The 57,671-nt window shown below is 55.3% G+C and carries 54 protein-coding genes (1 of these 54 running past the window's edge); 29 read left to right on the top strand and 25 right to left on the bottom strand.

The features are described 5' to 3' along the window. A protein-coding gene (locus V7680_RS02945) for a urate hydroxylase PuuD (protein ID WP_335651796.1) crosses the window boundary here: on the bottom strand, nucleotides 1–540 show its 5' portion. It extends 24 nt beyond the left edge of the window; 540 of the gene's 564 nt are visible here — the first part of the coding sequence; the start codon lies at nucleotides 538–540; the stop codon falls past the left edge of the window. Nucleotides 541–722: 182 nt separating this feature from the next. Between V7680_RS02945 and V7680_RS02940 the strand changes: the two genes are divergently transcribed. Continuing rightward, nucleotides 723–1,328, top strand: coding sequence for a superoxide dismutase (locus V7680_RS02940; RefSeq protein WP_335651795.1), 606 nt, complete (start codon nucleotides 723–725; stop codon nucleotides 1,326–1,328). Between the two features lie 11 nt (nucleotides 1,329–1,339). Here the strand turns inward: V7680_RS02940 and ispZ are convergent, their stop codons facing one another. The 5 genes from ispZ to V7680_RS02915 form a co-directional block, all read right to left on the bottom strand. Next, complete coding sequence (gene ispZ, locus V7680_RS02935) at nucleotides 1,340–1,978, bottom strand: septation protein IspZ (protein WP_335651794.1); 639 nt, start codon at nucleotides 1,976–1,978, stop codon at nucleotides 1,340–1,342. Next, a complete protein-coding gene (gene ftsY / locus V7680_RS02930) occupies nucleotides 1,975–2,904 on the bottom strand; it encodes a signal recognition particle-docking protein FtsY (protein ID WP_335651793.1) in 930 nt (309 codons plus the stop codon). Before ftsY ends, ispZ begins: the two co-directional genes overlap by 4 nt. Continuing rightward, nucleotides 2,901–4,166 carry a tRNA (N(6)-L-threonylcarbamoyladenosine(37)-C(2))-methylthiotransferase MtaB gene (gene mtaB / locus V7680_RS02925; RefSeq protein WP_335651792.1) on the bottom strand — a complete coding sequence of 422 codons (1,266 nt, stop codon included), beginning with the start codon at nucleotides 4,164–4,166 and terminating at the stop codon, nucleotides 2,901–2,903. Before mtaB ends, ftsY begins: the two co-directional genes overlap by 4 nt. After that, on the bottom strand, nucleotides 4,163–4,966 hold the full coding sequence (gene dapF, locus V7680_RS02920; RefSeq protein WP_335651819.1) for a diaminopimelate epimerase: 804 nt from the start codon (nucleotides 4,964–4,966) through the stop codon (nucleotides 4,163–4,165). Before dapF ends, mtaB begins: the two co-directional genes overlap by 4 nt. 74 nt (nucleotides 4,967–5,040) lie before the next feature. Then, nucleotides 5,041–6,711: a putative bifunctional diguanylate cyclase/phosphodiesterase gene (locus tag V7680_RS02915; RefSeq protein ID WP_335651791.1), complete on the bottom strand. Its 1,671-nt coding sequence runs from the start codon at nucleotides 6,709–6,711 to the stop codon at nucleotides 5,041–5,043. A gap of 259 nt (nucleotides 6,712–6,970) precedes the next feature. On the opposite strand from V7680_RS02915, the gene ffh reads away from it, so the two are divergent. The 8 genes from ffh (at nucleotide 6,971) to V7680_RS02875 (ending at nucleotide 12,735) form a co-directional block, all read left to right on the top strand. Beyond that, on the top strand, nucleotides 6,971–8,434 hold the full coding sequence (gene ffh / locus V7680_RS02910) for a signal recognition particle protein (RefSeq protein WP_335651790.1): 1,464 nt from the start codon (nucleotides 6,971–6,973) through the stop codon (nucleotides 8,432–8,434). A 44-nt stretch (nucleotides 8,435–8,478) separates the two neighbouring features. Beyond that, on the top strand, nucleotides 8,479–9,006 hold the full coding sequence (gene rpsP, locus V7680_RS02905; protein ID WP_335651789.1) for a 30S ribosomal protein S16: 528 nt from the start codon (nucleotides 8,479–8,481) through the stop codon (nucleotides 9,004–9,006). A 123-nt stretch (nucleotides 9,007–9,129) separates the two neighbouring features. Continuing rightward, on the top strand, nucleotides 9,130–9,606 hold the full coding sequence (rimM, locus tag V7680_RS02900) for a ribosome maturation factor RimM (RefSeq protein ID WP_335651818.1): 477 nt from the start codon (nucleotides 9,130–9,132) through the stop codon (nucleotides 9,604–9,606). After that, nucleotides 9,603–9,956, top strand: coding sequence for a hypothetical protein (locus tag V7680_RS02895; RefSeq protein WP_335651788.1), 354 nt, complete (start codon nucleotides 9,603–9,605; stop codon nucleotides 9,954–9,956). Before rimM ends, V7680_RS02895 begins: the two co-directional genes overlap by 4 nt. After that, a complete protein-coding gene (locus V7680_RS02890) occupies nucleotides 9,953–10,267 on the top strand; it encodes a hypothetical protein (protein WP_335651787.1) in 315 nt (104 codons plus the stop codon). Before V7680_RS02895 ends, V7680_RS02890 begins: the two co-directional genes overlap by 4 nt. After that, entirely contained in the window at nucleotides 10,264–11,229 is a 966-nt protein-coding gene (trmD, locus tag V7680_RS02885; RefSeq protein ID WP_335651786.1) for a tRNA (guanine(37)-N(1))-methyltransferase, read from the top strand. Before V7680_RS02890 ends, trmD begins: the two co-directional genes overlap by 4 nt. A 3-nt stretch (nucleotides 11,230–11,232) precedes the next feature. Then, nucleotides 11,233–11,625, top strand: coding sequence for a 50S ribosomal protein L19 (gene rplS, locus V7680_RS02880; RefSeq protein WP_335651785.1), 393 nt, complete (start codon nucleotides 11,233–11,235; stop codon nucleotides 11,623–11,625). Between the two features lie 84 nt (nucleotides 11,626–11,709). Further along, nucleotides 11,710–12,735: an aspartate-semialdehyde dehydrogenase gene (locus V7680_RS02875; protein ID WP_335651784.1), complete on the top strand. Its 1,026-nt coding sequence runs from the start codon at nucleotides 11,710–11,712 to the stop codon at nucleotides 12,733–12,735. Here the strand turns inward: V7680_RS02875 and V7680_RS02870 are convergent. The 5 genes from V7680_RS02870 to V7680_RS02850 form a co-directional block, all read right to left on the bottom strand. After that, entirely contained in the window at nucleotides 12,732–14,282 is a 1,551-nt protein-coding gene (locus tag V7680_RS02870) for a DHA2 family efflux MFS transporter permease subunit (RefSeq protein WP_335651783.1), read from the bottom strand. The genes V7680_RS02875 and V7680_RS02870 overlap by 4 nt on opposite strands. Further along, complete coding sequence (locus tag V7680_RS02865) at nucleotides 14,279–15,364, bottom strand: HlyD family secretion protein (RefSeq protein WP_335651782.1); 1,086 nt, start codon at nucleotides 15,362–15,364, stop codon at nucleotides 14,279–14,281. Before V7680_RS02865 ends, V7680_RS02870 begins: the two co-directional genes overlap by 4 nt. After that, nucleotides 15,357–15,815, bottom strand: coding sequence for a MarR family winged helix-turn-helix transcriptional regulator (locus V7680_RS02860; RefSeq protein ID WP_335651781.1), 459 nt, complete (start codon nucleotides 15,813–15,815; stop codon nucleotides 15,357–15,359). Before V7680_RS02860 ends, V7680_RS02865 begins: the two co-directional genes overlap by 8 nt. A 142-nt stretch (nucleotides 15,816–15,957) precedes the next feature. Continuing rightward, nucleotides 15,958–18,351, bottom strand: a complete 2,394-nt coding sequence (locus V7680_RS02855; protein WP_335651780.1) for a TonB-dependent receptor — start codon at nucleotides 18,349–18,351, stop codon at nucleotides 15,958–15,960. 217 nt (nucleotides 18,352–18,568) lie between these two features. After that, on the bottom strand, nucleotides 18,569–18,724 hold the full coding sequence (locus V7680_RS02850) for a hypothetical protein (protein WP_335651779.1): 156 nt from the start codon (nucleotides 18,722–18,724) through the stop codon (nucleotides 18,569–18,571). Between the two features lie 59 nt (nucleotides 18,725–18,783). Between V7680_RS02850 and V7680_RS02845 the strand changes: the two genes are divergently transcribed. The 4 genes from V7680_RS02845 (at nucleotide 18,784) to V7680_RS02830 (ending at nucleotide 22,788) form a co-directional block, all read left to right on the top strand. After that, nucleotides 18,784–19,431 (top strand): 2-hydroxychromene-2-carboxylate isomerase, encoded by a 648-nt coding sequence (locus V7680_RS02845; RefSeq protein WP_335651778.1) that lies wholly within the window; start codon nucleotides 18,784–18,786, stop codon nucleotides 19,429–19,431. 172 nt (nucleotides 19,432–19,603) lie between these two features. Beyond that, nucleotides 19,604–20,356: an alpha/beta fold hydrolase gene (locus V7680_RS02840; protein WP_335651777.1), complete on the top strand. Its 753-nt coding sequence runs from the start codon at nucleotides 19,604–19,606 to the stop codon at nucleotides 20,354–20,356. An 8-nt stretch (nucleotides 20,357–20,364) separates the two neighbouring features. Next, nucleotides 20,365–20,892: a hypothetical protein gene (locus V7680_RS02835; RefSeq protein WP_335651776.1), complete on the top strand. Its 528-nt coding sequence runs from the start codon at nucleotides 20,365–20,367 to the stop codon at nucleotides 20,890–20,892. A 57-nt stretch (nucleotides 20,893–20,949) separates the two neighbouring features. After that, nucleotides 20,950–22,788 carry a M2 family metallopeptidase gene (locus tag V7680_RS02830; protein ID WP_335651775.1) on the top strand — a complete coding sequence of 613 codons (1,839 nt, stop codon included), beginning with the start codon at nucleotides 20,950–20,952 and terminating at the stop codon, nucleotides 22,786–22,788. A 59-nt stretch (nucleotides 22,789–22,847) separates the two neighbouring features. On the opposite strand, the gene V7680_RS02825 is transcribed toward V7680_RS02830, so the two are convergent. Beyond that, complete coding sequence (locus tag V7680_RS02825; protein WP_335651774.1) at nucleotides 22,848–23,324, bottom strand: peroxiredoxin; 477 nt, start codon at nucleotides 23,322–23,324, stop codon at nucleotides 22,848–22,850. Nucleotides 23,325–23,474: 150 nt separating this feature from the next. Here V7680_RS02825 and V7680_RS02820 point away from each other — a divergent pair, with 150 nt between their 5' ends. After that, complete coding sequence (locus V7680_RS02820) at nucleotides 23,475–24,035, top strand: YqgE/AlgH family protein (RefSeq protein ID WP_335651773.1); 561 nt, start codon at nucleotides 23,475–23,477, stop codon at nucleotides 24,033–24,035. Between the two features lie 156 nt (nucleotides 24,036–24,191). Then, nucleotides 24,192–25,592, top strand: a complete 1,401-nt coding sequence (gene ahcY / locus V7680_RS02815; RefSeq protein ID WP_335651772.1) for an adenosylhomocysteinase — start codon at nucleotides 24,192–24,194, stop codon at nucleotides 25,590–25,592. A gap of 85 nt (nucleotides 25,593–25,677) precedes the next feature. On the opposite strand, the gene V7680_RS02810 is transcribed toward ahcY, so the two are convergent. Next, nucleotides 25,678–27,420 (bottom strand): lytic transglycosylase domain-containing protein, encoded by a 1,743-nt coding sequence (locus V7680_RS02810; protein ID WP_335651771.1) that lies wholly within the window; start codon nucleotides 27,418–27,420, stop codon nucleotides 25,678–25,680. Beyond that, a complete protein-coding gene (locus V7680_RS02805; protein ID WP_335651770.1) occupies nucleotides 27,417–28,148 on the bottom strand; it encodes a uracil-DNA glycosylase family protein in 732 nt (243 codons plus the stop codon). Before V7680_RS02805 ends, V7680_RS02810 begins: the two co-directional genes overlap by 4 nt. A 173-nt stretch (nucleotides 28,149–28,321) precedes the next feature. Between V7680_RS02805 and V7680_RS02800 the strand changes: the two genes are divergently transcribed. Genes V7680_RS02800 through V7680_RS02765 form a run of 8 tightly spaced genes read left to right on the top strand, consistent with a single transcriptional unit; the run spans nucleotide 28,322 to nucleotide 38,038 of the window. After that, nucleotides 28,322–29,977: an electron transfer flavoprotein-ubiquinone oxidoreductase gene (locus tag V7680_RS02800; RefSeq protein ID WP_335651769.1), complete on the top strand. Its 1,656-nt coding sequence runs from the start codon at nucleotides 28,322–28,324 to the stop codon at nucleotides 29,975–29,977. After that, nucleotides 29,952–31,634 carry a tetratricopeptide repeat protein gene (locus V7680_RS02795; RefSeq protein ID WP_335651768.1) on the top strand — a complete coding sequence of 561 codons (1,683 nt, stop codon included), beginning with the start codon at nucleotides 29,952–29,954 and terminating at the stop codon, nucleotides 31,632–31,634. The genes V7680_RS02800 and V7680_RS02795 overlap by 26 nt, the downstream gene beginning before the upstream one ends. Beyond that, nucleotides 31,634–32,488 carry a 4-(cytidine 5'-diphospho)-2-C-methyl-D-erythritol kinase gene (locus V7680_RS02790; RefSeq protein ID WP_335651767.1) on the top strand — a complete coding sequence of 285 codons (855 nt, stop codon included), beginning with the start codon at nucleotides 31,634–31,636 and terminating at the stop codon, nucleotides 32,486–32,488. The genes V7680_RS02795 and V7680_RS02790 overlap by 1 nt, the downstream gene beginning before the upstream one ends. Continuing rightward, the gene (locus V7680_RS02785) at nucleotides 32,485–33,213 is read left to right on the top strand and encodes an N-formylglutamate amidohydrolase (RefSeq protein WP_335651766.1); all 729 of its coding nucleotides are present in this window, start codon (nucleotides 32,485–32,487) and stop codon (nucleotides 33,211–33,213) included. The genes V7680_RS02790 and V7680_RS02785 overlap by 4 nt, the downstream gene beginning before the upstream one ends. A 50-nt stretch (nucleotides 33,214–33,263) precedes the next feature. Further along, nucleotides 33,264–34,985 carry a dihydroxy-acid dehydratase gene (ilvD, locus tag V7680_RS02780; protein WP_335651765.1) on the top strand — a complete coding sequence of 574 codons (1,722 nt, stop codon included), beginning with the start codon at nucleotides 33,264–33,266 and terminating at the stop codon, nucleotides 34,983–34,985. Beyond that, nucleotides 34,972–35,421 (top strand): hypothetical protein, encoded by a 450-nt coding sequence (locus V7680_RS02775; protein WP_335651764.1) that lies wholly within the window; start codon nucleotides 34,972–34,974, stop codon nucleotides 35,419–35,421. The genes ilvD and V7680_RS02775 overlap by 14 nt, the downstream gene beginning before the upstream one ends. Nucleotides 35,422–35,450: 29 nt before the next feature. Continuing rightward, on the top strand, nucleotides 35,451–36,833 hold the full coding sequence (locus tag V7680_RS02770) for an NAD(P)H-hydrate dehydratase (RefSeq protein ID WP_335651763.1): 1,383 nt from the start codon (nucleotides 35,451–35,453) through the stop codon (nucleotides 36,831–36,833). After that, the gene (locus V7680_RS02765; protein ID WP_335651762.1) at nucleotides 36,830–38,038 is read left to right on the top strand and encodes a class I SAM-dependent RNA methyltransferase; all 1,209 of its coding nucleotides are present in this window, start codon (nucleotides 36,830–36,832) and stop codon (nucleotides 38,036–38,038) included. The genes V7680_RS02770 and V7680_RS02765 overlap by 4 nt, the downstream gene beginning before the upstream one ends. Before the next feature lie 21 nt (nucleotides 38,039–38,059). Here the strand turns inward: V7680_RS02765 and V7680_RS02760 are convergent, their stop codons facing one another. The 5 genes from V7680_RS02760 to V7680_RS02740 form a co-directional block, all read right to left on the bottom strand. Continuing rightward, entirely contained in the window at nucleotides 38,060–38,491 is a 432-nt protein-coding gene (locus tag V7680_RS02760) for an MAPEG family protein (protein WP_335651817.1), read from the bottom strand. 30 nt (nucleotides 38,492–38,521) lie between these two features. Continuing rightward, the gene (locus V7680_RS02755; protein ID WP_335651761.1) at nucleotides 38,522–38,953 is read right to left on the bottom strand and encodes an MAPEG family protein; all 432 of its coding nucleotides are present in this window, start codon (nucleotides 38,951–38,953) and stop codon (nucleotides 38,522–38,524) included. 75 nt (nucleotides 38,954–39,028) lie between these two features. Then, the gene (locus V7680_RS02750) at nucleotides 39,029–40,228 is read right to left on the bottom strand and encodes a type III PLP-dependent enzyme (protein WP_335651760.1); all 1,200 of its coding nucleotides are present in this window, start codon (nucleotides 40,226–40,228) and stop codon (nucleotides 39,029–39,031) included. Between the two features lie 147 nt (nucleotides 40,229–40,375). Continuing rightward, nucleotides 40,376–41,545, bottom strand: coding sequence for a carboxynorspermidine decarboxylase (locus V7680_RS02745; protein ID WP_335651759.1), 1,170 nt, complete (start codon nucleotides 41,543–41,545; stop codon nucleotides 40,376–40,378). 1 nt (nucleotide 41,546) lies between these two features. Next, nucleotides 41,547–42,764 carry a saccharopine dehydrogenase family protein gene (locus V7680_RS02740; RefSeq protein WP_335651758.1) on the bottom strand — a complete coding sequence of 406 codons (1,218 nt, stop codon included), beginning with the start codon at nucleotides 42,762–42,764 and terminating at the stop codon, nucleotides 41,547–41,549. A gap of 53 nt (nucleotides 42,765–42,817) precedes the next feature. On the opposite strand from V7680_RS02740, the gene V7680_RS02735 reads away from it, so the two are divergent. After that, nucleotides 42,818–43,801 (top strand): threonine ammonia-lyase, encoded by a 984-nt coding sequence (locus V7680_RS02735; RefSeq protein ID WP_335651757.1) that lies wholly within the window; start codon nucleotides 42,818–42,820, stop codon nucleotides 43,799–43,801. Here the strand turns inward: V7680_RS02735 and hemA are convergent. Both hemA and murI read right to left on the bottom strand, forming a co-directional pair. Continuing rightward, the gene (hemA, locus tag V7680_RS02730) at nucleotides 43,798–45,018 is read right to left on the bottom strand and encodes a 5-aminolevulinate synthase (RefSeq protein WP_335651756.1); all 1,221 of its coding nucleotides are present in this window, start codon (nucleotides 45,016–45,018) and stop codon (nucleotides 43,798–43,800) included. The two genes, V7680_RS02735 and hemA, sit on opposite strands and share 4 nt — an antisense overlap. A gap of 117 nt (nucleotides 45,019–45,135) precedes the next feature. Then, nucleotides 45,136–45,948, bottom strand: a complete 813-nt coding sequence (murI, locus tag V7680_RS02725) for a glutamate racemase (RefSeq protein ID WP_335651755.1) — start codon at nucleotides 45,946–45,948, stop codon at nucleotides 45,136–45,138. A 154-nt stretch (nucleotides 45,949–46,102) separates the two neighbouring features. Here murI and plsY point away from each other — a divergent pair, with 154 nt between their 5' ends. From plsY to topA, 3 genes are all read left to right on the top strand, one after another. Further along, nucleotides 46,103–46,696, top strand: coding sequence for a glycerol-3-phosphate 1-O-acyltransferase PlsY (plsY, locus tag V7680_RS02720; protein WP_335651816.1), 594 nt, complete (start codon nucleotides 46,103–46,105; stop codon nucleotides 46,694–46,696). Nucleotides 46,697–46,701: 5 nt separating this feature from the next. Further along, on the top strand, nucleotides 46,702–47,820 hold the full coding sequence (dprA, locus tag V7680_RS02715; RefSeq protein WP_335651754.1) for a DNA-processing protein DprA: 1,119 nt from the start codon (nucleotides 46,702–46,704) through the stop codon (nucleotides 47,818–47,820). A 123-nt stretch (nucleotides 47,821–47,943) separates the two neighbouring features. Next, the gene (topA, locus tag V7680_RS02710; protein WP_335651753.1) at nucleotides 47,944–50,553 is read left to right on the top strand and encodes a type I DNA topoisomerase; all 2,610 of its coding nucleotides are present in this window, start codon (nucleotides 47,944–47,946) and stop codon (nucleotides 50,551–50,553) included. Between the two features lie 92 nt (nucleotides 50,554–50,645). Here the strand turns inward: topA and V7680_RS02705 are convergent, their stop codons facing one another. The 4 genes from V7680_RS02705 to lepB all read right to left on the bottom strand — a co-directional run bounded on the left by V7680_RS02705 (nucleotide 50,646) and on the right by lepB (nucleotide 54,646). Then, the gene (locus tag V7680_RS02705; protein ID WP_335651752.1) at nucleotides 50,646–52,112 is read right to left on the bottom strand and encodes a sensor domain-containing diguanylate cyclase; all 1,467 of its coding nucleotides are present in this window, start codon (nucleotides 52,110–52,112) and stop codon (nucleotides 50,646–50,648) included. Between the two features lie 175 nt (nucleotides 52,113–52,287). After that, entirely contained in the window at nucleotides 52,288–53,181 is an 894-nt protein-coding gene (gene era, locus V7680_RS02700) for a GTPase Era (protein ID WP_335651751.1), read from the bottom strand. Then, nucleotides 53,178–53,846: a ribonuclease III gene (gene rnc / locus V7680_RS02695; RefSeq protein WP_335651750.1), complete on the bottom strand. Its 669-nt coding sequence runs from the start codon at nucleotides 53,844–53,846 to the stop codon at nucleotides 53,178–53,180. Before rnc ends, era begins: the two co-directional genes overlap by 4 nt. Further along, a complete protein-coding gene (lepB, locus tag V7680_RS02690; RefSeq protein ID WP_335651749.1) occupies nucleotides 53,843–54,646 on the bottom strand; it encodes a signal peptidase I in 804 nt (267 codons plus the stop codon). Before lepB ends, rnc begins: the two co-directional genes overlap by 4 nt. A 152-nt stretch (nucleotides 54,647–54,798) precedes the next feature. Here lepB and pgi point away from each other — a divergent pair, with 152 nt between their 5' ends. Together pgi and gor are read left to right on the top strand one after the other, a co-directional pair. Then, nucleotides 54,799–56,304, top strand: a complete 1,506-nt coding sequence (gene pgi / locus V7680_RS02685; RefSeq protein WP_335651748.1) for a glucose-6-phosphate isomerase — start codon at nucleotides 54,799–54,801, stop codon at nucleotides 56,302–56,304. Between the two features lie 10 nt (nucleotides 56,305–56,314). Then, the gene (gor, locus tag V7680_RS02680) at nucleotides 56,315–57,664 is read left to right on the top strand and encodes a glutathione-disulfide reductase (RefSeq protein ID WP_335651747.1); all 1,350 of its coding nucleotides are present in this window, start codon (nucleotides 56,315–56,317) and stop codon (nucleotides 57,662–57,664) included. Nucleotides 57,665–57,671 lie beyond the last annotated feature (7 nt).

Here is a 57,671-nt window from a genome sequence, read left to right as displayed (position 1 = left end):
CGCGTAGAACATTGGCAACGAGAGCAGGACATTGGTCCGCGATGCCATCAGCGCGATCTTGCCGGCTGCAGCTTTCTCGTCTGCTGTGGCTTCGACGATGCCGAGAACCTTTTTCTGTTTGGGCCAGATGATGAACCAGACATTGGCGGCCATGATGATGGCAATCCACATGCCGATACCGATCAATTGAAATGGCGCTTGCAGGGTCATCGCTTGATGGGCCCAACCACTCGCCCACGCGACATAAAGGCCGGTTACCACGGTGAGCAAAGCTGCCCAGCGGAAATAGAACAATACTTTCGGCGCGATATGCTTGCCGACGGCGGGTTTGAGTTCATCGGGAATGGTTGGCATCAGCGGCACCTGAACAAAGTTCAGATAGTAAAGCAGACCGATCCACAGCACACCGAAGAACAAGTGCAGCCAGCGGCCGATCGCATTGCCGGTTACCATGTCACCATCAATGCCAAACATCAGCGCGAACGCGGCAATCAGGCCGACAATCATCACTGCATTCAGATTTCCAAAAAATTTCGCCATTGTGCATCCCCCCAGGATATTATTTGTAATAAGGGTGCAACATTATGCTCGCACCATCAGTATGTCACGAAAAAATGGACTTTTCGCTCGACAGCAGGATCAATTCGATAATTGGACTTGCATCTTAATGGAGATTGATGCGTTGACCCTGCGTATCTCGAAAAAAATGGAGAAAATAGAATATGGCTTTTGAACTTCCCCCCCTGCCTTACGCGAAAACGGCATTTGGAGATTTGATCTCCGAAGAGACATTCAACTATCATCATGGCAAGCATCACAATGCCTATGTGACGAAGACGAATGACGCGATCAAGGGCACCGATCATGAAGGCAAGAAGCTTTCGGAAATCATCGCCGCGTCAGACGGCGGCTTGTTCAACAATGCGGCGCAGGTCTGGAACCACAGTTTCTACTGGCTGTGCCTGTCACCTGAGAAAAAGGAAATCTCCGGCGAGTTGAAAGATCGTCTGGAAAGCAGCTTCGGTTCGATCGAAGCGTTTAAGTCCAAGTTCAAGGACGAGGCTGTCGGCCATTTCGCAAGTGGTTGGGCTTGGCTGGTACTCGACGGCGACGAATTAAAAATCACTTCCTACCATGATGCTGACACGCCAGTCGCTCATGGCGTCAAGCCCGTGTTTACGCTCGATGTCTGGGAACATGCCTACTATCTGGATTATCAGAATGCGCGCCCTGACTATGTTTCGGCGCTGCTCGACAATGCAATTGACTGGGACTTTGTCGCTTTGAACCTCGACGGAGACGGCGTCAGCCGCGCCGATCAGGGCTAATATTATCTAATTCAAGCCGCGTCCTGATCTTCAGGGCGCGGCTTTTCTTCTACCGCGAATCCATGTTTGACCAGCATCGGGATATTGGCCATCGCGAACAGGAACGAGACCGCCGGCACGCCCCATACCTTTATGGTCAGCCACCAGTCGAAACTCATAGTCGCAACCATCAGTTCGTTGATCACCGCCATTGCCAGGAAAAATATGCCCCAGTTGAGGGACAATTTCAGCCAACCTTCATCGCTCAGGCCTTCGAAAGCCGCCTGCAGCAGACTTTTCAGCATTGCTTTTCCGCGCAAAAGCCCGCCGAACAATATCACCGCAAAGCCGGTATAGATGATCGTCGGCTTGTGCTGGATGAAGCGCGGGTCGTTGAAATAAATCGTCAGCGCTCCAAATCCCAAAATCAGAATAGCGGACATCCACATCATCGGTGAGATTTTGCCCAATTTCCATTTGGAGATGATCATCGCAATGACGATCGCTATCATGAAGGCGACGGTGCCATAAATGGCTGCGGTGATCGGACTGCCTTCGGGCGCCCCGAATTTGTAGACCAGAAAGAAGATCAGCAGCGGACCGAAATCGAGCGCGAAGCTCAGGCCTCTGTGCTCTTTCGGAATTTCTTCAATTGCGGTTGCTTCGGTCATTTTTCTATCCCGGCTATGGCTGCGGCTAAATCTTCGGCCTTGAACGGCCTCAAGTCGTCGACGGTTTCCCCGATGCCGATGGCATGGATCGGCAAGCCAAATTGCTTCGCCGCCGCTACCAGCACACCGCCGCGCGCGGTGCCGTCCAGCTTGGTCATGATCAGACCGGTGACCTTGGCGACGTCCCGAAATACCTCGATCTGAGACAGGGCATTTTGTCCGGTTGTCGCGTCGAGCACCAGTACGACATTATGCGGCGCTGCCGGATTGAGCCGTCCTAGCACACGCCGGATCTTGTCCAGTTCGTCCATCAACTCGGTACGGTTCTGCAGCCGTCCGGCTGTATCAACGATTAACACGTCGATCCCGGTCGCTGTAGCCTGTTTCACGCCTTCGTAAACGATACTGGCGCTGTCGCCACCTTGCGGACCGCTGATGATCGGTACGCCCAGTCGCTCGGCCCAGATTTTCAGCTGCCCGATGGCTGCCGCGCGGAACGTGTCACCGGCGGCCAGCATGACGCCATAATCCTGTTCGAGGAAAAGATGGGCCAGCTTGGCAATGGTGGTGGTCTTGCCCGAACCGTTGACGCCGATGACCAAAATCACCTGTGGCCGCGGAAAGGCGTCTATCTCCAGAGGGATGGCGACGGGTTCCAGGATCGCGGCGATTTCGCGCTGGATGATTTCCTTCACCGCATGTTCGCTCAGGCCCTTTTCAAAACGTTCGACCGCCAGCTTCTCGCGGATCGACGCGGCGGTAGCCGGGCCGAGATCGGACATGATCAGCGCATCTTCGATATCGTCGAGCGTCGCTTCATCCAGCTTGGCCTTGGTCACCAACCCGGCGAGATTCTCTGTCAACCGCGAGGATGTCTTGCCAAACCCACCAAACAGGCGGTCTTTCCAACTGCTATTTTCGGTCACGCTGCTACCCTGCCAATCAATTGCTTATCGTCGATAGCGATAATGTCGACCGGAACAATCTGGCCTTTGCTTACTGGTTCATCCAGCTGAATACGGGCAAAATTCTCGGAATAGCCGGCATCACCCGACATTTCCGCGAGTATCGATTGTCGCGACCCGACCAAGGACTGGTGCCACGACTGGGCGCGCCTCGCCACCGTTTCGCGCAATATCTTGGCTCTGCTTTTGATCACCTGTCCGTCGACCTGAGGCATTTTTGCCGCTGGTGTACCCTGCTTCGGGGAGTAGGGAAAAATATGGCCGTGAACGATATCGCATTGCTCGATGATAGACTGGCTGTTGGCAAACATCGCTTCGTCTTCGGTGGGAAATCCGGCAATGATATCCGCTCCGATGGCGATTTCCGGCCGCTTGGCTTTGAGCCGCTGGACGAGTGCGATAGCTTGTTCACGGTTGTGCCGGCGTTTCATTCGCCTGAGGATCATATTGTCGCCCGACTGGAGCGACAAATGGATGTGGGGCATCAGCCGCACCTCTCCTGTCAGCAAATCAAACAGGCGATCATCAATCTCGATACCATCCAGAGACGAAAGCCGGAGCCTGGGCAGGGCCGGAACATGTTTCAATATACGTTCGATCAGCATGCCCAATGTCGGCTCGCCAGGCAGGTCAGGGCCATAGCTGGTGACATCTACTCCGGTCAGAACGACTTCCTGAAAGCCTTTGTCAACCAGGGCCTGGACCTGATCGACGACCAGACCGGCAGGCACCGAGCGGCTGTTACCCCGACCGAAAGGAATGATGCAGAATGTACAGCGATGGTCACAGCCATTCTGTATTTCGACAAAGGCGCGTGACCGGTCGGCAAAGGCGCTGACCATGTGCGGAGCGGTTTCGGTTATCCGCATGATATCGGAAACCCGGATATCCGGACGATTGCTTTGCAAGCCGAGTTTAAAATTGGAGAGGTCGTATTTATCGCCATTGCCGACCACTGCGCTGGTTTCCGGCATGTCCGCAAACATCGCGGGATCAATTTGTGCAGCGCAGCCGGTGACGATGATATTTTTTTCGGGATTGGCTTTCTTCGCCCGACGGATCGTCTGGCGAGTCTGCCTCACCGCTTCATTGGTCACCGCACAGCTGTTTACGATGATCAGATTGTCACCATCAATATTGCTGGCGAGCAGATTCTGCCTCAATGTTTCGCTTTCTGCGATATTGAGCCGACACCCCATGCTGATCATTTCCGGCGCGGTCATCCGAACTGGCTCCAGTCGGTTTCACCGGAAAAGACATAGGTGGTTGGGCCTTGCATCTGGATCGTTTCTCCGGCTTGCCAGCTTATTATCAGCGATCCGCCAGGCAATTCGACTTGTACCGGACTGCTCACGAGGCCGCGCTTGATCGCGGCAACCGCGGTCGCGCAGGCGCCGGTTCCGCAAGCCTGAGTCAAGCCGACGCCCCGTTCCCAGACGCGCAAATGGATCACGCCGTCTGTAATATGAGCGACATTGACGTTCACTTTTTCCGGAAACAGCGGATCAACCTCGATCATCGGACCCAGACGATCCAGTTCCACGATCGCGCTATCATCGACAAAGAAAATCACGTGCGGATTGCCTACATTGACGGCGGAGGGGTTTTGCAAATCCTCCCAGCCTACCGGCATGTTGAGGACATCCATCGCATAGCCGAGCGGAATCGCCTGCCACTCGAACCGGGGCGCGCCCATATCAACAATCGCGCCATCGGCGGTTGCATTGCCGATGATGATGCCGCCTGTGGTTTCGATCCGGGTTTCTTCACCGATCAACTTGGCGACGCAGCGCGATGCGTTGCCGCAGGCTTCTACTTCGCTGCCGTCGGCATTGAATATCTGCATCCTGACGTCGGCAATTTCGGAAGGCCGCAAGATGATCAGCTGATCACAGCCGATCCCGCTGTGCCGGTCGGCGATGGCGGTGGCCTTTGCAGCAGACAATTCTATCTCTTGCTCCCGCGCATCGACGATGACAAAATCATTGCCCAGCCCGTGCATTTTGTGAAAGCGTCCGGTCATCATGACAGGCGATTTAGGGATGCAGTTCGCGGGTGTCCAGTGTTTCGGCTAGCGATGACGGTCGGCGAGCCTGACTAGCCGGTTTTTCGCTGACCACTCTCTGCGGTTATCGGAGCGCTGGCTTCGGTATTTGGAACCCCTGCTTCGATCTGATTGGCGGGCAGCAAATTGCGTTCGGCCAATATCGTGCGCGTCTGATCGATCGAAAGTGGGCGTCCATAATACCAGCCCTGGCCTTTGGCACAGCCGATCCGGCGCAGTTCGTTCTCGGTTTCCTTGTCCTCGATGCCTTCTGCGGTGATCGCCATGCCCAGGCTTTCACCGAGACCGGTGATGGCCTTGACGATAGCCTTGCTTTCCGGGTTCAACAGTATCGAGGTTACAAAACTGCGGTCAATCTTGATCCGGTCAAAGGGCAGGGCGCGCAAGTGGGCGAGCGAACTATAGCCGGTGCCGAAGTCGTCGAGGGCGATCTTTATGCCCTGGTTTTTCAAACTACCGATAATCGACTGGGCGAGGCTCAGGTTTTCAAACAGCGAACTCTCGGTAATTTCGATTTCCAGACGATTTGCCGGAAACCCGGTTTCGACGAGCAGTTTGACGATTTTCTGCGCCAGCCACGGATCAAGCAGCTGGATCGGGGAGATATTGACCGAAATGGTCAGGCTGGGGTCCCAAAGTTTGGCATTGTCAAACGACTGGCGCAGGACGCTCAGTGACAGATCGCCGATCATCCCTGTTTCTTCGGCAATCGGAATGAAGATTTCGGGAGATATCAGGCCCTGCGTCCGGGATTCCCAGCGGCAGAGCATCTCGAACCCGGTCAATTTGCCGGTCGCTAGATCTATCTGTTGTTCGTAATAGGGTACAAATTCGCCCTTGGGGATGCCCGCGCGCATTTCTGACTCGAGTGAATTGCGGGTCTGCAATTCCTTTTCCATGATCTCGTCAAACCAGCAATGACGGTTCCGACCCTGTTTCTTCGCGCTGTACATGGCGATGTCGGCATGGCGCATCAAAGCATCGACATCCGCTGTTTCGGGTTCGTGGCGTGACATGCCGATCGATGTGGTGACAACAAGATGGGTACCGTTTTCGACAATCGGCGATGCAATGGAATCGATCAGATCATCGGCAATTCTCTCCACCATTTCCGGCTGCTCGGGATCAAAAATAAAAGCACAGGCAAACTCGTCGCCACCGAGGCGTGCGAGCAGGTTTTTCACTGGCAATACGCTTGCGATCCGACTCGCCACCTGTTTCAGCACAACGTCGCCGGCGCTATGTCCGTGGACGTCATTGATATTCTTGAAATTGTCGAGATCGAGCATCAGAAAGGCGACGCTCTTGTGTTTCCGTTGCGCTTCGTCGGTCAAGTCGGCTGTTTTCTCGCCTATCGTTCGCCGATTGAGCAGTCCGGTCAGCGGGTCGGTGATCGCGAGCGAATGCGCAAGTTGTTCAGCGGCGGCTCTTTCGTCGACTTCATTGGAAAGATCCTTGTAGCGCCGCCAACCAAACATGATTAGTGCGATATTGAGCAAAAATGCCGAAACCAGCATATTGTCTCCGCCGCCGGCTTTACCGGAGAGTGACTCGATGGCATCGGATAATACAGTCCCACCTGTTCCGATAAACATCAAGATGGCCAATATGACGATACCGCCCGTCACAACGTCGCGCCCCGCAGAGAGCTTATAGCCGTTTTTCGCGATTTTGACGCTCTGGTCGGCTTCTGGTCGAGCCATAATTTAATCTTTCCCTGTTACCCCGGAACCGCCTACTGAAAATATCTCAATTTCCAGTTAACAACATCTTATGATAGGCTAAATCCGGGCTTGCGATAATTTGTGAACTGGACTAATAGGCGGCGATTAGAGGCAATATTTGTATTGCCGTCCCAGTTTAGAGTTCGAAAAACTCACACGTCGGTCAGCGAGGTTTCGCCCACCGGCGCTTTTTGCGTTGGCCGGAAACCGGTCGTTTTGATGAAGGAAAGGCGGTTATATGTTTGATAAATTGAGCGACCGCCTTGGCGGAGTTTTTGACAAGCTGCGTGGCCGTGGTGCGCTGAGAGAAGACGACGTTCGTGGCGCGATGCGCGAAGTGCGGATCGCTCTGCTTGAAGCCGACGTGGCGCTGCCCGTGGTCAAGGATTTCGTCGAAAAAGTCACCGAGAAAGCCGTCGGCCAGTCGGTTCTCAAATCGGTCACGCCTGGCCAGCAAGTGGTCAAGATCGTCAATGACGGTCTCGCCGAGATGCTCGGTTCGGAAGTTAGCGGGCTGGAATTGTCGGTCGCGCCACCGGCCATTATCATGATGGTTGGTCTGCAGGGTTCGGGTAAAACGACCACTACTGCCAAAATCGCCAAGCGGCTGAAAGACAAAGAAAACAAGAAGGTCATGATGGCCTCGCTCGACGTCAATCGTCCCGCCGCTCAGGAACAATTGGCAGTATTGGGTGAGCAAATAAATGCAGCCACCTTGCCGATCGTAGCAGGGCAGCAGCCTGTAGAGATCGCCAGACGCGCATTGCAGGCCGCGAAACTGCAAGGTTTTGACGTTCTGATCCTGGATACTGCCGGTCGGCTCCATGTCGATCAGCAGTTGATGGACGAGATGAAGGCGGTCGCCGACATCTCTCAGCCTCAGGAAATTCTGCTGGTGGTCGATGCTTTGACCGGACAAGATGCGGTCAATGTTGCCCAGAATTTCTCCGAACAGGTCAATCTGAGCGGTGTTGTTCTCACCCGGATGGATGGCGATGCCCGCGGTGGTGCTGCCCTCTCGATGCGGGCGGTTACCGGCAAGCCGATCAAATTTGTCGGTGTCGGTGAAAAAATCGACGCATTGGAAGAATTTCATCCGGAACGCGTTGCGGGCCGGATATTGGGCATGGGCGACGTCGTTAGCCTGGTCGAAAAAGCGGCTCAGGTTGTCGACAAGGAAGAATCCGAAGCGCTCGCCGAGAAGATGCTCAAGGGGCAGTTCGATCTCAATGATTTGCGCTCCCAGCTTAACCAGATGACCAAAATGGGCGGCCTTGGCGCGCTCGCTTCGATGATGCCGGGCATGAAAAAAGCCAAGGCAGCGATGGCCGGTGGAGCGATGGACGATAAAGTTCTGCCCCGCATGGACGCGATCATCGGTTCGATGACCAAGGAAGAACGGGTCAGGCCTGGTCTGCTCAACGCTAAGCGCAAGCGGCGGGTTGCTATTGGTTCCGGAACAACCGTGCAGGACGTCAACAAGCTGCTCAAAATGCATCAGGAAATGGCCAAGGCGATGAAGCGCATCCGCAAGATGGGTGGAATCAAGGGGCTGATGTCGATGTTCGGTAGCGGCGGCGGAGCTGCTGGCGCCGGAATGGGTGGTCAGGATGGCGGCATGGCTGGCATGCCCGGGCTGTCGGACATGTCTCCCGGCGGTATTCCCCCTGATCTGGCAAATTTATTGAATAAGAAGAAATAGTCGTAACAATTTGAATTTTTGTATTTTTAGAAAGGTTTTTTAACATGGCAGTAGCACTTAGAATGTCCCGTGGCGGATCCAAGAAACGTCCTTATTACAAGATCGTCGTTGCTGACGTTCGCGCACCACGCGACGGCAAGTTCATCGAACGTATCGGCAGCTACAACCCGCTGCTCGCAAAAGACGACGAAAAGCGTGTTGTCCTGGATGCCGAGCGTGCGAAACATTGGCTCGACATGGGCGCGAAGCCTTCCGATCGCGTTGCTCGTTTCCTTGATGTTGCCGGATTGCTGAAGCGCGAAGCGCGTAACAACCCGAACAAAGGCAAGCCAGGCGAAAAAGCCACCGAGCGTGTGGAAGAGAAAGCTGAAAAGGCTGCTGCTGCTGAAGAAGCCGCCAAGGAAGCCGCTGCGGCTCCTGCGCCGGTAGAAGAAGCTCCGGCTGAAGAAGCTGCTGCTCCTGAAGCCGCTACAGAAGCAGCGGCAGCTGAAGAAACACCTGCGGCTGAAGCGGCTCCTGCCGAAGAAGCCAAAGCCGAGGAAGCTCCTGCAGCTGACAAAGCCGAAGGTTAATCAACCGATGATAACGCGCACCGTTCGTCCCGAGCTTGTCGAAGGAGAACGGTGCGCTTATTTGTGGTGGGCCTGTGGCCGTTTTGGACCCGACAGGCTCAGCACGAATGGAATTTATAAATGATTGCGGAGAAACCCGTCCCACTCGCCGTCATCATCGGCGCACACGGGATCACCGGCGAGGTCCGGCTCAAGCTATTCTGCGACAGTCTCGATAGCCTGACCGTTCACAAGAATTTCAACGGCGGCGCATTGACGCTGAAATCTGTCAAACCCCATAAAATGGGTGCGATTGCACGGATTGCCGAAATTACCGATCGCAACGGCGCCGAAGCCGCTCGCGGCACCGAATTAACTGTCCCGCGCTCTGCCTTGCCGGAGCTGGACGAGGACGAATTTTACCACATCGACATCATCGGTCTGCGCTGCATCTCTGACGCGGGCGAAGAACTGGGCAAGATATTCGCCATTTACGAATTTGGCGCTGGCGATGTCATCGAGATAGAGCGCGCCAACGGCAAGAAGTTCATGGTGCCGGTTATCGCGATCGATATGGCTAACGACCCGGCAGTCGTTCAGGCGGAGTTCGTCGAAGAGTGATCGGTCCGATATTCTATATCCTGCTGATCGTTCTACTGGTCGCAGTGCCGGCAATCGCAGGCTGGAAGCTGAGCGGGAAGCACGGTCAATCGATCCGCATGGCGGGAACGGTTCTGGCAGGGCAGCTGGTTCTCACCCCCGTCATCGCCTATATCACTTTCTCGGAAGGCACGATCGTTGCTGATAATCCCGTAAAAACAGCGCTCACATATGCCGCCATGGGGATAGTCATCTCGATCATGACATTCGTGGCTCTAGAGATTAGAAGCACCACTAGGAGCGGAAAAGCCGAGGTTCGCGTGACGGAGACAGATACACGCAATGATCCGGCGATTGTCGAACCGCAATGATGCTGGTTGTCATCATTTTTCTGATCGCAGGGCTGACCATCGCGATCATCGAGATCGCAAAACGGCTCAAGCCGGACATAAACTTGGCCTGGCTGCCATTTTGGGCCAGTCTTCCGATACCCGGATTGCTCGTGCTATATTGGTTGTTCAACCTCTGGTGGCTGCAATCCGATCACTGTCTGGATGGTCGGGTCTGTGGCCGGGAAGGCATTGTGTACATGTCCGTCGGGGTCGCCGTGGGTATGTTCGGCAGTTTCTTCGTGGGCATGACGACTTCCATATTATGGATTAACTGGCGCAGGAAGAAATGACCTTCACCGCCCAAATCCTGACCCTTTACCCGGAGATGTTCCCAGGACCGCTCGGCACGTCGCTGGCGGGCAGGGCGCTCTCGGAGGGTAAATGGACCTGTGACCCGATAAACCCCCGCGATTTTACCACCGACAAGCATCGCAGCGTCGACGACACGCCAGCGGGCGGTGGTGCCGGCATGGTGCTTCGCGCTGATGTCATGGCGACGGCAGTGGACCATGCGGTGCAGCGGATGACAGAGAAAGTCCGTTCGTCTCGAGCGCAGTCGAGAGACGGTGTGGGGGGCGACGGTGTCTCGACTTCGCTCGACACGAATGGGAAGGGTCCGTTCGACAGCAGCGGGGAGAAGGCAGCCCCAGATGCCGTTCGTCCTGAGCCTGTCGAAGGACCGGGTGGTGAGGCGAGCGGTGCTTCGACAACCCCGGATCAAGTCCGGGGACGAACGGCTACCAGTGCGCCAACCGCCCCCATCCTCGCCATGACACCACGCGGAAAACCGCTGACGCAGGCACGTGTCCGCGAAATTGCAGCCGGTCCCGGCGTCACCATAATCTGCGGCCGTTTTGAAGGATTTGACGAGCGCCTGTTCGATGCCCGCGAGATTGAAGAAGTCTCGATTGGCGACTATGTGCTTTCCGGCGGAGAAATGGGCGCTTTGGTGCTTTTAGACGCTTGCATTCGGCTGCTTCCCGGGGTAATGGGCGCGTCTTCTAGCGGAGATGACGAGAGTTTCGAGAATGTTATTCTGGAATATCCGCAATATACCCGACCTCAAATATGGGAAGGGCGCATTATCCCTGAAGTCTTGCGATCGGGGGATCATGCGAAAATAGCTGCTTGGCGGAAACAAAGGGCAGAGGAAGATACACGGCTAAGGCGGCCGGATTTATGGGAGCGTCACAGGGACTCTCCGGATCAGTCGCCCTCTGGTGCGCAAGAAAAAGATAAAGATAAGGAATAGGTCATGAACCTGATTCAAACACTAGAAAAAGAAGCAGTAGACGCGTTTATCGCTTCGAAAGAAATCCCCGAATTCCGTGCTGGTGATACAGTACGTGTCGGTGTTCGCGTCGTTGAAGGCGAGCGCGTTCGTACCCAGAATTACGAAGGTGTGTGCATCGCACGGACCAATCGCGGCATGGGCTCCAACTTCACCGTACGCAAAATGTCGTTCGGCGAAGGCGTCGAGCGTGTGTTCCCGCTTTACTCCCCGAACATTGACAGCATTACCGTGGTTCGCCGCGGTATCGTGCGTCGTGCGAAGCTTTATTATCTTCGCGGTCTCACCGGTAAGCGCGCACGTATTGCGGAACGCCGTTTGAACCAGCCTACGAAAGGCACCGAAGCCAAAAAATAGTTTTCGCTTCATAAAAGTTTCAAACAGCCGGTTCTCCCCACCAGGAAAACCGGCTGTTTTCATATCAGCCACAGGAAAAGTTTCATGGGTTACAAAATTGTAGTTGTCGGTGCCACGGGCAATGTCGGGCGCGAAATGCTCAACGTCCTCGTCGAGCGCGAATTTCCTTATGACGAGCTGGCCGCCGTCGCGTCATCGCGATCGCAGGGCAGCGAGGTCGAGATTGGTGATTCCGGAAAAATGCTCAAGGTCCAGAATATCGAGAATTTTGATTTTGCTGGCTGGGACATGGCTTTGTTTGCCGCAGGTTCGGCTGCGACCAAGGAATATGCGCCCAAGGCTGCTGCTGCCGGCTGTGTTGTGATCGACAACAGCTCGCTCTATCGCATGGATCCCGACGTTCCGTTGATCGTGCCCGAAGTGAACCCCGAAGCGATTAGCGGCTATACCAAGCGCAATATCATCGCCAACCCCAACTGCTCGACCGCCCAGATGGTTGTGGCGCTCAAGCCGTTGCACGATGCAGCAGTGATCAAGCGAGTGGTTGTCTCGACCTATCAGTCGGTCTCCGGCGCAGGTAAAGGCGGCATGGATGAACTGTTTGAACAGTCACGTGCGATTTTTGTCGGCGATCCAAAGGAAAATCACGTCTTCACCAAGCAGATCGCGTTTAACGTGATCCCGCATATCGATGTCTTCCTCGACGACGGTTCGACCAAGGAAGAATGGAAAATGGTCGTAGAGACCAAGAAAATCCTCGATTCCAAGATCAAGGTCACCGCGACCTGCGTCCGCGTGCCGGTATTTGTCGGCCATAGTGAATCGATTAATATCGAGTTCGAAAATGAACTCTCCGCTTCGGACGCGCAGAAAATCCTCCGCGATGCACCGGGTATCATGCTGATCGATAAGCGCGAAGACGAAGGCTATGTCACCCCGGTCGAATGTGTCGGCGACGGCGCAACCTTCATCAGCCGTGTCCGCGAAGACCCTACGGTCGAAAACGGCCTGAACATCTGGTGTGTCAGCGACAATCTCCGCAAGGGCGCGGCGCTCAATGCCGTTCAGATTGCCGAACTGCTGGGCCGCAAGCATCTGAAAAAGGGCTAGTGCGCGCTACCCGCAGCTTCGGCTGAATCGACTTTTATCCGCTGGGGTTTCTTCATCAGGAACACCAGCGGAATACATAGGGCGGTGACAATCGCCATCAGCCAGAAATCGCCGAGATAAGCGATCATCAGCGCTTGTCTATTTACCTCGCCGTCGATCATCATCATCGCCTGTTCACCATATTGTCCCAATCGAGCGATACTTGTCGCGCTTAATGGCGAAAGCCGGGCTTCGGTAACATTGGCGGCGAGATCCGCGTGGCTGGTCTGCCAGTTGCGGCCGAGCAGGCCGACAAATACCGCAATCCCTACCGAAGCCCCGATTGTGCGAGACAGATTGAGCAGGCTTGCTCCATCCGTCCGCAAGGCAGACGAAAGCGTCGAAAATGCCAGGATGTTCATGGTGACGAACAAAGCGCCCATGCCAAGCCCCTGGACCACGCCGCTGGTGATGATCGGCCAGCGGTCCATCTCCAGACTCCATCCGGTCATCATCCATGCGGAATAGGAAGCGAGCGCCATGCCGGTTGCGACGATGAACCGGGCATCGACCAGCGTCGCAAGGCGGCTACCGATAGCCATGCCGATAAAGACCCCGACCCCGCGCGGCGCGAGCAATATGCCGGCATCAATCGGTGTGTAATGGTAGATATTCTGAAGCATTGGCGGCAACAACGCCATGGTCGAGAACATCGAGACACCCGCTACAATCATCAGCAGCATCGACGTAACAAGATTGCGGTTCTTGAACAGGTCCCTGGAAAGAAAAGTGTTGTTCGCCGTCGCCATATGAATTCCGAACAGCCATAACGCGCTCGCCGCTATTCCGAATTCGATGATTATCTCCCAGCTTTCAAACCAGTCCTCCCCGTTGCCGCGATCGAGCATGAGCTGGAAGGACGCGATGAAGACGGCGAACAGGGCATATCCGAACAAATCGAACTTGCGACGGGAAATCGGGCGCGACGGCAATAATGTCCACAGCATCACACAGGCGATGATGCCGAGAGGAACATTGATCAGGAAAATCCATTCCCAGCTATAATTCTCGGTCAGATAACCGCCGATGATCGGGCCGGTTATCGGCGCAATCATCACGCCCATGCCCCAGATTGCCATCGCTCTGGGATGGTTTTTCGGAGGATTGATATCGAGCATGACGGTCTGCGACAACGGCATGATGAAGGCTCCGGACAATCCTTGGATGACCCGGTAGAACACCAGCATTTCGAGGCTCGATGCGGTGGCGCATAACAAGGAAGATGCGGTGAATCCGGCAATCGACAGCAGAAACAGATTGCGGGAACCGATACGGTCCGCAATCCAGCCGGTGATCGGGATGGCGATGGCGGTGGCCAGAATATAGCTGGTCAACACCCAGGTGACGGTATCCAGCGTCGCTCCGAGACCCGATTGCATGTGGGGCAGGGCGACGTTGGCAATGGTAGAATCCAACATCTGCATGATATTGGCAAGCATCACGGCAATGGTGAGCAGCATCCGGTTATTGACCGGTAATGCTGCTTCGTCAGGGTTGTCGGAAATCACTCGCTGCCGTTACGGAGATCGACGGTTACTTCTGCCGAAATCCCGGCGATCAGCTGCCGAGCGGATTTGTCCAATATCTTGATCCGCACCGGAACCCGCTGGGTAACCTTGACCCAGTTTCCATTGGCATTCTGGGCGGGCAATACCGAGAATTCCGATCCGGTACCCGCGCCGATACTATCGACCCGGCCGTTCAGTTCCAAACCCGGATAAGCATCAAAAGAAATCTTTGCTTTCTGCCCGACTTTCATTCTGGCCAGATCGGTTTCCTTGAAATTTGCCTCTATCCAGCTGCTCGCATCATTGACGATCGATACCATCGGCAGACCGGAAACCATCATCTGCCCGATTTGCAATCGGGTCGACTGGGCGATGCGTCCCGCGACCGGAGCCACTACCCGGGTGCGATCAAGATTGAGCCGCGCCTGATCGCGCGCGACCTTGGCATCGGCGACGGCAGGATATTCTCCCGGTGACGCTGATCCGGTCGACAGCCGAGCCTTCGCCGCGACGACGTCGGCTTGGGCAGATTTCAGTTTGGCTCTGGCGAGATCGACTTCATGCTGCGCAGCGTCCAGTCGGGCCCGGGTGGTGAATCCTTTGTCCATCAATGCCGCCTGACGCTGATAGTTGGACTGGGCGAAAGCGATGTCCTGACGCGCAACCTCGATATCGACACCACTGACTTGGTAATCTGTCTGGAGATTTTGTACTTCTACCTGAGCGGCTGCGACCCGGGCGTTGCTTTGGGCCAGCGCCAGTTCAAAGGGAACCGGATCAATCGAGAACAGCAGATCGCCCGCGGCAACCTGCTGGTTTTCGCTGACGCCAACTTCAACAATTTTCCCGCCAACCTCGGCGGAGACAGATACGATATCCTGCTGGACATAGGCATTGTCGGTCGAAGCATAGCGATCGCTGGTTATCCAGTAAAATATCCCGAAGGCAGCGAGCATCAAAGGTACCGACAGCATCAATATCCAGCGTCCGATACGGCGCGCAAGCGAGCGCTCGGGTATATCGGGGGTGGTTCGCTTCGGGTCTTCCACGACGTCCATCGCAGGGTTTGGATTATCAGCCATGGGCAGTTCTATTCCGTTCAGAATCAGCTTCGTCGATCGACTGGAGATTGCTGCGAAACAACTCGAGCAAAGCCAGCAATTGCGCACGGTCAGTACCGGGCATATCGGCGAGCGCTTCCTGCAATAAATGTTCACCGATTGGTTGCAGCTGATCGCTCAATGCAACGCCCTTCGTCGTCAGAAACAACTGCCATGCCCTGCGATCAGCAGAATCCCGCCTGCGCTCGACCAGTTCGGCATCCTGCAAACGATCGACCATCCTACACAATGTCATGGCGTCCAGTTCCAGCATTTCCGCTAGCGCACTCTGGTTGATCCCTTCATTGCGTTTAAGCCAAGTCAGAACCCGCCATTGCGGCCTGGTCACACCGATAGCCTTGGCCCGCTTGTCAAAGGTACGGCGGATCAAACGGGAGATGTCGCCGATCACGAATCCAATATTGTCGCTCATCCAATCAATTTAATAACATATTTTATTATATGCAATGATTAGATTCTGATGGCCGGCCAGTCAGTTTACCAAGCAGTACCCACGAAAAAGCCGGCGCGTTGCGGCGCCGGCTTTCTACTTCGTCAGATATGGATGGGATCGATCAGAAGCCCTTGCGGACAGTCATCCCGATAGTACGGGGCTGGCTCACCCGGTAACCAAGGCGTGCACGCCCACCACGTTCTCTGTCGAAGGACAGTAACGCATTTTCGTCGAATACATTCTTCACATAGACAATGACATCAAGCTGGTTGTCCAGTTCGATACCTGCGCTGAGATTGACCATCTGATAGGATGGCAATTTCAGGTCCACCACGGTGGCTTCATTTCCGGTTGCGCCGCCAAAGGGTAGGCCGGACACGAATGTCCGAGGATTGTTCACCTGATCGCTTGGCTGGGTGAAGCGGCTGCCGACATGCTGGACCGACGCGTTGACGAACGCATCGCCCGATCCGATCGGGAATGTGTAGGTCGCGTTTGCCGACACCTGGAATTTGGGAACCGAAGGAAGGCGATTGCCGTCCTCTACGCCGCCCAATACTGCTCCGCTTCCATCGACAACCGTGGAGTCAAATTCGGCTTGCAGGATCGAACCGGAAAGGCCGAGATCAAAGCCTTCAATCGGTTCGGCGCCCAATTCCCATTCGAAACCGGCGGTGTGCGCCTTGGGCACGTTGAACGAAATTCGCGAAGAACAGGAACCGGCGTCCAAGGTTACCTGAAGATTCGAAATGTCGGTGTAGAAGGCCGCCGCGTTGAAACGGATACCGCCGCGCTGTGCTTTCACGCCAAGTTCGTAATTCCACAGCTTCTCGTCATCATAGTCCTGAAATGCGCCAAAAATCGCCGCATCCTGGGCTGTACACAATGGTACGTTCAGCGGATCGTTGACGCCGCCCAGACGGAAACCCTGAGAAGCCTGTGCGTTGATCTTGATATCCGGAACCACTTCGTAGCTTACCAAAAGCCGCGGCGTGAAACCGGTGGACGAGGTTTTGTCGACCACTCCGGTGTCGCCATTTGCAAAGAGACCGCCGGTCGAGATTGTCCGGACTTCGCGGAAATCGTAATAACGGCCACCGGCGGTTACGGTCAGCGCATCGGTCAAATCGAAACTGGCTTCACCGAAAGCGGCGAACTGTTCGATATCATAATCGAGATCGGAGTTGAACGGCGAGTCGACGGGAAAGCCGTTCGCGACAGCAGCCGACGTTCCGGCCCCCAATGTCGCATCGGTAAACGCATCATATCCCGGGGTTGGCAGGCGCTGTCTGTAACGGCGTTCGACGGACGAATAATATCCGCCGACTACCCACTGGAATGGGCTGTCGTTATCCGATGCAAAGCGAACTTCTTGGCTGATCTGCTCGACATCGGTCACATCGCGCAAATTGGAGGGAAGGGTAACCGCAGCATCAGGAAACCCCAGATCGACCGACACCGATCCGGACAGCGCGCTGGCATCGCGGCTTACCAAAATGTTGCGATCGGTAAAGCTGGTGACGGTCGTCATCGCTACCGATCCGAGCTCGGCATTGACCACGAGATCCGCAATCAATGTTTCATCGCGAAACGCTTCGTCGAGCAAAAGATATTGCTGACGTTCGCCAAGCGTTACTGCCGGGCGTGTGGTGGTAAACGGGTTGGCGAAAAGGTTGAAGACTTCCTGCCGGTTGTTACCGTTGGCAATCACTTCCTGATAGATGACGCGCGGAGTGATGGTCAGGCCTTCGGTTGGCTGCAATGCCAGTGCCAAACGGCCACCGTAACGTTCGCCGGAGTTGACATCTTCGGTGATCCCGCCGCCTTCGCGAAGAGCATCGATAAACCCGCCATATTGCGTGTAATATCCGACGGCCCGGATCGCGGCTTTATCTTCAACCAACGGGACGTTGACGGCACCTTTCAGGTGCCAGCCCATGTCATCGCCGTCGACCAGCTGCACATCGCCTTCGACGAGAGCGCTAGCGTCGTTAAAGTCGGGTTGGTTGGTGATATAGCGGATCGTTCCGCCGATCGAGCCAGAACCGAATAATGTTCCTTGCGGCCCACGGAGGGTTTCGACCCGGTTGAGATCGAACAGGTCGAGGTCGGGAGTGAATAGCGACAAAGAAATCACCGATTCATCGAGATAGACGCCAACTTGCTCCTTGACGCCGGGTTGATCGCGAACAATCTGTCCGGCAGAAACCCCGCGAATGGCGACCTGGCTTTGGCCGGGGCCGAGATTCTGGATGCTCAGGCCAGCGACGTTGCGGCTGATATCTTCCAGAGTTACTGCGCCGCTTCGTTGAATATCGGCCTGGGTTTGGGCGTTGATAGAGAATGGAATGTCTTGGAGATTGGCGTTACGCTTTGTCGCGGTAACGATGATGATATTGCTGTCTGTTTCTGCAGCAGCCTCTGTTTGCGCCAATGCCGGAGCAGCAGTTGACATCACAGCTATTGTCGAAAGGCCAGACAGCAGGATTTTGCGAGAATGTTTGAAATTTTTCATTTGAAGTTCCTCTCCTCAATGTTGCCGACAAGATAAAGAACTGGGGGTACAGGTCAATTGCGAGCCGTCATTGTGAAGATGGATTGGTCCTCTATTGTGCCAATAATGTCACTCCGTTGCACATTGGACACGGTGGTTAAATTTCAATCAACTATTGCTGGATATGGCTCTTTTCATTGGAGGAAATTCCGGCGCAGGGAAGAAGCGAACCCCCGTATCACCAGATACGCTTGCCGGTGATTTTGCCTTCGACAACAAAAATGCACTTCGTTGGTATCGCCGGATTTCTTCTGTGTTCGTTCCGTAGGCCACCGACCAGCTCTTCCTGGCGGTGCTGTGCACTGAACCAAGCGTTAGGGAATTCCTTGCCCATTTCATGGTCCCGATTTTAGGGGCTTGCCTTTGCAATCAACCCCGGTGCAATATCCGGCTATGACATTACATGCAGACGTATATTGGTCCTTCCGCTCTCCCTATAGCTATCTCGCGACGCGGCGTTATGTTGCCTTGACGGAGGAATATGATCTGCAGATCAACCAGCGGTTCGTTTACCCGCTGGCGATCCGGGAACCAGACTTTTTCGAGAAAAATCACCCCAATTGGCTGGGCTATGTGTTCAAGGATATATTCCGGGTCGCGCAGCATATGGGCATTCCCTTGGCACCGCCCAATCCCGATCCGATCGTTCAGGATATCGCGACCCGCAAGATTGCCGCCGAGCAACCCTATATTTTCGAACTGACCCGCATGGGTCAGGCTGCCTCGCGGCGCGGCAAGGGACTGGAATTTGCCAATGAGGTCTCGCAACTGATCTGGGGCGGAACCGCAGGCTGGAACGAAGGTGATCATCTGGAAAAAGCAGCGCAGCGGGCCGGACTGGACCTGACAGAACTTCGCGTCGAAGCATCGACCCAGTCGGAGGGACTGGACGCAGAAATCGCCGACAATCAAAAGGCGCTTGAAGCCTCGGGCCATTGGGGAGTGCCGACGCTGGTGTTTGAAGGTGAGCCGTTTTTCGGGCAGGATCGGATTGAACTGGCGGTCTGGCGGATGAAGCAAAAGGGGCTTGCATCACGCTAGATTTTGAAGCTTTCCTACAGTGCTTTGAAACGCTAAACTATAGTCTTGGCCGGCCTTCTATCAGTGTCGGGGCTGATAGTCTCCGGGTCACCGGATGGGATGCCGGCAGGTTTTGCAGCATATCGTTCCTTGGCCCTAACTTTGACTAACTTTGGATAATGAGAGTCGATAAATGACCGCAAAAAGCTGGGACTTTTCTTCCTTTGACGGGGTAAGCCTCAAAATCCATGAAATGGGAGAAGGCCGTCCGGTGGTGTTGCTCCACGGCCTGTTTTCCAACGCAAACACCAACTGGATCAAATTCGATCATGCGCAGGCGCTGGCCGATGCCGGTTTCCGGGTGATCATGCCCGACCTGCGCGCTCATGGTGAAAGCGAGGCACCGCATGATCCGGCTGCCTATCCCGATGATGTGCTGGTTCAGGACGCCTTGGCGTTGATCGCGCATCTGCAATTGTCTGATTATGCTCTCGGCGGCTTCTCGCTGGGAGCCCGGACCACGGCACGGCTGCTGGTGACCGGTGCCAGTCCGTTTAAAGCGATACTCGCCGGCATGGGGCTCCAGGGTCTTGCTGGATGGGAACGGCGACAGGAATTTTTCCAGGAGGCGATCCGGCTCAAGGATAGTGCCAAACGCGGCGATCCGTACTGGATGGCTACCCAGTTCATGAAAAGCCAGAAAATCGATCCTTTGGCGGCGAGTTTGTTGCTCGCGACCTTTTCCGATATGGATCCTGCTGATGCCGCAAGCATAGAAACAGAAACATTGGTCCTTTGTGGCAGTGAGGATGACGATAACGGCGATCCGGAAGAACTGGCAGCGATCCTGCTCAACGGCCACTATGTTGCAATCCCCGGAACCCATATGAGCAGTGTGACCAAGGTGGAAATGAGCCAGGAAATGGTACGCTTTTTGGTCGGATAGGAGGAACTATGCCGAAACTATATAGCTGGCGCAATTTCTGGATATTCTGGGGAAGCGGGATGGCCTTGTTCATCTATCTCATCGCTTCAGGCGGGGCACTCGAGACCGTGGTTGCCCCCGGAGGCATATTGGATCACCAAAGCGCGGCAAACGCCCAAAGGGTGAACGATATCCAGCAGAGTTGGGCTGACGCAGGTGTCCTGGAGTTGGCACGTTGGGGCATGATCGCGGATCTTATATTCATTACCCTTTATATGTCCGGCGGCATCATCGGCGGAAGGCTGATCTGGCAGCGGGCGAAATCGCCGACGCTGAAAAAACTGGGCTTGTTGTGCGTACTAAGCTATTTCCTCTTCGGTCTGACGGACTATATCGAAACCGTCAGCCAACTGGTCCAGCTTGTTCTTCAACAAGGTAGCGACTTGCTCGCGGGCACGGCGGCGCTGGTTCGCCCGATCAAAATTGTCGCCTGGATAGTCGGCACCATCGCCATATTACTAGCGCTAATCTGGCGATGGCGTGAAACACGGGCTTGACCGGCCGCCAAGAAAGTTTCAATTCCAACCAAATTCATAATAGTTGAGGATGACAATATGAAAACCGCCGCTTCGATCTTCGCAATCGCAACCATGGCTCTGTCTACGCCGGCCTTGGCCAAGCATCATGAAAATGATGCGATGGACGAAACCGCTCCGCCCACCGCCGTTGATGCGAAGCAATTTGTCGACGATACCGAAAAGGAACTGTTTGATTTCTCGATCGACGCCGCGCGGATCTACTGGATCAATTCGAATTTCATCACCGACGATACCGACGCGCTGGCGGCGAAGGTCGGCGCGCAAGGGACCACGATGTCGGTGGAGGCCGCAATCGAAGCTGCCAAGTTCAACGACGTCAAAGGTCTCGATGCGGTCACCAGGCGAAAGCTGGATAAATTGCGCGGCGGGATCGTTCTGCCAGCACCCACAACGGAAGGCGCATCTACCGAGCTGAACGAGATCGCAACCAAGCTGAACTCCGCTTATGGAAAAGGCAAGGGCACGCTGAACGGCAAGGAAATCAACGGTTCCGATATCGAAGCCGCCATGGGCACCAATCGCAATCCGGAAGAACTCTCCGAAATGTGGGCAAGCTGGCACAGCAATGTCGGCGCGCCGATGAAGGATGATTATGCCCGGATGGTAGAGATTGCCAATCAAGGCGCTGTGGAGCTCGGCTTTGCCGATGTCGGCGCAATGTGGCGCTCCGGCTACGACATGCCGGCGGATGAATTCGCCAAGCTAACCGACAAATTATGGGCGCAGGTCAAGCCGCTCTACGACCAGTTGCATTGCTACACCCGCGACAAGCTCAACGAGAAATATGGCGATGAAGTCCAGGCGAAAACCGGCCCAATCCGTGCCGATCTGCTCGGCAATATGTGGGCGCAAGAATGGGGCAATATCTATGATATCGTCGCACCGGAAGGCGCTGGCGACATCGGTTTTGATACCACCGAACTGCTGACCTCCAAAGGTTATGATGCGATGAAAATGGTCAAGGCAGGCGAGGGGTTCTTTTCCTCCCTCGGCTTTGAACCGCTGCCGGAGACTTTCTACAAAAGGTCACTGTTCACCAAGCCCGCTGACCGCGAAGTCGTTTGCCATGCCAGCGCCTGGGATATCGACAATGTCGACGATATCCGGATCAAGATGTGCATCAAGGTCAACGGGGACGATTTCACCACCATCCACCACGAGCTTGGTCATAATTATTACCAGCGCGCTTATAACAAACAGAGCTATCTTCATCTCGACGGTGCCAATGACGGCTTCCACGAAGCCATCGGCGATGCCGTCGCCTTGTCGATCACGCCGGAATATCTGGTTCAGGTAGGCTTGCTGGATAAGAGCAAGGTCCCGAGCGCCGACAAGGATATCGGACTGTTGTTGCGTCAGGCGATGGACAAGGTCGCGTTCCTGCCATTCGGCCTGCTGGTCGACAAATGGCGCTGGCAGGTTTTCTCCGGCGATATCCAGCCGGAAAACTACACCCAGGCCTGGCACAATCTCAAACTTGAATATCAGGGCATCGCTCCGCCGGTCGAGCGGCCTGCTGATGCTTTCGATCCCGGCGCAAAATATCACATCCCGGGCAACACCCCTTATTCACGCTATTTCCTAGCCCGGATTTTGCAGTTCCAATTCTACAAGGCCGCTTGCGATGCAGCCGGATGGAAGGGGCCGCTGCACCGCTGTTCTTTCTATGGCAACGAGCAGGTCGGTGCGAAGCTCAACGCGATGCTGGAAATGGGTGCATCCAAGCCCTGGCCCGACGCGCTTGAAGCCTTCACCGGTACGCGGGAGATGGATGGCAAGGCTATGATCAGCTATTTCGCTCCGCTGATGGACTGGCTGAAGACAGAGAATGCAGGAAAATCCTGCGGTTGGTAGACATTAAAAAGCCGGCGGGAACCTAGGTTTCCGCCGGCCGTTATTTCGATCGCTTTGGATTAAAGCTGATCGAGCATATATTCTGCGGCACTGACTTTGAAATCGCCCGGTGCTTCGACGTTCAGTTCTTCGACGACGCCGTCATTGACGATCATCGAGAAACGCTGACCGCGCGTACCCATGCCAAATCCAGAACCGTCCATTTCAAGTCCGACCGCTTTGGCGAAATCGCCATTGCCGTCAGCCAGCATGGTCACGTCTTCGGAGCCCGATGCCTTGCTCCACGCGCCCATCACGAATGCGTCATTGACTGCGGTACATGCAATTTCATCAACGCCCTTGGCTTTCAGATCGGCGGCTTTGTCGACATAGCCAGGAAGATGCTTTGCCGAGCAGGTCGGCGTGAACGCGCCGGGAACCGAGAATAAGGCTACTTTCCTGCCGGCGAAATATTCGCTCGAGCTCACTTGCTGTGGGCCTTCTGCGGTTGCCTTGACCAGATTCACTTCGGGAATTTTATCGCCTTTGTTGATCATGTTTTGCTCCTCATCTTGGTTGGGTATTGAAACTTGTCTCGATTAATGAACGTGGTGGCAGCCGCGTAAAATTGCAAGCAAGTCCACCAAACAAATCGCCGGCAAATTTTGCCATGGGCAGTTCGTCATTGCATCGCTATGCTACAGGCAATGGATGATCTCGTATTTTTCTCTGGACAATTTCTCCTCGCTACGCCGGGAATGGCAGACCCCCGGTTTGCGCGGTCGGTGGTGGCCATCTGCTCCCATGATGAAGACGGTGCGTTGGGAATCAACATAGGCGAAACGGTCGAAGGCATAAGCTTTCACGATATCTTGCGGCAGTTCGACATTGATCCGGCCGAAGCGCCTGACCGCGAGGTGTTTCTCGGCGGTCCGATGGAGACCCAGCGCGGTTTCATACTCCATAGTCTCGATATCAATATGTCGGATACGCTTCAGGTCGGGGATCGCTGGGGGCTAAGCAGCTCGGTCGACATGCTCGGTGCGATTGCCAAGGGACGCGGTCCCAAGCATTGGACCATCGCGCTCGGCTATTCCGGATGGGGAGAAGGACAGCTGGAAGGCGAGCTCACCCAGAATGGCTGGTCGATCGCCGAAGGCTCTCCAGACTGGCTTTACGAGACCCGGTCCGGGGACAAATGGTTGATGGCCTGGCAGGCTCTGGGGATTGATCCGGCAAAGCTGTCGACGGGATTTGGCAGCGCCTGACCCATTGATTGTTACGACCTGCGGGGCTGTAGACTCACATAATATCAAATATAAAGACATCTTTATATTTGCTTCTGAGGCCACGAGCGGTTATTGAAAAGCCATGTTGCCGCACCGGATTGCCCGTGCGGCATTTCGTTTTCAAGGAGACAAGACGTGGCTACCGCAACCCAAGATTATGTCATCAAGGATATTTCCCTCGCCGATTTCGGTCGCAAGGAAATTGAAATAGCTGAAACCGAAATGCCGGGCCTGATGGCTTTGCGCGAAGAATTTGGCGCAGACAAGCCACTGAAAGGTGCTCGGATCACCGGTTCGCTGCATATGACCATTCAAACGGCCGTGCTGATTGAAACCCTTCTCGATCTTGGCGCGGACGTCCGCTGGGCTTCCTGCAATATTTTCTCGACCCAGGATCACGCCGCAGCGGCTATCGCAGCAGGCGGAACCCCGGTTTTTGCGATCAAGGGCGAAACTCTGGAAGAATATTGGTCCTATGTTGAGCGTATCTTTGACTGGGGCACAGACGAAACCTGCAACCTGATTCTGGACGATGGCGGCGATGCCACCATGTTTGCCCTTTGGGGTGCCCGGGTCGAAGCCGGTGAAGAATTGTTCAAGCCGGATAACGAAGAAGAAGAAGTCTTCGTCGCGACCCTGACCCGCTTTTTGGCAGAACGTCCCGGTTATCTGACCAAGACCGTTGCAGCCATCAAGGGCGTTTCGGAAGAAACCACCACCGGCGTTCACCGCCTCTATGAACTCGCCAAGATCGGCAAGCTTCCTTTCCCGGCGATCAATGTCAACGACAGTGTGACCAAGTCCAAGTTCGACAATCTTTATGGTTGCAAAGAGTCGCTGGTTGATGCGATCCGCCGTGCAACCGACGTCATGCTGGCCGGTAAGGTCGCAGCGGTCGCTGGTTTTGGCGACGTCGGCAAGGGTTCGGCACAATCGCTCCGCAACGGCGGCGCGCGTGTGCTCGTAACCGAAATCGATCCGATCTGTGCGCTTCAGGCTGCCATGGAAGGCTTTGAAGTTGTGACGATGGACGAAGCCACGAAACGGGCTGACATCTTCGTGACCACAACCGGCAACAAGGATGTCATCACCGTTGATCACATGCGCGCCATGAAGGATCGTGCGATCGTTTGTAACATCGGTCACTTCGACAGCGAGATCCAGATCAGCGGCCTCAAGAACATGCAGTGGACCGAAATCAAGCCTCAGGTCGATGAAGTCAAATTCCCCGACGGCAAGAAGCTGATCATCTTGGCCCAAGGCCGTCTGGTCAATCTTGGCTGTGCAACCGGTCACCCGAGCTTCGTTATGTCGGCAAGCTTTACCAATCAGGTGCTGGCGCAGATCGAATTGTGGTTGCGTCCGGAACAATATGAAAATGATGTCTATGTTTTGCCAAAGCATCTCGACGAGAAAGTCGCGGAATTGCATCTCGCGAAACTCGGCGTGAAACTGGACAAGCTTAGCCAGGAACAGGCCGATTATATCGGTGTCCCGACAGAAGGGCCGTTCAAGCCGGACCATTATCGCTACTAGGCGGATAAATATTCAGAATTAAAAAGCCGGGCAGTGCGAATATCACTGCCCGGCTTTTTGCTGTCTGGATTTTAGAGTTGTGAGCTCAGCGGGATGTGAACTGCGTCTTGCGTCCATCCGGATTGCCGGGAAATTGTGGCCAAAGATTTTGCGACAATGCGCGGGCGCTGACCGACTGGATGCCTGCTTGTTTCTCGTACATCCAGTAGTTACGCAGGATTATCGAGACATAGCCGCGGGTCTCGACATAGGGAATGCTCTCCATGAACAGGAGCGGGTCATCATTGTCGACCACTTCGCTGTTCCAGCGTTGTACCGCACCGGGGCCGGCATTATAGGCCGCTGCGATTTTCGGAAGCTTGCCTCCGGTGATCGATGATTTGCCGAGATATTCGAGATAGGATTGGCCATATTCGAGATTGGTCGAAGGCCGGTATAGGTCGGCTTCGTTGAAATTGAGGCCATTTGCCCGCGCGATATCGCCGGCGGTTCCAGGACGCACCTGCATCAATCCGATCGCGTTGGCCGGGCTGACAACCTGGCTACGAAACGCAGATTCCTGCAACGTATGCGCATAGATGAGTGCCGGATCTACCCGCCATCCGCCATCCGGCTTCCATTTCGGCGCAGGATAGCGGGACTGGGCGTCCGGCGTCATTCCGCGTGGAGCATTATGCGCCAGCCAGAGCTGGGTCCGTGGCAAATTCAGTTCCCGCGCAAGTTTGATCAGGGCAGGGTGATCACTGTCCACGCCAATTGTTGCCTGATACCGCAATGTTTCATCGGCTAGCCGTTCTTCGCCGATTTCGACCAGCGCGATCGCAGCCCGGACATTCTCGTGACGCTCGAGCGCCCGCCAGTCCGATTTCTCGAAACTTTCCATGGTTTCCGATTTGCTCGACTCCATGCCTAGGGTCTGGGCGGCAAGCATTCCATAAAAACTGTCATCGATACGCGCCGCAGCCTGTAGCTTGCCCTGGACCTTTTCTGGTTGACCGCATTTCAAATCTGAACGCGCGCTCCAGTAAAGGCCGGAGGCCTTCAGGTCTGCGTTGGCGGCTGAGCGCCCGACTTTTTCAAATGCGATGCTAGCGGTCCGGCAATCGTTCAGGCGCCAGGCCGCCAATCCTGCGACCCAGTCGGCATGACCAACCCATTCGCCGGCGCCATTTTGGGCTTGCTGGGCCAGTCGCAAGGCAGAGCTATTGTCATTCTCGATATAATAAGACCATGCGACCCGTTGCTCCAATTCTGTGCGTCCTTCGGACGACATGTTCTGAGCGTTGGCGCTGAGCAGGGATTCTGCGCCTTGCGGATTGTCATTCTTGATAAAATCGATGATCTGGCCACGCACTCCGTTGGCGGCGCTGTCCGAATTCACGTCATTCGGTTTCGAACGAATAGGAGAGCCGGGAACCCAGGAAAGATTGCGGCGCTGTGGCAGGCTGGGCAGCAACTGCGCTCCGCGTTTCTCGGCCAAGCGACCCAATTGGGCTGCCTGAGGGATCTGCGGGGCCTCGTTGACCAATGTCAACAACGGTCCGAGCTCGGCCCGGGGACTATTGGCTGCGAGAAAATATTCCGCCTGTGCGATTGATTTGAGCGGACCTATTGGCGCGCTGTCCATCAGGTTTTTCGCGCGCTCCCACTGATTGGCGTTCATCGCCGAGAATAGCGCTCGATAATGCTCGGACTGCTGCCGCTTTAATTGCGAAGGAATATCCTTGGCGATCGATGCGCTGTTGTAGAGCACCGCACCGTCATCGGCGAGCGCAGGCGTCGCGATGAGAGTGAGAAGGGATGCAGTCAGTGCCAGTTTCAGTTTCACGAGGTAGAAATCCTTGTCAGCATTTGCAAATCCTTCCAAGCTTCGGCCTTGAATAACGGCCGCTCGATCAGGATCCGCGGATGAAACGTTACGATCGCCTCTGTTTTGGAGGACCCATGGTTAATAAATTGCTTATTTTTGCGCGCTGACATCAGGTCTTCACCAAATATTATCTTCGCTGCGAGGTCGCCGAAGCAGATTACGCGCTGGGGACGGACCAGTCCGATATGGTGAAAAAGCCTCGTTCTCAGGGCGGTCCAGTGGGGCTCGTCAATTCTGCCATCAAACGGCAAAGCCTGAACAATCGTTGTCGAATAGGACTTTTCCGAATCGCAGCCGATCGCAGCCAGCATCTTGCCCAGAAGCTTCTGATTGTCCGAATTGAACAATTTCACGTCACCATGAGAATTTTTTTCCGGAAGCGCCGAAATCGTCATAATCTCCGGTTCCAGAGCGCCCTGAGGCGCGACGCGATGCTTCGACCATTTCGCTTCGATCAAGTCATCGCTATTGGCTAACCAATCAATAAAATCCGCGTAATCTGTTGGCAAAGGTTCGCTACGGACGGGAAGAATGGGCTCTTCCGGCACGCGTTTCGTAACGGAAGCAGCGGGGGAGCTTGTCACCGGCGGTGGCGCCGCCTCGGCTGTCAGGAGCGCGGAGGGTTGATCGGCATAATCCAGTTCGACACCGGCGAGAGACCACCAGTTCTGCAGACTGTGGATCATCGACTCAGTGGATGGATTTGACGTTGGTGAGTTGATTAAATTCATTTATGCATAGAGTCATGAGTTGACGAATAGGTCAATTGGCGGGAAAGCAGGTTCCTGCCCAGAGGGTTGCGGTTTACGACAGACCGAATGTAGATGAGAATAAAAGCAAGAATTGTAGGAAAAGCGACATGAGTGAACGTGAGTCAATGCCTTATGACCTGGTGATAGTCGGGGGTGGTCCCGCGGGTCTCAGTGCAGCCATAAGATTCAAGCAGATGGCGGACGAGGCAGGCAAGGACCTCTCGGTTTGCATTCTGGAAAAGGGCTCCGAAATCGGAGCGCATATTCTTTCCGGAGCGGTAGTAGATCCCAAGGCTCTCGATGAACTGCTGCCGTCATGGCGGGACGAGGATTGCCCCTTGGCGAAGACACCGGTCACCGAGAATCATCACTGGGTCCTGACCAAGAACAAGAAATTCTCGATACCTCATTTCATGACGCCGTCGTTCATGCACAACAAGGGAACCTACACCGGTTCGCTTGGCAATCTGTGTCGTTGGCTAGGCGAGCGGGCCGAAAATATGGGCATCGAAATCTTCCCCGGTTTCGCCGCGGCAGAAATTCTTTACAATGACGATGGCTCGGTAAAAGGCGTCGCTACCGGCGATATGGGCGTTGCACGCGATGGCAGCCATAAACCGGATTACCAGCCTGGCTTGGAACTGCATGCCAAATATACGTTCTTTGCCGAGGGTGCTCATGGCCATCTGACCAAAATATTGAAAAAGCAGTTTGCACTGACTGCCGACAGCCAACCCCAAATTTATGGCCTCGGCATCAAGGAATTGTGGGATATCGATCCCGCCAAGCACAAGGCAGGCCGCGTCATCCACTCGCAAGGCTGGCCGCTTAGCGAAGGCGCAAATGGTGGCGGTTTCCTCTATCATCAGGCTGATAATCAGGTAGCGCTCGGCTTTGTTACCTGGCTCAACTACGAAAACCCCTATCTGTCGCCGTTTGAAGAGATGCAGCGCTGGAAGCAGCATCCGGAAATCCGCAAGATACTGGAAGGCGGCAAGCGCGTTTCTTATGGTGCACGCGCGATCAATGACGGCGGTTTCCAGGCGGTTCCCAAGCTATATTTCCCGGGTGGCGCCCTGATCGGATGTTCTGCCGGTTTCGTGAATGTTCCGCGGATCAAGGGCACGCATACCGCGATGAAGACCGGCATGATGGCCGCGGAGGCTGCTTATGAAGCGATTGTCGCCGAGCGGACAAGCGACGAGCTCAGCGCTTATGGAACAGCCTATGAGAATAGCTGGGTGCGCGAAGAATTGCGGGTGGTCCGCAATGTCCTGCCGGCGGTAGAAAAATATGGCGATTTCCTCGGAACTATATTGTCCGGCATGAACATGTGGGCCGAGCATCTCAAAATCAAAATGCCGTTCACGATGAAATTGCACCCCGATTGGTCGCGGCTAAAACGGGCAGAACATTGTGCGAAGATCGAATATCCCAAGCCCGATGGTGTGATCAGTTTCGACCGCCTGTCTTCGGTGTTCCTGTCCAACACCAATCACGAAGAAGACCAGCCGGTCCATTTGCAACTGAAAGACCCGAATATTCCGGTCGATGTAAATCTCCCGGTTTTCGCTGGTCCATCGGCACGATATTGTCCGGCGGGTGTTTATGAATTTATCGAGGACGAGGCTGGCAAACCGAAGTTCCAGATCAATGCACAGAATTGCGTTCACTGTAAAACCTGTGATATCAAGGATCCGTCCCAGAATATCAATTGGGTCGTTCCAGAAGGGGGCGGTGGTCCAAATTATCCGAATATGTAAGCTCAGCCTTTGCGCGCTTGTCGTCGCCGGGCTCGCCGTTTCACCGGTTCAAGCCAGTCGTGGTGACAGTGCGTCGGCTCTGAACCGCTTTGTCGAAGCGCGACTTGCTGAAGCATCAAATGAGCTCCAGACCGCTTCCTCGGTCTACGCCGAAAGTTTGAAGGAACAGCCGGATAACGTGCTTCTGGCCGGGAAAGCCTATGTCAGTGCGATAAGGGTTGGGAATTTCGATCTGGCAGTGAAAGCCGCCCGGACCCTGCAGTCGCGTAGTAAAGCGGATCCGGAAATGCCGCTGGTGATCTTTGCAGAGGCCTTTGCCTCGCGGGACTGGAACGGAGCCGAACTCGCGATAGTAGAACTGGAAGCGCTCAAGAATTTCGCCTTCATGCAACCGTTTCTCGATACTTGGGTTGCAACCGCGAGAGGGCGGAGTGCCGACGCAACGCTGTCGTCGAAACAAAGTGATTCGACCGCCAAATATTATCTCGAAGAACAGCTAATATTGAATAGATTGGCGAACCGGCGGGAAAGCGATGCCGTTGGTCTGTTGGTTGGACTTGTTCAGCGTGATGAAGCCAGGATGGCGCCGATCCGGATGATCGCTGCCCGGCATTTCTGGGCGATCAATGATCCGGCAACGGCGAAGGAAATTCTAAAGTCAGGCTCTTCGGGACCCGAGCAGAAATTGTTGGAGCAGATCGAGGCCGGACAGAAGAAGGGCATTGCGCAAAAAGTCGATGCATCACTTGGTCTCGCCTTTCTTTTTCAGAGACTGTCCAGCGATCTGGCTGCGCAACAAGCCCGGTTTCCGGCACAAGTCATGGCGCAGGTTGGCGCTCGGGTTGCCGGCAAATCGGACTACGCATTTCTGACGCTCGGGCGAAGCTATGCTGCTGCGGAAACCCACGAACTTGCTGTCGCCGAATTTTCCAGAATCGGGGTCGAAAGCCCTTATTATTTGGTCGGGCTCAGCTCCGGAATCGCCAGTCTCGTTACCAACAGACAATATGACCAGGCCATCGCCCGGGCCGACATAGCGTTACAATTCAATCCCGACGCCCCCGAATTGCATATATTGAAAGGCCAGACGCTGCAGGTGAAGGGTGACAATGCAGCGGCCGCCAACTCGTTTGAATCGGCCATTAAACTGGGTGAGAAGCTTGGACGCCCTGCTATGCTGATGGCCAGCTACTGGCTGGCGTTGGGCGGAGCCCAGGAACAAGCCGGGATTTGGCCAGAGGGTTTGCAGGCATTGCAGAAAGCCAATGAATTGCTGCCCAACTCGCCAGCCATTCTCAATTATCTGGGCTACGCCCAACTCGAACGGAGGGAAAATAGGGAAGCAGCGGTAGCGGCGATCAAGCAGGCGCATGAATTGCGATCGGATTCTCCAGCAATTACCGACTCCCTTGGCTGGGCCTATTTCATTACCGGAGAGCATGATCGTGCCGTGACCTATTTGGAGAGCGCTCTCGAAGGCCAGCCGCAGGATCCGACGATCAACGAACATCTTGGTGATGCCTATTGGACTGTCGGTCGTCTTTACGAAGCGCGCTATGCGTGGAAATCGGCGAAACTGTTCGCCGAAGGAGAGGATGTGCAACGCCTTGCCAGCAAGATCGATCTCGGCTTGCGACCCGAACTTCTGTCGCCCTGATGTCCGATTCCAATTTGGTTATGACGAATGAAGAAACTGCATATGCAAAGATAAATCTGGCGTTACACGTCCGCAAACGATTGCCGGACGGTTATCATCAGATTGAAACCATCTTTGCGTTTCTCGATCAGGGTGATGTGATTTCGGTGGAACCGGGCGCGGGTGTGACGCTGGAAATCAGCGGACAGTTTTCCGAGGGATTGAGCCGCACGGACAATCTTGTTTTGCAGGCTGCCCAGCGTCTTGCGGAGTTATCGGGAGTAACGCAGGGCGCGCGGCTCCATTTAGACAAGCGGCTCCCTGTTGCCTCGGGGATCGGCGGAGGCTCGGCCGATGCCGCAGCAACCTTGCGACTGCTCAACCGCTATTGGGGACTGGACCATTCCCTCGCTGCACTCGCTGATGTTGCAAAGCCGCTGGGCGCGGATGTCCCTGCCTGCGTCCATAGCGAGACATGCCGCGGTACAGGCATCGGTCAGGATTTGGCGATCATAGCCGGCGATGATTTGCGCAATCATGCTGCGCTATTGATCAACCCCTTGGTCGGGGTGTCGACGGCAGACATTTTCGCTGCATGGGATGGTGTCGATCGCGGCGCGCTCGGCGACGGGAGTCCAATGGAGATTGCCAGAAACGGCAGAAACGACCTCCAGAAACCCGCTGTTGCGCTGGTACCGATATTGACGGATATGTTGCAATTGCTCGACGAGAGCCAGCCGGTCATGGCGCAAATGTCCGGCTCCGGCGCAACCTGTTTTGCCTTGTTTGACACGCTGGACGCAGCCGCAGCGGCCGAGCGCCACTGCCGGAAGGCGATGGACAATATCTGGACGATGATAGGAGAATTTCGATGACTGAAGCTTTTGAAATATCCGGAGTTCCATATGAAGGCGGGGTGCTGATTGTGGTCGATCATGCGTCCAACCATGTTCCGGATGAAGTTGATCTGGGTATTTCGCCGCAATTTGCGGATGATCATATCGCGTTCGATCCCGGCACTGCTCCGATTGCCCGCATGATGACAGAGACTAACGGTTATCTCGCGATTCTCAGCACGGCTTCCCGGCTAGTGGTGGACCTCAATCGCTATCCGGACGAAGCTTCGGTCATCCAGCCGCGCAGCGACGGGGTCGAAATCCCGGGAAACCATCTCTCCCCCGAAGGCAGAAAGGCTAGGATAGACAGCTATTTCACCCCTTATCACGAGCGGGTTCGTTCGCTGATCGCTGACCTCAAGCCCTCGCTGGTACTCTCGCTGCACAGTTTTTCACCTACGCTCCGGTCCGATCTACAGCTGAAACGCCCTTGGGACGTCGGGATCATGTATAATGAATATGAGACGGCATCCCGCTTTGCGATACAGTTTCTCGAACAAGAACCGGAACTCATCATCGGCGATCAGCGTCCCTATTCGGGCAAGGAACTGAACGCGACGATGAACCGCAATTGTGAAGCCGTCGGCCAGCCCTATTTCGGCGTCGAGCTCCGTCAGGACCTCATCATGGAAGAGGCTGGGCAGCGTCGTTTTGCCGACATTTTATTGCGTACTTGCGATAAAATAAGAACGGCTCTTGCTTAAACGTCGGAGTTTTGGAAGGACGATCCGGAAATTCAACAATGGAACCCGTAATGAGCGATAGATTCGATAAGTCCCGTTTGCCGAGCCGGCATGTTAGCGTTGGTCCGGAGCGCGCCCCCCAGCGCAGCTATTATTATGCGATGGGAATGACAGAAGAGGATATCGCCAAGCCCTTCGTCGGCATTGCCTCGGCGGGCAATGACAGCGCTCCCTGCAACACCTTGCTCGACGCGCAAGCCGATATCGCCCGTGAAGGCGTAATCGAAGCCGGTGGAACGCCGCGGCGGTTCAACACCATTACCGTTACCGATGGTATCGCCATGGGCCATCAGGGCATGAAAGCCTCGCTGGTTTCCCGCGAGGTCATTGCCGATAGCGTCGAGCTGAGCGTTCGCGGCCACTGCTACGATGCGGTTATCGGCTATGCCGGCTGCGACAAGAGTTTGCCCGGCATGATGATGGCGATGCTGCGGCTCAACGTGCCGTCGATCTTCGTCTACGGCGGTTCGATTCTTCCAGGGCGGTTCCATGATCATGATGTCACCGTCGTCGACGTATTTGAAGCGGTCGGCCAGCATAGCGCAGGCAATTGCCCGTTGCAGGAGCTTATCGAACTCGAGAAAGTCGCTTGCCCGGGTCACGGCGCTTGCGGTGGCCAGTTTACCGCCAATACGATGGCCTGTGTGGCCGAAGCGATTGGCCTGTCGCTCCCGAACAGCAATATGGCGCCAGCGCCCTATGAAACCCGTGACGATATGGCGCGAGCTGCTGGTCGCCAGATCATGAACCTGATCGAACTCAACCTGCGACCACGTGATATTTGCACCAGAGACGCATTCATCAACGCGGCCCGCGTAGTCGCCGCTACCGGTGGCTCGACCAACGCCGCCTTGCATTTGCCAGCCATGGCCAGCGAAGCCGGTATCGAATTCGATCTGTTCGACGTTGCCGAGATATTCAAAACCACGCCCTATCTCGCCGATCTCAAGCCGGGCGGAAAATATGTCGCCAGGGATATGCATGATGCAGGCGGCGTATACATGCTGATGAAGACGATGATGGATAACGACCTGATCAACGGCGACTGCATTACGGTCACTGGCAAGACACTGGGCGAGAATATCGATGAGGTCGTCTGGAACCCAGACCAGAAGGTCATTTATGACGTCCAGCACGCAATCACCGCAACCGGCGGTGTTGTTGGTCTGAGAGGCTCGCTGGCACCAGAGGGTGCGATTGTCAAAGTGGCCGGAATGGCTCGTCTGCAATTTCGCGGACCGGCTCAGGTATTTGAATGCGAGGAAGATGCCTTTGCTGCGGTCAAGCAACGCGAGATCAAGGAAGGCTCGGTAGTCGTTATCCGCAATGAAGGGCCGAAAGGCGGTCCGGGCATGCGTGAAATGCTGGCGACGACAGCTGCGCTATACGGTCAGGGTATGGGAGAGAAAGTCGCGCTGATTACCGACGGCCGTTTCTCGGGAGCAACCCGTGGTTTCTGTATCGGTCATGTCGGACCGGAAGCCGCCGCTGGTGGACCGATCGGACTGATCGAAGAGGGCGATATGATCAATATCGATGCTGAAGCGGGGATCATCGATCTGGAAGTGGACGAAGCGGTGCTCGCCGAGCGCCGGACAAAATTTGTCCAGCGCGAAACCGATTATGGTTCTGGCTCCCTGTGGCGTTATGCCCAGAATGTCGGTCCTGCATATCAAGGCGCAGTAACCCATCCCGGAGCGAAAGCGGAAAAGCATGTCTATGCGGATATCTAGTGTCATCGCCTTGACCCTGTTGCTAGCCGCTTGTGACAACAAGCCGGACAATGGTGTGCTTGCCGAAGCAGAGCAGCGCGCAGGCAATCAGGCGGGCGATGATGGCAAGATTGAATGCGCGATCAACGGTGACAGCGACTTTACCCGCGGTTGCTTCACGGAACGGTTGAGCGGCGAGGGCGGCGTGACGATGATCATCCGCCATCCCGACGGGGGGTTTCGCCGGTTCAATGTGCTGACCGACGGTCGCGGGCTGGAAGCTGCTGACGGTTTCGACAAGGCCAAGATTTCGATCGTCGAGGATGGCCAGATTCTGGTAAGCGTTGGTCCCGACAAATATCTGTTGCCGGCGCAAATCAAAGCCAGCGCCAACTCCGAAGCAACTCCCGATACCATTCCGGCCGCTGGCGAAGAACCGGCACAAGCCGGAAACTAGAGGCATAATTGCTCAATCACGGGAACATCTTGACCGCCGCAGAAATGCAGTCAGCGGAACAGATGCTGATCGACGGCGGGGTTTCTGTTGATGAATTGATGCGCCGGGCCGGGCAGGGCGCTGCTCAGATGATCTGGCGCATTTCTGCTGATTTGCCGACATTGATCCTGTGCGGGCCAGGCAATAACGGCGGCGATGGTTATGTCATCGCTCAGTGGTTGCTTGAAAAAGGCGTCGACGTCTGCGTCGTTGCACCCCTCGAACCGAAGACTGAGGCTGCGCGTTATGCAAAGTCACAGTGGCGCGGCAAAACCCTGTCTCTGGCCGATGCCAGACCCGCAGCACAATTTGTTGATTGCCTCTTTGGAACGGGATTGACCCGCGCTGTCGGACAGGACTGGTTCCACCATTTCGAGCGCCTGTTTGCAGAAGCAAAACGGCGGATCGCAATCGATCTGCCGAGCGGGGTCGAATCCGATTCTGGAATATGTTTCAACGAGCTTCCGCCATTCGATATCACCATAGCGCTGGGCGCATTTAAACCATCCCATTATCTCGAACCGGCGCGGAGCATCATGGGTGATCTGGTCGGGATAGATATCGGCATCATGGCCGAAAGCCAGCTTTCAATATTGCCGAAACCCGGGCTTTCCGGGCCAAGCTCGCAAGATCATAAATATAGCCGCGGTCTGGTCGCGGTCGTGGCGGGCGCGATGACCGGCGCTGCAAAACTGACCGCAATGGCGGCCCAGAAATCAGGCGCTGGCTATGTCAAAATCTTTGCGGCTCCCGGTTTCGAAACGCCGCACCCGAGTATCGTGGTCGAGACGGTGCGAGACGTGGCCGATCTGCAACAAAAACTTTCCGACCGTCGTATTTCCGCCATTGTCCTCGGCCCCGGTCTGGGTCGGGATGATCAGGCGAAAGATCTGTTAAACACCGCATTAGCGACGGATGCACCGCTTGTGCTGGATGCCGATGCGCTCACCGTTGCCGGACCGCAATTTGCCGATCTTGTGAGCGCGCGCTCTGCCGAGACCATCGCAACACCCCACGCGGGCGAATTTTCCTCACTGATGACGGACGCACTGCAATATCGAATCGATGACTGCCGCAAGCTTGCCCGTGAGGCGAAATGCAGCATTTTGTTAAAAGGCTCCGATACGGTTGTCGTCGGCCCAGACGGCAAAGCTTCGATCTCCGCTCAATCCTGTCCATGGCTGTCTACCGCAGGGACCGGGGATATATTGGCCGGGATCATCGCAAGTCGCTTGGCAAGCGGCGTGAGTGGCTATAGGGCAGCGTGCGGGGGCCAATGGCTGCACAGCAGGGCGGCACATCTGGCTGGCCCCGCTTTCACACCGGAAATGCTGATCGATCAGCTCCCCGCCACTCTGCAGGAATGTTTATGACCGAGACTCCCGATCCCGACCTGATCATTCGTGTCGCCGCCAAGGGTGACGGTGTGACCTCCGATGGCCGCCATGTCGCATTTTCCGCTCCGCTGGATCGTTTGAATGACGAAGGTGGCCTGATCAAGGGACCGCATCATGTCGACGCTCCTTGCCAGCATTTCCAGTCCTGTGGCGGCTGCAGCCTGCAACAGCTGGATGCGGAGAGCTATATCCAGTTTCTCACCGACCGTGTGGCCTACGCGCTGGAAGGGCAAGGATTGCAGGCCGAACTAATGCATCCGCCCCAGATATCCCAACCCAAAACCCGGATCCGTGCCAGCTTGCGCGCAGCTAAACTCGGGGATCAATTCAAGCTCGGATTCAGCGGCGCCGGTAGTCACCGGATCATTGATCTCAAACAATGCGAAATCATGGTTCCGGAGATGTTCGATCTGCTCGCGCCGTTGCGGACGTTTCTGAAGAACGCATCTCGCCGCAAACATGATATGAATATCGAAATGACGCTGGTCGATCAGGGTATCGACTTGCTGATCAGCAATTACGAGCCAGAGGGGCTCGAGCAACGTGAAGCCCTGTCAGATTTTGCCAAGGCCAATGGCCTGGCGCGTCTTTCGGTGGATGGTGGCTATGGCCCCGAGACCCAATGGGAACCGGAGCCGGTGACCGTCACGCTCAACGGCACCGCGGTAAACTTTCCTCATAGCGGTTTCCTGCAACCAACCCATGATGGGCAAAAAGTCCTGATCGCCGCGATGCTGGAAGCCGTCGGCGATGCTAAGCTTATTGCCGACCTGTTTGCCGGACTGGGCACTTTCACCTTCGCGCTCGGTGCGGACAAGAAAGTCTATGCCGCAGAAGGCGCCCGCGACGCGATTGGCTCGCTGAAGCTGGCGGCCAATCACTCTACCCGCCAGATATTCTGCGAGCATCGCGATCTGTTCCGGCGCCCGCTCAGCGTCGAGGAACTGAACCGTTTCGACGCCGTCATTCTCGATCCGCCGCGCGCCGGTGCGCGAGAGCAGATCCTGCAACTGGCTCAATCGGACGTCGCAAAAATCTGCTACATCAGCTGCAATCCGGCGAGCTTTGCCAGAGATGCCAAACAGTTGTGCGACGCCGGCTACAAGCTTGAACAGGTCTGGCCGGTCGGGCAATTCCTGTGGTCGACCCATGTAGAGATCGTTTCAAGCTTCACTCGCTAGTTGCCAATCCTGCTTCCCGGACTAATGGAACACTGCAATGGCGGCATGGATAGCCATGGCGATCAGGCAAAGGCTGGAGAGGACAAAAGCCAGAAACCGGAAGAGCACCCGATTGCTCGTCACCTGAATCAGACTGTGCAGGACGCGCAGGCCGACATAGGCCCAGGCGAGAGTCACATTCAGTCCAGTTCCGACACCTGACAGGATCAAAACGACGCAAATTGCGTAGAAAAGCGTCGGTTCCGCTAATAAATGGTTATAATTATGAGCCTTCCACTGGACCGCGGGCGGTAGCAATTCATCCAGATCACCACCTTTGGTCCCCACCAGATTGGCAGAGTCGATCTTGGCCTTGTTCATCGCCGGGATGCGGGTGACATACATCCATAGCCAGATCAGCATCGTCCACAGGATGAGCGCAACCATCGGTTGCAGCATTAGGTTATTTTCCATCATAAAATCTTCCCTTAAACTGTTGTGAACTCAGAAAAGTGTGGCCCACAGGGCGTTGATCGCCATGACCAGCAGGCAAATCGTCGAGGCTATGAAAAGCAGAAAGCGGACATTGACCAGATTGACCGTCGCTTGCCAGATGCTGTGAATGATCCGGATGATGACATAGCCCCACGCGAGGTAGAGATTCATGCCATGGCCAGCCCCGGCGATCGCCAATATGGCGACAGTGGCGTAAAACAGCGTCGGCTGCTCCATCAGATGAGTATAATTGTGGGATTTCCAGTTGACCTTGTCGGGTATTACGCCTTCAAGATCGCTCCCGCGGCCACCGGGCGGGGCCTTGGCAAGGTCCGCTCCTGATTTTGCCATGGCTGGAAATCTTGTTCCCGCCATCCAAAGTAACATGATCAGCGACCACAGGACGAGCACCGCAGCGGGTGCTAAAATAGCAATATCCATGATTCTTGTTCTCCCAAAACCGGGGAGAAACTGCTTCAAGTGTAACCGATTGTCAAATGCAACCTAGTTTGCGGGTCAGATGCTCGGAAACGACACCACATTGTCGCGATCGGAGCGATCCAGATTATCGCCGACATACAAGCTCGCCATGGGTTCGTCGGTGACATCATATTCTTCGCTGCTGCCATAGCCGTTAAACTTCGTCCGCATCGCCGAACCATAAGCGCCGATCATGCCGATTTCGATATAGTCATCGGCTTTGATGCTGTCGGGCAGGGCAAACGGACCCGCCATGAAATCCATGTCATCACAGGTCGGGCCATAAAAACTGAACCCGGTAGTGGCTTCGTTCTCCATCTCAACGCCAACCTGGCGAACCGGAAAACGCCAGCCAATATGGGCGGCATCGAACAAGGTGCCGTAAGCACCGTCGTTTATGAACAGCTCGTTGCCGCGGCGTCGTTCGACCTTGACCACCAGCGAACTATATTCGGCCGACAGGGCGCGGCCCGGCTCGCACCACAGTTCAGCGGAATAGCTGATAGGCAAATCCTCGAACGTGCGGTCGATGGCAGTGAAATAGTGATTGAGCGAAACCGGCTCGAGATCGGGGTAGATCGAAGGAAAACCACCGCCGACATTGACGATGTCGACAGTCACCGACGCGCCGACAATGGCGGTGCGCACCCGTTCCAGAGCATGGACATAGGCGAGCGGCGTCATCGCCTGGCTGCCGACGTGGAAGCAGATGCCGAGGCAATCGGCCCGCTGCCGCGCGCGCTGGAGCAATTCGGCCGATTCATCGACGTCGATGCCAAATTTCGAAGCAAGGCTGATCTCGGCAAATTCCGAAGCAACCCGAATCCGGACGCACAGCGTCAGGTCTTCGGCAAGCTCGGTTCCCAGTTCGATTTTTTCCAGCTCTTCGAGACTGTCGAGCGAGAAAATCCGCACACCATGTTCCCGATAGGCTTCGCGGATCGATGCAAGCTGTTTCACCGGGTTCATGTAGCACAGCGTCGCCTCGGGCAAGGCTGCGCGTACGGTGCGCACTTCGTCGATCGATGCGACGTCAAAATGGGTTACGCCTTCCTGCCACAGCAATTGCAGCAATGATGGCGAAGGATTAGCTTTGACCGCATAAAGCGATTTGCCGGGAAACTGATCGACAAAATAACGCGCGGCACGGCGCGCTGCATGCGGCCGATTCAACAAAACTGGAATATCTGGGCTTAGAGCCTTCGTCAGCTCCTCAGCGTCATGGAAAATGTGCAACTCAAGGGACCCCCTTATAGGCTAAGATCGATTGAGCTGCCTTGCGGATACGCAAGCGGCCATGGGGCAGCAAGGCGCGGATATATGGCCGCTTTCCTGTTCTGTAAAGTCCTGCGTTGAGAGAAAATGTAGCAATTGGTCAATTTTCTAGCTCAACCGGTCCTGAAATGCCGTCCAATCGAAGGTTTTGACACATTTTAGCGCGTCGCTTTCACTGTTCCAGAGCCAGATTGACGGCAGAGGAACGCCATTAAATGTATTGGTCTTGACCATCGAATAATGGGCCTGGTCAAGAAAAGCGATACGCTGACCGACATGCGGCTCATCGGGCAGAATATAATCCCCGATAACGTCTCCGGCCAGGCAACTCGGCCCGCCGAGTCGGATAACGTCTCCTTCGGGCTGTTCTCCAAGCATCGCAGGTCGATAGGGCGCTTCGATTACGTCCGGCATATGACAGGTCGCGGAAATATCGGTGATCCCGACCGGCATGCCATTGTCGAAGACATCCAGTATCTCGCCGACCAATATGCCGGCATCAAGCGCCACAGCTTCACCGGGCTCCAGATAAATGTCGCACCCGGACTTTGCTCTCAGGTCCTTCAGAAATCCGACCAGTGCCTCGCGGTCATAATCATCGCGGGTGATATGGTGGCCGCCGCCGAGGTTGATCCATTGGAGATCACCATAATGCGGCGCGATTATCGGCTCGATCTTCGCCCAGGTCCGCTCGAGTGCATCGAAACCCTGCTCGCAGAGATTGTGGCAGTGGATGCCGGACAGATGGCGGAAATGATCTGGCTCCAATTGGCTGATCGGGAAACCCAGCCGACTGTGGGGCTGGCTGGGGTCATATTTTTCCGTTTCGCCCAGTGCGATTTCCGGGTTGATTCTTAAACCTAATTCACAAGTATCGAAGATATTATTTTGATTATATTCGGTTATCCAGCGCTCTAAATGGGCAGGATTGTTGAAGGTGATATGCTCGGAAATCTGGCACAGCTCTGCCAAATCCTCTGCTTTGTAGGCAGGAGAATAGGTGCTGATGGGGCCGCGATAATGTTGCTTGGCAAGCCGCGCTTCCCATAGGCCCGAAGCACAATAGCCGTCGAGATATTCGTCGATCAGGGGCGCTAGCGACCACATCGAAAAAGCTTTGAGTGCTAGTAAAACCTTGGCTCCGGAACGCCTTTTGACGTCTGCCAGAATCTCCAGATTTCGACGCACAGCCACCTCGTCGACCACAAATGCCGGCGAGGGGACCCGGTTCAAATCAAAATGCGCAAACGCGCCGGGATCGCCAGCCTTGGTCTCCATATTAAAAGGGCAAAGGTCCTTCCAACTCTTCCAGTGTCCATGACAGGCCATGGTGGTTGAGCATCTCCATAAACGGATCCGGATCGAACTGCTCCATGTTGAAAACACCCTTTCCGCGCCACTCTCCCGACACCATCATCGCAGCGCCGATCATGGCAGGAACGCCGGTTGTATAGCTAACGCCCTGATTGCCGGTTTCTTCGAATGCCGCCTCATGACTGCAAATATTCTTGACGTAAAGGGTCTGCTGGACGCCGTTTTTCTCGCCCGTTGCGATCACGCCGATATTGGTATTGCCCTTGGTCGTTTCGCCTAGGCTTGCTGGCTCTGGCAGCACCGCTTTCAGAAATTGCAATGGGATGATTTCGCGGCCTTCGTACATCACCGGATCAATCCGGGTCATGCCGACATTCTGCAACACCTGAAGGTGGGTGAGATAGGCGTCGCCAAAGGTCATCCAGAAGCGGATCCGCTGGATTTCCGGGAGATGGGTCTTCAGCGATTCGATTTCCTCATGATACATCTGATACATGTTTTTCGGGCCGACCGCTTCAAAGTCGAAGGTTTGCTTGTGGGTTAGCGGTGGTCCTTCGACCCATTCGCCATCTTCCCAGTGACGCGAATTGGCGGTGACTTCCCGGATATTGATCTCGGGGTTGAAATTGGTCGCAAAATGCTGGCCATGATCGCCGCCATTGCAGTCGAGAATATCGATGGTGTCGATCCGGTCGAAATGATGTTTTTTCAACCAGCAGGTGAAGACGCTGGTGACGCCCGGATCAAAGCCGGAGCCGAGCAGGGCCATGATTCCGGCCGCCTTGAACCGCTCGTGATAATCCCACTGCCATTTATATTCGAATTTTGCTTCATCGCGCGGTTCGTAATTGGCGGTATCGAGATAATCGGTCTTGGTTGCCAGGCAGGCATCCATGATCGGCAGGTCCTGATAAGGCAGGGCAAGATTGACCACCAGAACCGGCTTTTCCCGCTCAATCAGCGCCGTAAGCGCCGGCACGTCATCGGCGTCAATCTGCGCTGTCGCGATGTTCAGGCCGATGCGCTGCTTGACCGATTCGGCAATTGAGTCGCATTTCGACAACGTCCGACTGGCCAAGATTATCTCGGTAAAGGGTCCGCTGCCCGCTGCGATCAGCTGAGCCATCTTGTGTACTGCCACCGAACTGACGCCGCCTGCGCCAATCACCAATATTTTACCCATGAATTCCACTCTAAATGCTGGAGAAATGTGAAACCCGCATATAGGAAGAGATCATGACAGAGCAATACCTGATGAGCCCGGATCGCCAACCGTCCCTGGCCGGCGTTGAAAGAGCAGCAAAGAAAATCGCGGCCATCCTGCCTGCCACCCCGTTGTTACCTCTCGAAGTCGACGGCACGACCATCTGGTGCAAAGCCGAGTGTCTGCAACCGATTGGCGCGTTCAAAATTCGAGGTGGCTGGCACCGTTTGACCGACCTGACTGAAGATCAGCAAAAACACGGCGTGGTCGCCTTCTCGAGCGGCAATCACGCACAGGGTGTTGCCTGGGCAGCGCGCAAGCTGGGGGTGCATGCGACCATCATCATGCCGGAGGACGCGCCTCAGGCAAAACTGGACAATACCAGGGCGTTGGGTGCTGAAATCATAACCTATGACCGGATGAGCGGTTCTCGCGAACAATTGGCCGCTGATTTTGCGGCACAGACCGGAGCGGTCGTTGTTCCCAGCTTTGACGATCCGTGGGTCGTCGAAGGGCAGGGCAGTTGCGGGCTGGAGATCCGGGAACAGATGCTGGCACGAACCGGATCTGAGCCCGATCAACTTGTCGTCTGTTGCGGTGGTGGCGGACTGGCAAGCGGAACCGCTCTGGCCAACCCCGATGCAAATATCGTGGTCGTCGAACCGGAAGGCTGGGACGATATGAAGCGTTCGCTGGAACTCGGGACCATTGTACCCGTGGAACAGGATCCTCCTGCGACCGAATGCGATGCGCTACAGACGCTAATGGTTTCGCCAATCACATTTGGTATATTGCGGGATCGCAATGCCACGGGCTTTGCCGTTACGCGGGATGAGGTGCATCATGCGATGCGCGTTGCGTTCGAGAAATTGCATCTGGTTGTCGAACCGGGCGGCGCGGTTGCGTTGGCTGCGATATTGGCCGGCAAGGTGAAGCTAACGGATCACACGGCGATCACGCTTTCCGGAGGCAATGTTGATCGTCAGTTGTTCGCGAAAATTATCGCCGCCAACTAGGCTGCGATTGCCAGTTCCAGATCCATACGGCCCCAAATTTCGACCAAGGCCTGCGCCAAATCTTTCATCATAGCTTCGGTATGAGCCGGGCCGGGCGTGAACCGCAGCCGTTCGGTACCGCGTGGCACCGTAGGATAGTTGATCGGCTGCACATAGACGCCATATTCGGCTAGCAAAATATCGCTGATTTTCTTGGCTTTGATTGGATCACCAACCAGCAGCGGCACGATATGGGTCGAAGAATCCATCAACGGTAGTCCTGCCTCCGTGAACAAATCCTTGAGCCTCTGGGCCGAGGCCTGCTGGCCGTCGCGCTCCGCGCTGGATTGCTTGAGGTGGCGGATACTCGCCAGTGCGCCGGCAACCAATACCGGTGACAGGCTGGTCGTGAAAATGAAGCCGGGCGCATAGGAGCGGATCACGTCGACAATTTTCTGGTCGGCCGTGATATAGCCGCCCATAACGCCAACCGCCTTGGCCAGCGTGCCTTCAATGACGGTAATGCGCTCAGCAGCCTTATCGCGCTCGGAGATACCGCCACCGCGCTCGCCGTACATGCCGACAGCATGGACTTCGTCGCAATAGGTCAGCGCGTTATATTTGTCAGCCAGATCGCAAATCGCGTGCAACGGGGCGATATCGCCATCCATCGAATAGATGCTTTCGAACGCGATCAGCTTTGGCACTTCCGGGTCTTCAGTAGCCAGCAATTCTTCCAGATGTTCCAGATCGTTGTGGCGGAAAACCCGTTTTTCGCAGCCGCTATTCTTTATTCCTGCAATCATCGACGCATGGTTCAGTTCGTCGGAAAAGATAATGCATCCCGGCAGGATTTTGGTGAGCGTCGACAGCGTTGCTTCGTTAGACACATAGCCGGAGGTGAACAGCAGTGCGCCGGATTTATTATGCCAGTCGGCCAGTTCCCGCTCTAGCTGGATGTGATAATGGGTGTTGCCGCCAATATTGCGGGTGCCGCCAGAACCGGCGCCGACATTGTGCAAAGCCTCTTCCATTGCAACGATGACATCGGGATGTTGGCCCATCGCAAGATAATCATTCGAGCACCATACGGTAACCGGTTGCGGTCCGTTGTGATGCGCGAAACAGCGGGCATTTGGAAAAGAACCCTTGTTCCGTAAAATGTCGATGAATACCCGATAGCGTCCCTCGGCGTGCAGCCGGTCAATCGCTTGCGAAAAAATCTTGTCGTAATCCACTGTTTACAAAATCCTGATTCAAATTTGTTCTTGCGGTCGTCGTGAATTGGCCCTTAGCGGCCTTTTCTTAGAATTTCCAGCGCAAACCATTCGCAATAAGATATGTTCGCCATAGGCTTAGAGTATTTCGAACCGCTTCATACCATATTTCTCGATCGCCGGTCGATAGGGTTCGATGTCAGAAATATCTCCGGTGGTAACAAATATTCCATCGCGAGTGTCGCTCGGCCAAGGGGTTCCGCTTGTGAGATAGGCGATCCGCCGGGCGATGCCCTGCGCGCCGTCGATAAACTCAGTCGGCCTATGCGCCGCCTCTGACAATTCGTTGCGCAACAGCGGAAAGTGGGTGCAGGCAAGAATGACCGTGTCTATTTTCTCGCCTTCGGCTTGATCGGTCAGGCCTGCCATCGCCTCTTTGATAACTCGAGGGTCCGGTGTTTCTCCGCGCAATTTGGCTTCTGCGGCATAGACGAGATCGGGCGCGGCATGGCGGAGCAATGTCTTGTCCGAAGCAAAATCGGCAGCAAGCCGGTCGACATATGGCTGCCGGATGGTTGCCCTTGTACCCAGAAGGCCGATCACGCCGGTTTTGGTCAGCATACTGGCGGGCTTGATAGCCGGTACCGTTCCGACCACCGGAATATTCAGCGCCGATCGGACATGATCAAGGGCGATTGTCGAAGCCGTGTTGCAGGCGATGGTTACTAAAATGGGTTTGTAGCGCTCGACGAGTCGGCCGAGTAGCGCCGGAACCCGCGCCGCCAGCTCCGCCTCGGATTTCATCCCATAAGGCAGTCCGGCATAGTCTGCAGCATAGACAATCGGCGCATGAGGCAGCAGGTCTATCGTTTCGCGCAAAACCGAAAGCCCGCCGACGCCGGAGTCGAAAAACAGCAGGGGAGGGCATTCAGCATTCGGTGTTTCGGTCATGCTTTTGCCCATAGCCAATAATGCGTCGCAACGGCAACCGCTTCGGTTCGTCTGACAAGCGTTTGGCCTTAACCGTTTTTTACCATGAATTACTTGCCGAAGATCAACACAGAATATAGCGCGAACGCGACAAGGGGTAATTTCAGTGCAGTCTATGTGGATAGAACCATTATTGGCGTTGTTGTCCGGCTATTTGCTGGGATCCATTCCGTTCGGCGTTTTGCTTACCCGGGCGACGGGCGGCGGTGATCTGCGCAAAACGGGATCCGGCAATATCGGTGCAACCAATGTTTTGCGCTCCGGCAACAAGGGGCTCGCCGCCCTGACCCTGTTGCTTGATATCGGCAAGGGATATGCTGCGGTCTATCTTGCCCTTCAGATTTTCGATGGATTGGGTGTGCTGGCCGGCCTTGGAGCCTTCCTTGGTCATCTCTACCCGGTCTGGCTCAGGTTTAACGGCGGCAAGGGGGTTGCGACGTTGCTCGGTATTGTCGCTGCCCTGATTCCCACCGCAGGGTTGATATTTGCGGTCACATGGCTTGGTTCACTTGCGCTTTGGCGCTATTCGTCTGTGAGCGGAATGCTTGCGGCCATTTCAGTACCGATAGCGGCCTTTGTCTTGGGAGAATATGCCATGATGCCCATGTTCATCGGTCTGGCTTTGCTGGTTCTGTGGAAACACCGCTCCAATATCGAGCGGTTGATCGCAGGCGAAGAACCGAAGGTCGGAGCATCAAAAAAGGCTTGAAGTGAATGGGGAAAAGCCAGGAAGCGTTTGACCGACTTCGGCTTATCCGATCCGAGAATATCGGACCTGTTACCTATCAGCAGATGATCAGAAGATTTGGGTCTGCAGCGCGAGCGCTGGAGGCCATTCCCGACATGGCCAAACGAGGTGGCGGGCGGACTCCGAGAATTGCCGACCCGAAGCAGATCGACGCCGAGATTAACGCTGCGCGCGATCTCGGCGCCCGGTTTCTTTTTCTCGATGATCCTGAATATCCGGCTTTGTTGGCGGAGCTTAGCAACCCGCCACCGACTTTGCTCTGGCAAGGTCGATTGGAACTTCTGGAACAGCCGACGGTCGCGATTGTCGGTGCGCGAAACGCATCAGCGGCTGCTTGTCGTTTCGCTAGTGATCTGGCCAATAGCCTGGCCGAGGCGGGCGTCTCTATTGTGTCAGGGCTGGCAAAGGGCATTGATACCGCTGCGCATCGAGGTTCGCTGGGGAAGGCGACTATTGCCGTAATCGCGGGTGGATTGGATGTCTTCTATCCGCCAGAGAATGAAGAACTGCAGCGCAATATCGCTGAGCGTGGTCTTTTGCTGGCAGAGCAGCCCCCGGGAACGGAGCCCCGCGCCAGACATTTCCCCTATCGCAACCGGATCATCGCCGGATTGTCGAGAGGCACGGTGATTATCGAAGCCGCGCCGCGTTCCGGTTCGCTGATCACGGCGAGACTGGCGGCGGAAGCCGGACGACAAGTCATGGCCATTCCCGGTTCACCGCTGGACCCTCGCTCCAGGGGCTGCAACATGCTGATCCGTGAAGGCGCAACTCTGGTCCAGTCGGCCGACGATGTTCTGGAATTGGTTCGTCATTTTGATGATAGGGCGGAATCAACACTGCGCAGCGAGGAAGTGGGGAACAATTGTAAATTCTCGCATATTCAAGAATCTGGTGATTTGGACGTGAGTGATTTGGATCGAGAACCACTCCTGAACTTGCTCAGCGCCACGCCGGTGGCTGTCGATGAATTGATCAGACAATCCGGTCTATCTCCTGCATCCGTGCAGTTCGCGCTGCTCGAACTGGAACTGGCCGGACGGCTCGACCGCCATGCCGGTGCCCGGGTGAGCCGGTTAAGCTGACCGCTCCCCGACCGGCTAATTTGTCATCGCCATTGACAAAAAACTTCAATCAGGGCCTTGACCTAGACCCAATCCCTGTCACAGCCTCGCGCGTATACGTGAGAACAAAGAAAATCGGAACATATGCAGCTAGTAATTGTCGAGTCACCCGCCAAAGCCAAAACCATTGAAAAATATCTGGGATCGGATTTCAAGGTATTGGCGTCTTATGGTCATATTCGTGACCTGCCGCCGAAGGATGGTTCGGTCGATCCGGACGATGGCTTCTCCATGACCTGGCAGAACTATCCCGACAAAGCCAAGCAGCTTAAAGAGATCACGGCTGAATCGAAAAAAGCCACGCGACTAATTCTCGCGACCGACCCTGACCGTGAAGGGGAAGCGATCAGCTGGCATGTTCAGGAAGTGCTGCGTAACAAGAAGGCCCTTCCCGACAAGGTCGACCGGGTGACATTCAACGCGATTACCAAGGCAGCCGTGACCGAGGCCATGACCCGTCCCCGCGCGCTGGACGAGGATCTGATCGACGCCTATCGCGCCCGCCGCGCACTCGACTATCTGGTCGGATTTACTCTGTCGCCCGTATTGTGGCGCAAGCTTCCGGGCGCGAAATCCGCGGGCCGCGTACAGTCTGTTTCGCTCCGGCTGATCGTCGAGCGGGAACGCGAAATCGAGATATTCAAACCGCAGGAATATTGGTCGGTCACCGCACAAATGGAGCAGGGGGGGCAGGCTTTTGAAGCCCGGCTGACAATCCATGATGGCAAGAAGCTCGGCAAGATGGATCTGGCCAACGAAGATCAGGCGATGCTGGCCAAGACCGCAGTTGAAAACGGCTTGTTCACCATTGAAACGATCGAAACCAAGCCGCTGACCCGCAACCCGCCGCCGCCGTTCACGACGTCGACCTTGCAACAGGAAGCAGCCCGTAAACTTGGCTATTCCGCCAGTCATACCATGCGGATTGCCCAGCAGCTTTATGAAGATGGTGCGATCACCTATATGCGTACCGATGGTGTGCAAATGGACGGCAGCGCTATTTCGGAAGCGCGCAAGGCGATCTCGGATCGCTATGACGCAAGCTATGTTCCGGACAGTCCGCGAATCTATAAATCCAAGGCAAAAAATGCGCAGGAAGCGCATGAAGCCATTCGTCCCACCAGCTTTACCAAGAAAACCGTTGGCAGCGGCGATCATGCAAAACTCTATGATCTTGTCCTGAAACGGGCAATGGCCAGCCAGATGGCGTCCGCCCGGCTCGAACGCACCACCGTCGAGATGCTCGATGGTACCGGTAAAACTGGTCTGAGAGCAAACGGTCAGGTCGTGAAATTCCCCGGCTTCCTTGCGCTTTACGAAGAAGGTCGCGACGACGACAAGGATGAAGATGGTGGCTTGTTGCCGGCGATGTCCAAGGGTGACAGTCCGGCGAAGAAATCCGTCGACGCGTCCCAGCATTTCACCCAGCCTCCGCCTCGCTACAGCGAAGCCAGTCTGGTCAAGAAGATGGAAGAACTGGGGATTGGACGGCCTTCAACCTATGCATCGATCATCAAGACGCTGAAAGATCGCGCCTATGTCCGGATCGAGAAGAACCGGTTCTTCGCAGAGGAAAGCGGCCGCTTGCTGACCGGATTTCTCGAACGGTTTTTCGACCGTTACGTAGCCTATGATTACACCTCCGCGCTCGAAGACGAGCTGGATGAAGTCAGTGGTGGTCGTGCGCAGTGGCAGGCCATTCTTGAGGCCTTCTGGCATGATTTCAAGCCAAAGACCGTCGAAGTGATGGAGAAAATGCCGTCAGAAGTGACAGCTGAACTCGACATATTTCTTGGTGACTATCTATTCCCTGAAAAGGAGGATGGCAGCGATCCGCGCCTGTGTCCACGTTGCAGCGAAGGCAAATTGGCTTTGCGTGGCGGACGGTTCGGCGCATTCGTGGCTTGCTCCAATTATCCGGAATGCAAGTTCACCCGGCGCTTTGCGCAGGGCGGCGGCGCAAATGCTGACGAGGATGAAGGTCCGCAGGAACTGGGCGTTGATCCCGACAGCGATGAAAAGATCACCAAGAAAGTTGGACGTTTCGGACCTTATGTGGAAAAAGGCGAGGGCAAAGAGGCCAAACGCTCTTCGATCCCCAAGGATATCCCGGCCGAAGACTTCGGGCTCGAATGGGCTGTGAAACTTCTGTCTCTGCCACGCGAAGTCGGGATCCATCCCGAAACCAGCGAGCCGGTGACAGCGCAAATCGGCCGCTACGGCCCTTACCTTAGCCACAATGGCAAATCGGCGCGGCTAGAGAATACGTTGGAAGTTTTCGAAATCGGCATGAATGCAGCGGTCGCCAAATTGGCGGATGCCGCGAAAAACGGCGGCGGTCGAGGCCGTGGCAAGATGGAGCCGCTCAAGATCATGGGCAAGCATCCGCGCACCGAGGAAGAAATCAAGCTGATGGATGGTCGCTTTGGTCCTTACGTGACCGACGGCACCACCAATGCTTCCTTGCCCAAGACGGTCGACAAGGACCAGCTGACTTTGGAAGAGGCGGCTCAGCTTATCGACGACCGCGCGGCCAAGGGTCCGGCAAAGAAGCGGGCCAAGAAAGCGGCACCGAAGAAAAAGGCGGCTCCGAAAAAGAAACCGGCAGCCAAGAAAAAGCCAGCTGCGAAAAAACCGGCGGCGAAAAAGAAGCCTGCGGCCAAGAAAGCCCCGGTAAAAGCTGAGACGGAATAGGCTGGAAGACTTGGTCCGGCTCGCAATGGGCCGGGCCAGTCCTTCGCTATCCTCAACCACTGTTCGGCTGCCGAATTGTTGGCTGGGCCAGATTAGGCCGCGATCTCCAAGCGATTGCGCCCGCCATTTTTGGCAACGTAGAGCGCGTTATCGGCCATCAACAGCATTTCCTTCAGGTCACGGCATTCCGAGTTTTGCGCTAACCCAGCGCTAATGGTCACTCCGACGCCGGGATCGGACGAGCGGGCATTCATTATCGCGAGGCGTAATGTCTCGACCTGAGCTTCGGCCTCGGCAATAGAGATGTCGGGCATCACCACGAGGAATTCTTCGCCGCCCATGCGGCCGATCAGCTGGTTCTTGCCCGTATTTCGCTTGGCTACCCTGCCAATCATCCGGAGGATTTCGTCACCGACGGCATGACCGAATTGATCATTGACCAATTTGAATTTGTCGACGTCGAAAATCGCAATCGAGAGAAGCTTGTTTTGCGATCGGGCCAGTTCGAAGGCTTTCTCACTCTCTTCCAGAATATGGCGTCTCGAGGACAGGCCGGTCAGTTCATCCAGAGCGAGCAAACGCACTTTTTGCAGCTTTGCCGCCTCCGCTTTTTGACGGTCTTTTTCGGCCATGATCCGGAGCAGCTTTTCGGTTTCGATGATCTTGTCGACCTTGCGCTGGCTGTCTGCCAATAGCGACGCAACAGGCAGGGCCAACATGAGCTGGCTGGCAATATAGGCCTGCAGAACGAATATCTTGATGATGTTGCTGGCATCCAGTCCTGCAATAGGACCGAAGCCTGAAATGGTAAAAAACTCGGCCACAATAGCGACGATCAACGTCGACATCATCCCACCTAGCGGTCCGAAGCGGAACACGGCAATGAACACCGGAATCGCTGTGAGAAACAGCAGCGGAATGACTGCTTGCACGAGGGCCATCGCCGACACCAAAAATACCAGCAGGAGCACGCCTATGAATTCGAGGCGCCTGTTTTTTGGCCAGGTATATTTCTCGATACCGGTCAACGTCGCATGAAGAATATTGAAACAAGGCAGGAAAATCAGCAAACCGAGCAGGTCTGATCCAAACCAGGATATCCAGTTGTTGCCGAGTTCGCCCGTGCTGCCAAGGGAGGCGGTGGTTGCCGAAACGGAACTCACAAATACCGCAATCCCGACGAATTTTACCAATTGAATCGGATTATAGAGACCCGTTTTGGGCAAGCCCAGCTTCGAGATGATGTGAAATGCCAGTATCGCTTCCAGCACATTTGAAGCAGAGAAGAAGATCGATGTTTGTAACGGAAATCCCGATACGAGATTGACCGCGGTGCTCGCCAGTAAAACGCTTGTACAGTAGAATAGATGCTCTTTTCGCGGAAACACCATCAACATGAACACAAGACTGGCATTGGCAGACCACAGAGCCGCAAAGCCCCCTGTGTGGTTTGATGCTCCGATTACGACTAGCGAATTGACGCAAAACACCGCCGCAACGAAAGCCGCGCGTACGATAATATGCCTGATGCCGGTAAAATCTGAAGTCTGGTGCTGCAAGTTCATTCCCAAAACGGAACGGAATTCGTCCGAGCAGCCAGCCATCGTCACAATAGGCTAATTTATCACTAACATTACCATTGTTTACAAGTTTCCTGCGATCTCGCTAGCCAATCGTTAGCGTTGCATGATGCTTCGGAATTTCTTCCGTCTTGGTCGGACTTTAAATTCGGGCCTACTTGACCCAGTCCAGCCCCATGTCCTGATACAGGCTTCTGTCTTCGTCCCAGTTGGCGCTGACTTTGACGTGGAGATAAAGATGGACAGGTTTGCCCAATATTGCTGATAGTTCCGCGCGCGCTTTTGCGCCGATTTCTTTGATCTGGTGGCCGCCCTTGCCGAGAATGATCGCTTTCTGGCTGGCCTTCTCGACCAGAATTTGCTGGTGAACCTCAAGCGATCCGTCGGGCCGTTCTTTATATTGCTCCATCGCAATGGCGGTGGCGTATGGCAGTTCGGCATGCAATTGCCGGAACACCTGCTCGCGAGTGATTTCCGCGGCAAGGATACGCTCGCTGGCATCAGAAACCTGATCGGCAGGGAAATGCCAAGGGCCTTCGGGCATCGCGTTGACCAGATAGGATCGCAGTTCTTCCAGCCCGTCACCGGTTTTGGCGCTGACAAAAAATGTTTCGTCAAAATCGGCCAGTTCGTGAAGCTTGACGACATGGCCGAGCATCTTGTCTTTGGCGGCAATATCGACCTTGTTCATGACAAGGATTGTCTTTTCTGACCGGTGCTTGATCCGTTCGACAATCGAGGTGACCTTTGTCCCGAGCCCGGCTCGTGAATCGACCAGCATCACGATAATATCGGCATCTTCGGCACCTTCCCAGGCGGCGGAAACCATCGCCCGGTCAAGCCGGCGATGCGGTTCGAATATGCCCGGAGTATCAACCAGCAGAAGCTGGGTCTCGGCTTCAAGCGCAATGCCGAGCAGCCGCGTCCGCGTGGTTTGCGGTTTGGAACTGGTGATTGCCACCTTCTGTCCGACCAAGGCATTGATGAGGGTTGATTTGCCCGCGTTGGGCGCGCCAATCAAGGCTACGACGCCGCATTTTTTTGTCATGTGAATTTTTCCAGAAATTTCTTTGCTGCTTCGGTTTCGGCAGCCTGAATAGCAGAAGCGGTGGCAGTTACCTCGCCGATATTGCGAACACTCAGCTTGACGGTAAATTTTAGATCGTGATGAGGGCCGTTTTTGTCGATCAGTTCATATTCGGGAATCTTGCGATTATTGGCTGCGGCCCACTCTTGCAGAGCAGACTTTGGATGTCTGATGTCAGCGACTGTTGCCGAAACCCGCCCATCCCAGTGGCGGAGTATGAAGCTACGGGCAGCCTCCATCCCATGGTCGAGATAGACCGCGCCGATCAGGGATTCCATCACGTCGCCCAGAACCTTGATGCTTTGCCGCGCACCGTCATCCCGCGCCTGTTTCCCGAGCAGGATATGATCGCCGACACCGATATGTTTGGCGACTTCGCCGCACACCGGACCGGACACCAGCCCGTTGAGGCGCTGTGACAATTGTCCTTCAGGCTCTTCGGGGAACTGATGGTAAAGATGGTCTGCTATGACGAGCCCCAAAATCCGGTCTCCGAGAAACTCCATCCGTTGATAGTCTTTGTGTCCGTGGCTGCCGTGGGTCGCGGCCCGGACATAGAGTTCCGGTGTCACAGGTTGCTCATCGGTGATCTTGGCAATCCAGTCGAGAAAGTCAGGACGGTTCAAAAGCCTTCTCCGATCCGTTCCCAGCGAGCGGCCGTGAACCATGTCCAAGGCTTGATCCACTCAGCCGAGCCATCTGTCGAGAATACCGAGACCCACGCCCGGCCGACAAGATTTGCTTGCGGTACCATCCCGATAGCATGACCGTCTACTGCGGGAAAGCGGCTGTCAGCGCTGCGGTCGCGATTGTCACCCATCAGAAACATATGGCCATCAGGCACCACGAAAGCTTCCGTACTATCGCCTTCGGAATCTTCGTAAATGTCCAAGATGCGATAGCTCACGCCGTTGGGGAGAGTTTCCTGGAATTGCGGATAGCGGCAGATCCTAGAGCCGTTGCTGCCCGGCGATTCAAACTCGTCGCGGTAACAAGGACTGTTGGGCGTGACGGGATGTTCGAAATCCTCGACCTGTTTCCGCTCGACCTCGGTTCCGTTTATCGAGACAACGCCCTTGGTGACTTGAACAATGTCGCCCGAGAGAGCGATTACCCGTTTGATATAGTCCTCCCGCGCGGTGGGCGGGGCTTTGAACACCACAACATCGCCGGGCGTTGGTGCATTGGGCAAAACCCGCCCGGGGAAAAGCGATATATCGAACGGCAGGCTGTAGTTGGAGAAGCCATAAGGCCATTTAGCCACCAGCAGATAATCGCCGACGACCAGCCGCGGCTGCATCGATTCCGAAGGAATATTGAATGGCGAGATGATGAAACTGCGCAATATCAGAATGAATAAGGCAAGTTTTACAAGGAACGCGACAAAGTCCCGCGTTTCGGATCGTTCTGCTTTATCTCGCGCCATGGCGCCCCTTCGCCGACATTGGCGGTGGCGTCAAGAATTCTTGCATTCTCTTGCTCTGCGCTATTTTCAACTTGAGACAGGTCGGTTCGACCGATAGGGCAGAGGCGCTTAACCGGTGCGCGCAATTCAGACCCAAAAGATCGGAAGATTGAATGACTTCAGAACAGTGGCAGACGATCAAGGCACTCCCCAGGATTCCGCTCTCCAGTCTCTTCGAGCAGGACTCCAACCGGACCGCCAGCCTCGGATTGGAGCAGGCGGGAATCTATTTTGATTTTTCGAAAACCCATCTCGATGATGCGGTGGTGAAAGCCTTTCACAAGCTCGCCGAAGATATGGATCTGGCTGGCAAAGTGAATGCTTTGCTGAACGGAGAACCGATCAATATCAGCGAAGGCAGGGCGGCGGAACATAGCGCCGAGCGGGGGACGGGAAATCCGGCGAGCGTCGACAATGCCAATATGCTGCACCAGCGCATGAAAAGCCTGATTGAAGTCATTGAAACCGGTGTGCTCGGTGATTTTACCCAGATCATCCATCTCGGCATTGGCGGATCGGCGCTGGGCCCGAAAATGCTTCATCAGGCGCTCAAACTCGGTGACGAGAAATATGAACTTGCTGTTGTTTCCAATATCGATGGCGCCGCGCTCGAGCCCGTGCTGGAGCGCTTCACTGCCGCCAAGACGCTGCTGGTGATCGCGTCCAAGACATTCACCACCGCGGAAACGTTGCTCAACGCGCATGCTGTGCTCGACTGGATGCGGGAAGACGGCGTTGCTGATCCGCTCGGGCAGGTTGTGGCCTTGACGGCTGCACCGGAACAGGCAGTGGAATGGGGCGTCGATGAAACCCGCATATTGCCATTTTCCGAGACGGTCGGCGGTCGCTATTCTCTATGGTCCTCGATCAGCTTCAGCCTCGCGCTGGCGCTGGGATATGAAGTGTTCGAAGATATGCTCGCCGGCGCTGCCGTGATGGACCAGCATTTTCGCGACGCTCCCTGGGCGCAGAATATTCCAGTGATCGCCGCCTTTGCCGATCAATATTATGCGCAGGTTCGCGGATGCGAAACCCGGGCTGTATTTGCCTATGACGAGCGCCTGGGCCTGCTTCCGGACTATCTTCAGCAGCTCGAAATGGAGAGCAACGGCAAATCCGTGACATTGGATGGCGAGCCGCTGGAATTGCAATCGAGCCCGATCGTCTGGGGCGGTGTCGGCACAGATGCCCAACATGCCGTGTTTCAGCTGCTCCATCAGGGCAGCCATCTCGTGCCGGTAGAGTTTCTTGCGGTCATCGAGCCGGGCCATTCATTAGGCCCCGCTCACCATCACGGCCTGTTGCTCAACTGCTTTGCGCAAGGCGCAGCATTGATGGCGGGCAAAAAATCCGATGACAGTCATCGAAATTATCAGGGTGACAGGCCATCGGTCACCATATTAATGGAAGACTTGGAAGCACGTTCACTGGGCGCACTGCTGGCTTTTTACGAGCATCGCACTTTTGTGAACGCGGCTTTGCTGAATATCAATCCGTTCGATCAATTTGGCGTGGAGCTTGGGAAGCAGATGGCGAATGCACTGGCCGCTGACGATGGTAACCAATTGGACGCTTCGACCGAAATACTAAAAAAGCGGGCTTTCGGACCCGGGCAATAAGGAAATTTAAATGGCTGAATATGATTATGACCTGTTCGTTATCGGTGCAGGTTCCGGAGGAACGCGCGCGGCGCGGATTTCGGCGTCTTATGGCGCGAAGGTCGCGGTTGCCGAGGAATATCGGGTCGGTGGAACCTGCGTTATCCGTGGTTGTGTACCCAAGAAATTGCTGGTGTACGGTTCGCATTTTTCCGAAGAACTGGAAGACGGCAAGAATTTTGGCTGGACCTGGGAAAATGCCAAATTCGACTGGCCAACGATGCGCGACCATATTCTCAAGGACGTCGACCGGCTGAACAATGCTTATACCGATACTTTGAAAAATCACGGTGTCGAGATCCTTCTCGAACGTGCCGAACTGACCGGGCCGCATGAAATCAAGCTGGCCAGCGGCAAGACCGTGACCGCGAAATATATTCTGATCGCCGTCGGCGCATGGCCCGCAGTGGCCGATTTCCCGGGCAGCGAACATATGTCGACCTCGAACGAAATGTTCCATCTCGAGAAACTGCCGGAAACCGTCATCATTGCGGGCGGCGGGTATATTGCCAACGAATTTGCCGGAATTTTCAATGGTCTAGGCAGCGATGTCACCGTCGTAAACCGGTCCGACATCATCCTGCGTGGCTATGATGAAAGCGTGCGCGACCGTCTGATCCAGATCTCGCTCGCCAAGGGCATCAGCTTCAAGTTCAACTGCGCGTTCGACAAGATCGAAAAGCGGGACGACGGCGCTCTGGATGTCTATATGGATGGCAAGAGCGCGCCGATCCGCGCAGACGTGGTTCTGGCAGCAACCGGTCGTCGGCCGAAGATTGAGGGCCTCGGCCTTGAAAATGCCGGTGTCGAGATCAACGACAAGAATGCGATCATTGTCGACGAATATAGCCAAACCAATGTCGAGAATATCTACGCCGTCGGCGATGTTACCGATCGTGTCCAGTTGACCCCGATCGCGATTCGTGAAGGGCAGGCTTTTGCGGATACCGTATTTGGAGATAACCCGCGCACAGTAGATTATGACAATATCCCGTCAGCAGTGTTTTCACAGCCACCGATTGCATCGGTCGGCCTGACCGAAAGCGAAGCGCGCGAACAATATGGCAATATCAAGGTCTATTCGTCCGATTTCCGGGCGATGCGCAATGTGTTTGCCGACCGGCCAGAGCGCAGTCTGTACAAGATGATCGTCGAGCATCCGACCGAGAAAATTCTCGGGCTTCACATGATCGGCCCTGACGCGCCGGAGATATTGCAGGCAGCGGCGATTGCGGTCAAAGCGGGGCTGACCAAGCAAGCGTTTGACGATACCGTGGCTTTGCACCCCAGCATGGCCGAGGAATTGGTGCTGTTCAAATAAACTTACC

This window comes from Parasphingorhabdus sp., from assembly GCF_036963705.1.
GTDB lineage: Bacteria > Pseudomonadota > Alphaproteobacteria > Sphingomonadales > Sphingomonadaceae > Parasphingorhabdus.
The sequence above is the reverse complement of the archived record's forward strand: the minus strand, read 5'-3'. Positions and strand labels throughout refer to the sequence as shown.

Coding starts and splice junctions, on each gene's coding strand:
- ffh (WP_335651790.1), top strand. CDS start 6,971: ATGTTTGATAAATTGAGCGACCGCCTTGGCGGAGTTTTTGACAAGCTG.
- mtaB (WP_335651792.1), bottom strand. CDS start 4,166: ATGACCGCGCCGGAAATGATCAGCATGGGGTGTCGGCTCAATATCGCA.
- V7680_RS02755 (WP_335651761.1), bottom strand. CDS start 38,953: ATGGATATTGCTATTTTAGCACCCGCTGCGGTGCTCGTCCTGTGGTCG.
- trmD (WP_335651786.1), top strand. CDS start 10,264: ATGACCTTCACCGCCCAAATCCTGACCCTTTACCCGGAGATGTTCCCA.
- V7680_RS02825 (WP_335651774.1), bottom strand. CDS start 23,324: ATGATCAACAAAGGCGATAAAATTCCCGAAGTGAATCTGGTCAAGGCA.
- murI (WP_335651755.1), bottom strand. CDS start 45,948: ATGACCGAAACACCGAATGCTGAATGCCCTCCCCTGCTGTTTTTCGAC.
- gor (WP_335651747.1), top strand. CDS start 56,315: ATGGCTGAATATGATTATGACCTGTTCGTTATCGGTGCAGGTTCCGGA.
- V7680_RS02805 (WP_335651770.1), bottom strand. CDS start 28,148: ATGATCCACAGTCTGCAGAACTGGTGGTCTCTCGCCGGTGTCGAACTG.
- V7680_RS02760 (WP_335651817.1), bottom strand. CDS start 38,491: ATGGAAAATAACCTAATGCTGCAACCGATGGTTGCGCTCATCCTGTGG.
- era (WP_335651751.1), bottom strand. CDS start 53,181: ATGACAAAAAAATGCGGCGTCGTAGCCTTGATTGGCGCGCCCAACGCG.
- V7680_RS02775 (WP_335651764.1), top strand. CDS start 34,972: ATGCGGATATCTAGTGTCATCGCCTTGACCCTGTTGCTAGCCGCTTGT.
- V7680_RS02890 (WP_335651787.1), top strand. CDS start 9,953: ATGATGCTGGTTGTCATCATTTTTCTGATCGCAGGGCTGACCATCGCG.
- V7680_RS02740 (WP_335651758.1), bottom strand. CDS start 42,764: ATGGGTAAAATATTGGTGATTGGCGCAGGCGGCGTCAGTTCGGTGGCA.
- V7680_RS02875 (WP_335651784.1), top strand. CDS start 11,710: ATGGGTTACAAAATTGTAGTTGTCGGTGCCACGGGCAATGTCGGGCGC.
- dprA (WP_335651754.1), top strand. CDS start 46,702: ATGGGGAAAAGCCAGGAAGCGTTTGACCGACTTCGGCTTATCCGATCC.
- V7680_RS02855 (WP_335651780.1), bottom strand. CDS start 18,351: ATGAAAAATTTCAAACATTCTCGCAAAATCCTGCTGTCTGGCCTTTCG.
- V7680_RS02800 (WP_335651769.1), top strand. CDS start 28,322: ATGAGTGAACGTGAGTCAATGCCTTATGACCTGGTGATAGTCGGGGGT.
- V7680_RS02860 (WP_335651781.1), bottom strand. CDS start 15,815: ATGAGCGACAATATTGGATTCGTGATCGGCGACATCTCCCGTTTGATC.
- V7680_RS02785 (WP_335651766.1), top strand. CDS start 32,485: ATGACTGAAGCTTTTGAAATATCCGGAGTTCCATATGAAGGCGGGGTG.
- V7680_RS02830 (WP_335651775.1), top strand. CDS start 20,950: ATGAAAACCGCCGCTTCGATCTTCGCAATCGCAACCATGGCTCTGTCT.
- lepB (WP_335651749.1), bottom strand. CDS start 54,646: ATGGCGCGAGATAAAGCAGAACGATCCGAAACGCGGGACTTTGTCGCG.
- rplS (WP_335651785.1), top strand. CDS start 11,233: ATGAACCTGATTCAAACACTAGAAAAAGAAGCAGTAGACGCGTTTATC.
- V7680_RS02820 (WP_335651773.1), top strand. CDS start 23,475: ATGGATGATCTCGTATTTTTCTCTGGACAATTTCTCCTCGCTACGCCG.
- V7680_RS02845 (WP_335651778.1), top strand. CDS start 18,784: ATGACATTACATGCAGACGTATATTGGTCCTTCCGCTCTCCCTATAGC.
- V7680_RS02865 (WP_335651782.1), bottom strand. CDS start 15,364: ATGGCTGATAATCCAAACCCTGCGATGGACGTCGTGGAAGACCCGAAG.
- plsY (WP_335651816.1), top strand. CDS start 46,103: ATGTGGATAGAACCATTATTGGCGTTGTTGTCCGGCTATTTGCTGGGA.
- V7680_RS02765 (WP_335651762.1), top strand. CDS start 36,830: ATGACCGAGACTCCCGATCCCGACCTGATCATTCGTGTCGCCGCCAAG.
- V7680_RS02735 (WP_335651757.1), top strand. CDS start 42,818: ATGACAGAGCAATACCTGATGAGCCCGGATCGCCAACCGTCCCTGGCC.
- dapF (WP_335651819.1), bottom strand. CDS start 4,966: ATGACCGGACGCTTTCACAAAATGCACGGGCTGGGCAATGATTTTGTC.
- V7680_RS02835 (WP_335651776.1), top strand. CDS start 20,365: ATGCCGAAACTATATAGCTGGCGCAATTTCTGGATATTCTGGGGAAGC.
- V7680_RS02790 (WP_335651767.1), top strand. CDS start 31,634: ATGTCCGATTCCAATTTGGTTATGACGAATGAAGAAACTGCATATGCA.
- pgi (WP_335651748.1), top strand. CDS start 54,799: ATGACTTCAGAACAGTGGCAGACGATCAAGGCACTCCCCAGGATTCCG.
- V7680_RS02745 (WP_335651759.1), bottom strand. CDS start 41,545: ATGGAGACCAAGGCTGGCGATCCCGGCGCGTTTGCGCATTTTGATTTG.
- V7680_RS02940 (WP_335651795.1), top strand. CDS start 723: ATGGCTTTTGAACTTCCCCCCCTGCCTTACGCGAAAACGGCATTTGGA.
- V7680_RS02840 (WP_335651777.1), top strand. CDS start 19,604: ATGACCGCAAAAAGCTGGGACTTTTCTTCCTTTGACGGGGTAAGCCTC.
- V7680_RS02850 (WP_335651779.1), bottom strand. CDS start 18,724: ATGGGCAAGGAATTCCCTAACGCTTGGTTCAGTGCACAGCACCGCCAG.
- ilvD (WP_335651765.1), top strand. CDS start 33,264: ATGAGCGATAGATTCGATAAGTCCCGTTTGCCGAGCCGGCATGTTAGC.
- ispZ (WP_335651794.1), bottom strand. CDS start 1,978: ATGACCGAAGCAACCGCAATTGAAGAAATTCCGAAAGAGCACAGAGGC.
- topA (WP_335651753.1), top strand. CDS start 47,944: ATGCAGCTAGTAATTGTCGAGTCACCCGCCAAAGCCAAAACCATTGAA.
- V7680_RS02915 (WP_335651791.1), bottom strand. CDS start 6,711: ATGGCTCGACCAGAAGCCGACCAGAGCGTCAAAATCGCGAAAAACGGC.
- rpsP (WP_335651789.1), top strand. CDS start 8,479: ATGGCAGTAGCACTTAGAATGTCCCGTGGCGGATCCAAGAAACGTCCT.